Origin of the sequence: Luteibacter sp. UNCMF331Sha3.1, from assembly GCF_900109915.1 — a bacterium.
Lineage (GTDB): Bacteria > Pseudomonadota > Gammaproteobacteria > Xanthomonadales > Rhodanobacteraceae > Luteibacter.
This window is the reverse complement of the sequence record NZ_FOBU01000004.1, coordinates 57,079-111,109: the sequence shown is the minus strand read 5'-3', so window position 1 is coordinate 111,109 and position 54,031 is coordinate 57,079. Positions and strand designations below refer to the sequence as shown.

The 54,031-nt window shown below is 67.5% G+C and carries 58 protein-coding genes, 1 tRNA gene, 1 pseudogene and 1 riboswitch (2 of these 61 running past the window's edge); of the genes and pseudogenes, 25 read left to right on the top strand and 35 right to left on the bottom strand.

Annotated features, from left to right (window positions below; all coding sequences use genetic code 11):
* The 3 genes from BMX32_RS17215 to purH form a co-directional block, all read left to right on the top strand.
* Positions 1 to 79, top strand: the end of a protein-coding gene (locus BMX32_RS17215; protein WP_089981130.1) for a zinc-ribbon and DUF3426 domain-containing protein. It extends 746 nt beyond the left edge of the window; 79 of the gene's 825 nt are visible here — the last part of the coding sequence; its start codon lies off the left edge, out of view; its stop codon occupies positions 77 to 79.
* A 222-nt stretch (positions 80 to 301) separates the two neighbouring features.
* Positions 302 to 535 (top strand): helix-turn-helix domain-containing protein, encoded by a 234-nt coding sequence (locus BMX32_RS17210; protein ID WP_089981129.1) that lies wholly within the window; start codon positions 302 to 304, stop codon positions 533 to 535.
* A 71-nt stretch (positions 536 to 606) separates the two neighbouring features.
* Positions 607 to 2,196 (top strand): bifunctional phosphoribosylaminoimidazolecarboxamide formyltransferase/IMP cyclohydrolase, encoded by a 1,590-nt coding sequence (purH, locus tag BMX32_RS17205; RefSeq protein WP_089981127.1) that lies wholly within the window; start codon positions 607 to 609, stop codon positions 2,194 to 2,196.
* Positions 2,197 to 2,260: 64 nt separating this feature from the next.
* On the opposite strand, the gene BMX32_RS17200 is transcribed toward purH, so the two are convergent.
* Positions 2,261 to 3,250 carry a bile acid:sodium symporter family protein gene (locus tag BMX32_RS17200; RefSeq protein WP_089981125.1) on the bottom strand — a complete coding sequence of 330 codons (990 nt, stop codon included), beginning with the start codon at positions 3,248 to 3,250 and terminating at the stop codon, positions 2,261 to 2,263.
* Positions 3,251 to 3,354: 104 nt separating this feature from the next.
* On the opposite strand from BMX32_RS17200, the gene BMX32_RS17195 reads away from it, so the two are divergent.
* A complete protein-coding gene (locus BMX32_RS17195) occupies positions 3,355 to 4,233 on the top strand; it encodes a LysR family transcriptional regulator (RefSeq protein ID WP_244511594.1) in 879 nt (292 codons plus the stop codon).
* A 43-nt stretch (positions 4,234 to 4,276) separates the two neighbouring features.
* Positions 4,277 to 4,975, top strand: a complete 699-nt coding sequence (locus BMX32_RS17190) for a glutathione S-transferase (RefSeq protein ID WP_089981119.1) — start codon at positions 4,277 to 4,279, stop codon at positions 4,973 to 4,975.
* A gap of 58 nt (positions 4,976 to 5,033) precedes the next feature.
* On the opposite strand, the gene BMX32_RS17185 is transcribed toward BMX32_RS17190, so the two are convergent.
* Positions 5,034 to 5,552, bottom strand: a complete 519-nt coding sequence (locus BMX32_RS17185) for a DUF2782 domain-containing protein (protein WP_244511593.1) — start codon at positions 5,550 to 5,552, stop codon at positions 5,034 to 5,036.
* 94 nt (positions 5,553 to 5,646) lie between these two features.
* On the opposite strand from BMX32_RS17185, the gene polA reads away from it, so the two are divergent.
* Complete coding sequence (gene polA / locus BMX32_RS17180) at positions 5,647 to 8,382, top strand: DNA polymerase I (RefSeq protein ID WP_089981117.1); 2,736 nt, start codon at positions 5,647 to 5,649, stop codon at positions 8,380 to 8,382.
* A 20-nt stretch (positions 8,383 to 8,402) separates the two neighbouring features.
* On the opposite strand, the gene BMX32_RS17175 is transcribed toward polA, so the two are convergent.
* Entirely contained in the window at positions 8,403 to 9,893 is a 1,491-nt protein-coding gene (locus BMX32_RS17175) for a hypothetical protein (RefSeq protein ID WP_139206780.1), read from the bottom strand.
* 754 nt (positions 9,894 to 10,647) lie between these two features.
* Here BMX32_RS17175 and BMX32_RS17170 point away from each other — a divergent pair.
* The 3 genes from BMX32_RS17170 to BMX32_RS17160 are packed head-to-tail and all read left to right on the top strand — an operon-like array spanning position 10,648 to position 15,157.
* Entirely contained in the window at positions 10,648 to 10,866 is a 219-nt protein-coding gene (locus BMX32_RS17170) for a hypothetical protein (protein ID WP_089981111.1), read from the top strand.
* 49 nt (positions 10,867 to 10,915) lie between these two features.
* Complete coding sequence (gene uvrD, locus BMX32_RS17165) at positions 10,916 to 13,120, top strand: DNA helicase II (protein WP_089981109.1); 2,205 nt, start codon at positions 10,916 to 10,918, stop codon at positions 13,118 to 13,120.
* Between the two features lie 42 nt (positions 13,121 to 13,162).
* Complete coding sequence (locus BMX32_RS17160; RefSeq protein WP_089981106.1) at positions 13,163 to 15,157, top strand: Hsp70 family protein; 1,995 nt, start codon at positions 13,163 to 13,165, stop codon at positions 15,155 to 15,157.
* A 19-nt stretch (positions 15,158 to 15,176) separates the two neighbouring features.
* Here the strand turns inward: BMX32_RS17160 and BMX32_RS17155 are convergent, their stop codons facing one another.
* Genes BMX32_RS17155 through BMX32_RS17145 form a run of 3 tightly spaced genes read right to left on the bottom strand, consistent with a single transcriptional unit; the run spans position 15,177 to position 18,410 of the window.
* On the bottom strand, positions 15,177 to 16,433 hold the full coding sequence (locus tag BMX32_RS17155; RefSeq protein ID WP_089981103.1) for a heme biosynthesis protein HemY: 1,257 nt from the start codon (positions 16,431 to 16,433) through the stop codon (positions 15,177 to 15,179).
* Complete coding sequence (locus BMX32_RS17150; RefSeq protein ID WP_244511592.1) at positions 16,430 to 17,593, bottom strand: uroporphyrinogen-III C-methyltransferase; 1,164 nt, start codon at positions 17,591 to 17,593, stop codon at positions 16,430 to 16,432. The genes BMX32_RS17155 and BMX32_RS17150 overlap by 4 nt, the downstream gene beginning before the upstream one ends.
* A 46-nt stretch (positions 17,594 to 17,639) precedes the next feature.
* Positions 17,640 to 18,410, bottom strand: coding sequence for a uroporphyrinogen-III synthase (locus tag BMX32_RS17145; protein ID WP_244511591.1), 771 nt, complete (start codon positions 18,408 to 18,410; stop codon positions 17,640 to 17,642).
* A 120-nt stretch (positions 18,411 to 18,530) separates the two neighbouring features.
* On the opposite strand from BMX32_RS17145, the gene BMX32_RS17140 reads away from it, so the two are divergent.
* From BMX32_RS17140 to BMX32_RS17120, 5 genes are all read left to right on the top strand, one after another.
* The gene (locus BMX32_RS17140; RefSeq protein ID WP_089981098.1) at positions 18,531 to 18,995 is read left to right on the top strand and encodes a YiiD C-terminal domain-containing protein; all 465 of its coding nucleotides are present in this window, start codon (positions 18,531 to 18,533) and stop codon (positions 18,993 to 18,995) included.
* A 29-nt stretch (positions 18,996 to 19,024) separates the two neighbouring features.
* The gene (locus tag BMX32_RS17135; protein WP_089981252.1) at positions 19,025 to 19,438 is read left to right on the top strand and encodes a hypothetical protein; all 414 of its coding nucleotides are present in this window, start codon (positions 19,025 to 19,027) and stop codon (positions 19,436 to 19,438) included.
* A 49-nt stretch (positions 19,439 to 19,487) separates the two neighbouring features.
* Positions 19,488 to 19,934 carry a rhodanese-like domain-containing protein gene (locus BMX32_RS17130; protein ID WP_089981095.1) on the top strand — a complete coding sequence of 149 codons (447 nt, stop codon included), beginning with the start codon at positions 19,488 to 19,490 and terminating at the stop codon, positions 19,932 to 19,934.
* Positions 19,935 to 20,223: 289 nt separating this feature from the next.
* Positions 20,224 to 21,468, top strand: a complete 1,245-nt coding sequence (locus BMX32_RS17125) for a hypothetical protein (RefSeq protein ID WP_089981093.1) — start codon at positions 20,224 to 20,226, stop codon at positions 21,466 to 21,468.
* Positions 21,456 to 22,190, top strand: coding sequence for a hypothetical protein (locus tag BMX32_RS17120; RefSeq protein ID WP_089981090.1), 735 nt, complete (start codon positions 21,456 to 21,458; stop codon positions 22,188 to 22,190). Before BMX32_RS17125 ends, BMX32_RS17120 begins: the two co-directional genes overlap by 13 nt.
* 33 nt (positions 22,191 to 22,223) lie before the next feature.
* Here BMX32_RS17120 and BMX32_RS17115 read toward each other — a convergent pair whose 3' ends face one another.
* Positions 22,224 to 23,330, bottom strand: coding sequence for a 2Fe-2S iron-sulfur cluster-binding protein (locus BMX32_RS17115; RefSeq protein ID WP_089981087.1), 1,107 nt, complete (start codon positions 23,328 to 23,330; stop codon positions 22,224 to 22,226).
* On the opposite strand from BMX32_RS17115, the gene BMX32_RS17110 reads away from it, so the two are divergent.
* The 6 genes from BMX32_RS17110 (at position 23,329) to BMX32_RS17085 (ending at position 28,550) form a co-directional block, all read left to right on the top strand.
* Positions 23,329 to 23,784, top strand: a complete 456-nt coding sequence (locus BMX32_RS17110) for a hotdog fold thioesterase (RefSeq protein ID WP_089981084.1) — start codon at positions 23,329 to 23,331, stop codon at positions 23,782 to 23,784. The genes BMX32_RS17115 and BMX32_RS17110 overlap by 2 nt on opposite strands.
* Positions 23,781 to 24,725: a serine/threonine protein kinase gene (locus BMX32_RS17105; RefSeq protein ID WP_089981082.1), complete on the top strand. Its 945-nt coding sequence runs from the start codon at positions 23,781 to 23,783 to the stop codon at positions 24,723 to 24,725. The genes BMX32_RS17110 and BMX32_RS17105 overlap by 4 nt, the downstream gene beginning before the upstream one ends.
* A 72-nt stretch (positions 24,726 to 24,797) precedes the next feature.
* Positions 24,798 to 25,241, top strand: coding sequence for a hypothetical protein (locus tag BMX32_RS17100; protein WP_089981080.1), 444 nt, complete (start codon positions 24,798 to 24,800; stop codon positions 25,239 to 25,241).
* 19 nt (positions 25,242 to 25,260) lie between these two features.
* On the top strand, positions 25,261 to 26,430 hold the full coding sequence (locus BMX32_RS17095; protein WP_089981077.1) for a class I SAM-dependent rRNA methyltransferase: 1,170 nt from the start codon (positions 25,261 to 25,263) through the stop codon (positions 26,428 to 26,430).
* Positions 26,431 to 26,478: 48 nt separating this feature from the next.
* Positions 26,479 to 27,561, top strand: a complete 1,083-nt coding sequence (locus tag BMX32_RS17090) for a DNA topoisomerase IB (RefSeq protein WP_089981074.1) — start codon at positions 26,479 to 26,481, stop codon at positions 27,559 to 27,561.
* Positions 27,562 to 27,626: 65 nt separating this feature from the next.
* Complete coding sequence (locus tag BMX32_RS17085; protein ID WP_139206779.1) at positions 27,627 to 28,550, top strand: hypothetical protein; 924 nt, start codon at positions 27,627 to 27,629, stop codon at positions 28,548 to 28,550.
* Positions 28,551 to 28,750: 200 nt separating this feature from the next.
* On the opposite strand, the gene pnuC is transcribed toward BMX32_RS17085, so the two are convergent.
* The 4 genes from pnuC to BMX32_RS17065 form a co-directional block, all read right to left on the bottom strand.
* Positions 28,751 to 29,323: a nicotinamide riboside transporter PnuC gene (gene pnuC / locus BMX32_RS17080; protein ID WP_089981250.1), complete on the bottom strand. Its 573-nt coding sequence runs from the start codon at positions 29,321 to 29,323 to the stop codon at positions 28,751 to 28,753.
* Position 29,324: 1 nt separating this feature from the next.
* Positions 29,325 to 31,505: a TonB-dependent siderophore receptor gene (locus tag BMX32_RS17075; RefSeq protein ID WP_089981068.1), complete on the bottom strand. Its 2,181-nt coding sequence runs from the start codon at positions 31,503 to 31,505 to the stop codon at positions 29,325 to 29,327.
* A gap of 61 nt (positions 31,506 to 31,566) precedes the next feature.
* A riboswitch (TPP riboswitch) is annotated at positions 31,567 to 31,663 on the bottom strand.
* A gap of 3 nt (positions 31,664 to 31,666) precedes the next feature.
* Complete coding sequence (locus BMX32_RS17070) at positions 31,667 to 32,797, bottom strand: phosphotransferase enzyme family protein (protein WP_089981060.1); 1,131 nt, start codon at positions 32,795 to 32,797, stop codon at positions 31,667 to 31,669.
* A gap of 40 nt (positions 32,798 to 32,837) precedes the next feature.
* The gene (locus BMX32_RS17065; protein WP_139206778.1) at positions 32,838 to 33,581 is read right to left on the bottom strand and encodes a hypothetical protein; all 744 of its coding nucleotides are present in this window, start codon (positions 33,579 to 33,581) and stop codon (positions 32,838 to 32,840) included.
* Positions 33,582 to 34,039: 458 nt separating this feature from the next.
* Here BMX32_RS17065 and BMX32_RS17060 point away from each other — a divergent pair, with 458 nt between their 5' ends.
* A complete protein-coding gene (locus BMX32_RS17060; protein WP_170843723.1) occupies positions 34,040 to 34,963 on the top strand; it encodes an MASE1 domain-containing protein in 924 nt (307 codons plus the stop codon).
* 44 nt (positions 34,964 to 35,007) lie between these two features.
* On the opposite strand, the gene BMX32_RS17055 is transcribed toward BMX32_RS17060, so the two are convergent.
* The 9 genes from BMX32_RS17055 to BMX32_RS17020 all read right to left on the bottom strand — a co-directional run bounded on the left by BMX32_RS17055 (position 35,008) and on the right by BMX32_RS17020 (position 39,444).
* A complete protein-coding gene (locus BMX32_RS17055) occupies positions 35,008 to 35,451 on the bottom strand; it encodes a hypothetical protein (RefSeq protein ID WP_089981053.1) in 444 nt (147 codons plus the stop codon).
* A gap of 219 nt (positions 35,452 to 35,670) precedes the next feature.
* Positions 35,671 to 36,057, bottom strand: coding sequence for a hypothetical protein (locus BMX32_RS17050; RefSeq protein WP_139206777.1), 387 nt, complete (start codon positions 36,055 to 36,057; stop codon positions 35,671 to 35,673).
* Positions 36,058 to 36,076: 19 nt separating this feature from the next.
* Positions 36,077 to 36,244 (bottom strand): hypothetical protein, encoded by a 168-nt coding sequence (locus BMX32_RS18765; RefSeq protein ID WP_170843722.1) that lies wholly within the window; start codon positions 36,242 to 36,244, stop codon positions 36,077 to 36,079.
* Positions 36,241 to 36,537, bottom strand: a complete 297-nt coding sequence (locus BMX32_RS17045) for a hypothetical protein (RefSeq protein WP_089981048.1) — start codon at positions 36,535 to 36,537, stop codon at positions 36,241 to 36,243. Before BMX32_RS17045 ends, BMX32_RS18765 begins: the two co-directional genes overlap by 4 nt.
* A gap of 8 nt (positions 36,538 to 36,545) precedes the next feature.
* Entirely contained in the window at positions 36,546 to 36,806 is a 261-nt protein-coding gene (locus BMX32_RS17040; RefSeq protein ID WP_089981044.1) for a hypothetical protein, read from the bottom strand.
* Positions 36,807 to 36,858: 52 nt separating this feature from the next.
* Positions 36,859 to 37,545, bottom strand: a complete 687-nt coding sequence (locus tag BMX32_RS17035; RefSeq protein WP_089981041.1) for a DUF2589 domain-containing protein — start codon at positions 37,543 to 37,545, stop codon at positions 36,859 to 36,861.
* A gap of 54 nt (positions 37,546 to 37,599) precedes the next feature.
* The gene (locus BMX32_RS17030; protein ID WP_089981039.1) at positions 37,600 to 38,145 is read right to left on the bottom strand and encodes a DUF2589 domain-containing protein; all 546 of its coding nucleotides are present in this window, start codon (positions 38,143 to 38,145) and stop codon (positions 37,600 to 37,602) included.
* A gap of 3 nt (positions 38,146 to 38,148) precedes the next feature.
* Entirely contained in the window at positions 38,149 to 38,709 is a 561-nt protein-coding gene (locus BMX32_RS17025; protein WP_089981036.1) for a glycoside hydrolase family 108 protein, read from the bottom strand.
* A gap of 105 nt (positions 38,710 to 38,814) precedes the next feature.
* The gene (locus tag BMX32_RS17020; RefSeq protein WP_089981033.1) at positions 38,815 to 39,444 is read right to left on the bottom strand and encodes a LuxR C-terminal-related transcriptional regulator; all 630 of its coding nucleotides are present in this window, start codon (positions 39,442 to 39,444) and stop codon (positions 38,815 to 38,817) included.
* A 320-nt stretch (positions 39,445 to 39,764) separates the two neighbouring features.
* Between BMX32_RS17020 and BMX32_RS18980 the strand changes: the two are divergent.
* A pseudogene (locus BMX32_RS18980) lies at positions 39,765 to 40,025 on the top strand (winged helix-turn-helix domain-containing protein); the annotation flags it as partial.
* Positions 40,026 to 40,205: 180 nt separating this feature from the next.
* On the opposite strand, the gene BMX32_RS17010 reads toward BMX32_RS18980, so the two are convergent.
* From BMX32_RS17010 to rplM, 7 genes are all read right to left on the bottom strand, one after another.
* On the bottom strand, positions 40,206 to 40,733 hold the full coding sequence (locus BMX32_RS17010) for a hypothetical protein (protein WP_089981028.1): 528 nt from the start codon (positions 40,731 to 40,733) through the stop codon (positions 40,206 to 40,208).
* Positions 40,734 to 40,808: 75 nt separating this feature from the next.
* On the bottom strand, positions 40,809 to 41,021 hold the full coding sequence (locus tag BMX32_RS18560) for a hypothetical protein (RefSeq protein WP_139206776.1): 213 nt from the start codon (positions 41,019 to 41,021) through the stop codon (positions 40,809 to 40,811).
* A 190-nt stretch (positions 41,022 to 41,211) separates the two neighbouring features.
* Positions 41,212 to 41,679: a GNAT family N-acetyltransferase gene (locus BMX32_RS17005; RefSeq protein WP_089981026.1), complete on the bottom strand. Its 468-nt coding sequence runs from the start codon at positions 41,677 to 41,679 to the stop codon at positions 41,212 to 41,214.
* The gene (locus BMX32_RS17000; RefSeq protein ID WP_244511600.1) at positions 41,676 to 42,941 is read right to left on the bottom strand and encodes a chloride channel protein; all 1,266 of its coding nucleotides are present in this window, start codon (positions 42,939 to 42,941) and stop codon (positions 41,676 to 41,678) included. Before BMX32_RS17000 ends, BMX32_RS17005 begins: the two co-directional genes overlap by 4 nt.
* A 187-nt stretch (positions 42,942 to 43,128) precedes the next feature.
* Positions 43,129 to 43,202, bottom strand: a tRNA-Gln gene (locus BMX32_RS16995).
* A gap of 65 nt (positions 43,203 to 43,267) precedes the next feature.
* Positions 43,268 to 43,660, bottom strand: coding sequence for a 30S ribosomal protein S9 (gene rpsI / locus BMX32_RS16990; RefSeq protein ID WP_089981021.1), 393 nt, complete (start codon positions 43,658 to 43,660; stop codon positions 43,268 to 43,270).
* A gap of 9 nt (positions 43,661 to 43,669) precedes the next feature.
* Positions 43,670 to 44,098 (bottom strand): 50S ribosomal protein L13, encoded by a 429-nt coding sequence (gene rplM, locus BMX32_RS16985; protein ID WP_089981019.1) that lies wholly within the window; start codon positions 44,096 to 44,098, stop codon positions 43,670 to 43,672.
* Between the two features lie 267 nt (positions 44,099 to 44,365).
* Here rplM and coq7 point away from each other — a divergent pair, with 267 nt between their 5' ends.
* Positions 44,366 to 45,007, top strand: coding sequence for a 2-polyprenyl-3-methyl-6-methoxy-1,4-benzoquinone monooxygenase (gene coq7, locus BMX32_RS16980; RefSeq protein WP_089981017.1), 642 nt, complete (start codon positions 44,366 to 44,368; stop codon positions 45,005 to 45,007).
* Here the strand turns inward: coq7 and BMX32_RS16975 are convergent.
* Positions 45,004 to 45,690 carry an extensin-like domain-containing protein gene (locus tag BMX32_RS16975; RefSeq protein ID WP_089981015.1) on the bottom strand — a complete coding sequence of 229 codons (687 nt, stop codon included), beginning with the start codon at positions 45,688 to 45,690 and terminating at the stop codon, positions 45,004 to 45,006. The genes coq7 and BMX32_RS16975 overlap by 4 nt on opposite strands.
* 191 nt (positions 45,691 to 45,881) lie before the next feature.
* Positions 45,882 to 46,667 (bottom strand): adenosylmethionine decarboxylase, encoded by a 786-nt coding sequence (speD, locus tag BMX32_RS16970; RefSeq protein WP_089981013.1) that lies wholly within the window; start codon positions 46,665 to 46,667, stop codon positions 45,882 to 45,884.
* A gap of 416 nt (positions 46,668 to 47,083) precedes the next feature.
* Between speD and crp the strand changes: the two genes are divergently transcribed.
* Positions 47,084 to 47,698, top strand: a complete 615-nt coding sequence (gene crp / locus BMX32_RS16965; RefSeq protein WP_244511590.1) for a cAMP-activated global transcriptional regulator CRP — start codon at positions 47,084 to 47,086, stop codon at positions 47,696 to 47,698.
* A gap of 86 nt (positions 47,699 to 47,784) precedes the next feature.
* Here crp and BMX32_RS16960 read toward each other — a convergent pair whose 3' ends face one another.
* Positions 47,785 to 48,735, bottom strand: a complete 951-nt coding sequence (locus BMX32_RS16960) for a bifunctional helix-turn-helix transcriptional regulator/GNAT family N-acetyltransferase (protein WP_089981007.1) — start codon at positions 48,733 to 48,735, stop codon at positions 47,785 to 47,787.
* Positions 48,736 to 48,867: 132 nt separating this feature from the next.
* On the opposite strand from BMX32_RS16960, the gene BMX32_RS16955 reads away from it, so the two are divergent.
* Positions 48,868 to 49,614 (top strand): sulfite exporter TauE/SafE family protein, encoded by a 747-nt coding sequence (locus BMX32_RS16955; RefSeq protein ID WP_089981005.1) that lies wholly within the window; start codon positions 48,868 to 48,870, stop codon positions 49,612 to 49,614.
* Here the strand turns inward: BMX32_RS16955 and BMX32_RS16950 are convergent.
* The 5 genes in view from BMX32_RS16950 to BMX32_RS16930 are tightly spaced (at most 58 nt apart) and all read right to left on the bottom strand, a layout consistent with a single transcriptional unit that may run on beyond the window.
* A complete protein-coding gene (locus tag BMX32_RS16950) occupies positions 49,611 to 50,318 on the bottom strand; it encodes a haloacid dehalogenase-like hydrolase (RefSeq protein WP_089981003.1) in 708 nt (235 codons plus the stop codon). The two genes, BMX32_RS16955 and BMX32_RS16950, sit on opposite strands and share 4 nt — an antisense overlap.
* 7 nt (positions 50,319 to 50,325) lie before the next feature.
* On the bottom strand, positions 50,326 to 51,180 hold the full coding sequence (gene trpC / locus BMX32_RS16945) for an indole-3-glycerol phosphate synthase TrpC (RefSeq protein ID WP_089981001.1): 855 nt from the start codon (positions 51,178 to 51,180) through the stop codon (positions 50,326 to 50,328).
* A 52-nt stretch (positions 51,181 to 51,232) separates the two neighbouring features.
* Positions 51,233 to 52,264, bottom strand: coding sequence for an anthranilate phosphoribosyltransferase (gene trpD, locus BMX32_RS16940; protein WP_089980998.1), 1,032 nt, complete (start codon positions 52,262 to 52,264; stop codon positions 51,233 to 51,235).
* A gap of 16 nt (positions 52,265 to 52,280) precedes the next feature.
* Positions 52,281 to 52,877: an anthranilate synthase component II gene (locus tag BMX32_RS16935; protein WP_089980996.1), complete on the bottom strand. Its 597-nt coding sequence runs from the start codon at positions 52,875 to 52,877 to the stop codon at positions 52,281 to 52,283.
* 58 nt (positions 52,878 to 52,935) lie between these two features.
* A protein-coding gene (locus BMX32_RS16930; protein ID WP_211664250.1) for a serine hydrolase domain-containing protein crosses the window boundary here: on the bottom strand, positions 52,936 to 54,031 show its 3' portion. It continues 458 nt past the right edge of the window; the window shows 1,096 of its 1,554 coding nt (coding positions 459-1,554); its start codon lies off the right edge, out of view — the gene reads right to left on this strand; the stop codon is at positions 52,936 to 52,938.

Sequence of the window (54,031 nt, the reverse complement as noted above, 5' to 3'; positions counted from 1 at the left end):
GGGTGCGACGTCGGCGATGGTGTTCGAGGTGCAAGACCCGGGCCAGAAGGCCGTCGCCTTCGCCTTCAGCTTCGACTGAGCCGTTCGAAAAAATTTCTTTTTGCAAGCCTGCAATTCGTTCCCGGGGGCGAGTACACTCGGTCCCCTTCGCGACTTTGCGACTCCCCGGCAGGGCGAGCCGAGGGCGCACCCAAGCGACCATACGAAACGAACCGACCGGTGCTCACGTTCCGGCCTGCGAGAGGGAAATGCCTTGAACGCTGTGAGACTGACTGCTGTCGAGGCTGCCAACGAAACCTCCATGCAGAGTGCGCTCAGCGAATGCGTCAGCCGAACGGTACGTCGTTACCTGGCCGACATCGGCGACACCGAGTTCGGCGAGGGGCTGCACGCCCTGGTCATCCGCGAAGTCGAAGGCCCCCTGCTGCGCGAAGTGCTCGCCTTCCACGAAGGCAACCAGAGCCGCGCCGCCGCCGCGCTCGGCATCAATCGTGCCACCCTCCGCAAGAAGCTCGCGGCCCACGGCATCTCCTGATCCGTCGTGCCACCGGATCGCCCGGACGTCCGGGCGGCTATAATGGCGCGCTTTCCTCCCCGGAAGTGCCCATGCCCACGCCCGATCTCGTTCCCGTCCGCCGCGCGCTCGTCAGCGTTTCCGACAAGCAGGGCCTGACGGACCTCGCCCGCCGCCTCGTCGCCGCGAACGTCGACATCCTTTCCACCGGCGGCTCGGCGAAAGCGCTGCGCGACGCGGGTATCCCCGTGCGCGACGTGGGCGACCTCACCGGCTTCCCCGAGATCATGGACGGCCGCGTGAAGACGCTGCACCCGAAGGTCCACGGTGGCCTGCTGGGTCGCCGCGGCACCGACGACGCCGTGATGGCCGAACACGGCATCCTGCCGATCGACCTGCTGGTGCTGAACCTGTATCCGTTCGAACGCACCGTGGCCGATCCGGCGTGCTCGCTCGAAGACGCGATCGAGAACATCGACATCGGCGGTCCGGCGATGCTGCGCGCGGCCGCGAAGAACTGGAACGATGTCGGCGTGCTGACCGATCCCGCGCAGTACGATGACGCGCTCGCCGAGATCGAAGGCAAGGGCGGCCTCACGCGCGCCACGCGTTTCCGTCTCTCCGTCGCCGCGTTCAATCGCGTGTCGAACTACGACGGCGCGATCAGCGACTACCTCTCCGGCGTCACGCTCGACGACACGCATACGCGCGTCGCCGGTCGCAACGAGTTCCCGGAGCAGTCCAACGGCCGATTCGTGAAGGTGATGGACCTTCGCTACGGCGAGAATCCGCACCAGGCCGGCGCGTTCTATCGCGATCTCTACCCCGCGCCCGGCACGCTCGCCACGTTCCGCCAGCTTCAGGGCAAGGAACTCTCGTTCAACAACATCGCCGACGCCGATGCGGCATGGGAATGCGTGCGCCAGTTCGACGCGCCCGCGTGCGTGATCGTGAAGCATGCGAACCCGTGCGGTGTCGCGGTGGCCGCCGATCCGCTCGCGGCCTACGAGCTCGCCTACGCCACCGACCCCACCTCGGCGTTCGGCGGCATCATCGCGTTCAACCGCCCGCTCGACGCGGAAACGGCCCGCACCATCCTGAAGCGTCAGTTCGTGGAAGTGCTGATCGCCCCGCAGGTCGACGCCGGCGCGGTCGACGAAGCCGCGAAGAAGGCGAACGTGCGCGTGCTGGAGATTCCGTCGGGCGACGGACGCAACACCCACGACGTGAAGCGCGTCGGCTCGGGCCTGCTCGTGCAGACGGCCGACCATCGCCAGGTGCAGCGCGACGAACTGAAGGTCGTCAGCAAGCGCCAGCCCACGGCGGCCGAACTCGACGACCTCCTCTTCGCCTGGCGCGTGGCCAAGATGGTCAAGTCGAACGCCATCGTCTACGCGAAGGACAACCGCACGATCGGCATCGGCGCCGGCCAGATGAGCCGCGTGGTCAGCGCGAAGATCGCGGGCCTCAAGGCGGAAGAAGCCGGGCTCGTGGTGCCGGGCAGCGCGATGGCGTCGGATGCGTTCTTCCCGTTCCGCGACGGCATCGACGCGGCGGCCGCGGCGGGCATTCGCGCGGTGATCCAGCCGGGTGGCTCGATGCGCGACAGCGAGGTGATCGCCGCCGCCGACGAACACGACATGGCGATGGTGTTCACGGGCGTGCGTCACTTCAGGCACTGACTCGAGACTCATCGCCAGCCGGCTGCCTCCCGCCTGCGCGGAGGGGAGACAGCCGACTGGCGATTCAGCGCGCGACGGCGTCCACGCGTGCGACAGCCTCGTGGCGCATTGCATAACGCCGCGCCAGCACCGCGCACGTCATCAGCTGGATCTGGTGGAACAGCATGATCGGCAACACGATGAGGCCGAGCGGATGCCCCGCGAAGATCACCTTCGCCATCGGCACGCCCGCGGCCAGGCTTTTTTTCGAGCCGCAGAAGACGATCGTGATCTCGTCGTCCTTCGCGAAACCGAGCGCCCTCGCGCCATAACGCGTGATCAGCAACGCGGCGGCAAGCAGGATGCCGTTCACGACGAGAAGCCCCGCCAGTACCGGTAACGGCAGCTGGTTCCACAGTCCCTGCAGCACGGCCGCACTGAACGCGGTATACACGACCAGCAGGATCGATCCGCGGTCGACGTACGTGAGCATCGCGGCGTGGCGCGTCACCCAGCCCCCGATCCAGCGCTGCGCCACCTGGCCGGCGATGAACGGAACGAACAGCTGAAGCACGATCGTGCCGACTGAGTGCCACGACAGGCCGCCTTGCCCCGCGTCGGCGACGATGACGCCGACGAGCAGCGGCGTGACGAAGATGCCCAGCAGGCTCGAAGCCGAGGCGGACACGATCGCGGCCGGCACGTTGCCGCGCGCGATGGACGTGAACGCGATCGACGACTGCACCGTCGACGGCAGCGTGCACAGGAACAGCACGCCGAGGTAGAGATCGGGCGTCACCAGCGGCGCGAGCACTGGCTTGAGCAGCAGCCCGAGCGCCGGGAACAGAAGGAAGGTGCTGGCGAGCACCGTCAGGTGCAGGCGCCAGTGGCTCATGCCCGCGACCACGGCGGTGCGCGACAGCTTGGCGCCATGGAGGAAGAACAGCAGCGCGATGGCGAGGTCGGTCACGACGCCGAACACGCCGGCGATCGCGCCGCGGCAGGGCAGCAGGCTGGCCAGCACCACCGTGACGATCAGGGACAGCGTGAAACCGTCGGGGAAGAAGCGACGCATGGCGAACGGCCGGTATCGGGGATGCACCTATTGCACCGCCGCACCATCCATAGCGCAAATCGTTTTATCTGATTCGGTGATACATTCTGATTATGAATGTATCGATGCGCCAGCTTCGGGCCTTTCTCGCGGTGGCCGGTCACCGGCACTTCCGCCGCGCGGCGGACGCCCTGCACCTTACCCAACCCGCGGTAAGCCGCCTCATCGCGGATCTCGAGGGCGAACTCGACGTGCGCCTCTTCGATCGCAGCACGCGCGAAGTGGTGCCGACGGAGGCCGGCCGCTACCTCGAGCAGGCCCTGTCCCGCGTGCTCGACGAACTGGACGGCGTCCTCGCCCACGCGGTCGCGCAGGCGGACCCGTTGCGCGGCCGCGTGCGGATCGCGGCCGTGCCCACGCTCTCCGCCGGTCTCGTACCGTCCGCCATCGCACGCTGCGCCGTCGATCACCCCGCGCTCGACATCCTGCTGCGCGACCAGACGCAGGCGCAGGTGCTCGACGCCGTCCGGGGCGGCGAGGTCGACTTCGGCCTGTGCGTGGAGCCAGCCACGGCCGAGGAATTCGACGCGGAGACCATCCTGCGCGATCCCTTCGTGCTCGTCTGCCGCGCCGATCACGCCTTCGCCGCCCGGCAGGGCGTCACATGGAAGGGGCTCGCGAGCGAACCCCTGGTCCTTCTCGACCACGCCTCGGGAAGCCGCCGTCTGATCGACGCCGCCTTCGCCACGCGCGGCATCGATGCGCACGTGGCGCTGGAGGTCGGCCATCCGCACACCGCGTTCCGCATGGTGGAGGCCGGGCTGGGCGTGACGGTCACGCCCGCGCTGTCGCTCGACGCGCTGCGGCCCGGCCTCGTCGCATTGAAACTCACACCGGAAGTCCGACGCGACGTGACGCTCGTGCGCCGGCGTGCGCGTTCGCTATCGCCGCCCGCGCAGACCGTCTGGGAGTCGTTCCGGGCCCTCGCGCTCACGCTGGCTTGAGAAACGCGCGGGCACGCTTGCCCTTTCACGGCGGGAGGTGGCGATGAGTTACCAGCTCTACTACTGGACGGGGCTGCAGGGGCGCGGCGAGTTCGTGCGCCTGTGCCTGGAGGACGTCGCGGCACCGTACATCGACGTGGCGCGGGTGGAAGGCGACCAGGCGATCGCGCCCTTTCTCGACGGCGAACACACCGGGGCCCTGCCCTTCGCCCCGCCCTTCCTGAAGACGGGCCGGCTGGTCATCGCGCAGGTAGCGAACATCCTGCATTACCTCGGGCCGCGGCACGGCCTCGTGCCCGAGGGCGAAGCCGCGGCGCTCCATGCGCACCAACTCGAGCTGACGATCACCGACTTCGTCGCCGAAGTGCACGACACCCATCATCCGGTGTCGACGGAGCAGTATTACGAAGACCAGCGCGACGAAGCGAAGCGGCGTTCGAAGGATTTCCGGGAGCACCGGATACCGAAATTCCTCGCCTACTTCGAGAAGGCCATCGATCGCGGCGGGAGCCGGTTTCCGCTACGGCAGCATTCGTACGTCGACCTGTCGCTGTTCCAGGTGATGGCGGGGCTGGACTACGCCTTCCCGAAGGCCATGGCGAAGCAGAAGGTGCCGCTGCTGCGCGACCTCGCGAAGCGCGTGGCCGACCGGCCGAACATCGCCGCGTACCTCGCTTCCGAGCGCCGCGTGCCGTTCAGCACGAACGGCATCTTCAGGCACTACCCCGAGCTGGATGGCTAGGACAGCGGTGGGAACCAGCAGGCTGGCTCCCACCAGAGCGTGACGTGCCCCGGAAGGCTCAGTTACCGTCGGCCGGCTTCGGTGCCTTGCCCCATTCGTACACCTTGTAGTTCACCGGACGGATGCCTGACGAACTGGTGCCCGTGCGCTTGCCGTCCTCGTCGACGTTGTAATACTGCGGCACGCCGTTCTTCGGCGTCACGACCACCTGGTAGAGCTTGCCGTTCTGGCGGAACTCCTGGACCTGGTTGTCGCCTTCCATGTGCACCTGGACGTCCGGAATGCCCTGATCGGGAGCGCCCGGGTCGGGCAGGTTGGCCGCCGTCACGCGGGAGCCCTGCGCGTCCGACGTCGCCGGCGTGGACTTGTACATGTCGGGGTCGGTGGCCTGGTCGTACGGCACCGGTCGCGGAATCGGCTTCTGCCCCGAGCGGTCGGGTTCGCCCGCTTTCACGCCCGGGTCGTTCAGCGCGGGTGGCGGCAAGGTCTTCAGCTTCGGATCGCTCGCCGTCTGGGCGGCGGCGGGAAGCGCCAGCGCCAGGGCGAGTGCGGCGACGAGGGCGTGCATGCGATTCATGGGAAGTCTCCGTACGGGGAGACGAGCATAGCAATTCCCACCCCCGCGGCCACGTGAACGGACACCCCGCGCGCGGCCATGAGAGAATCCGGGGATGCCTACGCTCACGCTCATCGACGGGTCGTCGTACCTGTATCGCGCGTTCCACGCGCTGCCTCCCCTGACCAATACCTTCGGCGAGCCCACCGGCGCGCTGTTCGGCATCGTCAACATGCTGCGCACGACGATGAAGGCCGGGTCCGACTACGTGGCGTTCGTGTGCGACGCACCGGGCCGCACCTTCCGCGACGACCTGTACCCCGCGTACAAGGCGAACCGGCCGTCGATGCCCGACGACCTGCGCGCGCAGATCGACCCGATGATGAAGATCGTCGGCGCGCTGGGTTTCCCGATCATCTGCGTGCCAGGCGTGGAAGCCGACGACGTGATCGGCACGCTCGCCGTGCAGGCCGCTGCGCAGGGTATCGACACGATCATCTCCACCGGCGACAAGGATTTCGCGCAGCTGGTCGGCGCGCACATCGTGCTGATCAACACCATGTCGAACTCCACGATGGACATCGACGGCGTCATCGAGAAATTCGGCGTGCATCCCGAGCAGATCGTCGACTACCTCACGCTGATGGGCGACAGCATCGACAACGTGCCGGGCGTGGAGAAATGCGGTCCGAAGACGGCCGCGAAATGGCTCGGCGAGTACGGCACGCTGGACGCCCTGTTCGCGAACGCCGACAGGATCGGCGGCAAGATCGGCGAAAACCTGCGCGCGGCGATTCCGCGCCTGCCGCTCTCGCGCGAACTCGTCACCATCCGCACCGACGTGCCGCTCGAACACGGCCCCACCGACCTCGCCATGCGCGAGCGCGACGTCGACGCGCTGCGCGAACTGTACGCGCGCTACGACTTCAAGGCCGCGCTGAAGGAGCTGGACGCCGGCGGCGAACCGGCCGCGACCCCCGCCCCCACCGTGGCGGCACCGGCACCGGCACCGGCGGCGGCACCGCTCGACGCCGCGCTCTCGGCGGAAGGCGAATACGAACTCGTGGTCACCGAGGAACGTCTCGCCGCCTGGCTCGAGAAGCTCGAGACCGCGCCGCTGATCGCGTTCGATACCGAGACGACCAGCATCGATGCGATGCGCGCGGACATCGTCGGCCTGTCGCTCGCGGTGGAACCCGGCAAGGCCGCTTACGTGCCGCTGACCCACGACTATCCGGGCGCGCCGCGGCAGTTGTCGCCCGAGCACGTGCTTGGCGCGCTGAAGCCGATCCTGGAAGACCCGACGCGACCCAAGGTCGGCCAGCACGGCAAGTACGACATCAACGTGCTCTCGCACTATGGCATCGCGTTGCGCGGGCTGAAGCACGACACGATGCTGGAGTCGTACATCTACAACGCCACCGCGACGCGCCACGACATGGATTCGCTGGCGCAGCGCTACCTCGGCTACACCACGATCAAGTACGAACACGTGGCCGGCAAGGGCGCGAAGCAGATCCCGTTCTCGCAGGTGGACTGCGACACGGCCTGCCGCTATGCCGCCGAGGATGCCGACATCACGCTGCGCCTGCACCAGGCGCTGTGGGCGAAGCTCGAGGACGAACCGTCGCTGCGCGCGGTGTACACCGACATCGAGATGCCGCTCGTGCCGGTGCTCGCGAAGATGGAACGCACCGGCGTGCTGATCGACGCCAACGAACTTCGCAAGCAGAGCCAGCAGCTCGGCAAGCGCATGGTCGAACTGCAGTCGCAGGCGTACGCGTCGGCCGGTCACGAGTTCAACCTCGACTCGCCGAAGCAGCTGCAGGCCGTGCTCTTCGACGAACTGGGCCTCGCCGCGAAGATCAAGACGCCGACCGGACAGCCCTCGACGAACGAAGAGGCGCTGGAGGCGATCGCGGACACCCACGAGTTGCCGCGCCTGATCCTCGAATACCGCGGCCTCGCGAAGCTCCGTTCGACGTACACCGACAAGCTGGCGGGCATCGTCAATCCGCGCACGGGCCGTGTGCACACCAGCTACCACCAGGGCGCGGTGGCGACGGGCCGCATCAGTTCGTCCGATCCCAACCTGCAGAACATCCCGGTGCGCACGGAAGAAGGCCGGCGCATCCGCCAGGCGTTCGTGGCGCCCGAGGGCTGGCGCATCGTCGCGGCCGACTATTCGCAGATCGAGCTGCGCATCATGGCGCACCTGTCGAACGACGAAGGCCTCGTGCGCGCGTTCCGCGAAGGCGGCGACGTGCACCGCGCCACGGCGGCGGAAGTCTTCGGCGTCACGCCCGACGAGGTCACGCCGAACCAGCGACGCGCGGCGAAGGCGATCAACTTCGGCCTGATGTACGGCATGAGCGCGTTCGGCCTCGCCCGGCAGCTCGGCGTGGATCGGGGCGAAGCCTCCGATTACATGGGCCGCTATTTCTCCCGCTATCCCGGCGTGCGCGCCTTCATGGACGCGACGCGCGAGCAGGCGCATCGCGACGGCTACGTGCAGACGTTGTTCGGCCGTCGGCTGTATCTGGAAAACCTGAAGTCGCGAAACCCGTCGCATCGTGCCGGTGCGGAACGCGCGGCGATCAACGCGCCCATGCAGGGCACCGCCGCGGACATCATCAAGCGCGCGATGATCGCCGTCGCCGGCTGGATCGAACCGCGCGACGACGTGCGCCTGCTGATGCAGGTGCACGATGAACTCGTCTTCGAAGTGCGCGCCGACGCGGTCGACGAGATCCGCGCGGGCATAGAGACGCACATGACCGGCGCGGCCGAACTCAGCGTGCCGCTACAGGTCGACATCGGCGTGGGCGCGAACTGGGACGAGGCGCACTGAGCGCCCCGCCCCTCCGCGCGTCAGTGTCCCGACGACGGCTCACGCACGGGCGCCGGTAACGGCGCGCCCGTGTACTGGTTGAAACGCCGTGGCTGACCCGGCAGGCGAAGCAGCATCGGCGGCGCCTGATTCGCCGGCCCGGTGGCCGCCCACCACAGCTTCAGCGCCTTGAACGAAAACACTTCGTCGAAGTCGGTGGCGAACGAGCCAGGGTCCATCGCCACGTTGCCCTTGCGGTTCTGGAACCACTTCATCCATTCCTTCGACCCCGGTGCCGGGGAGCAGATGAGGTTGCCGTTCGGATCCAGCTTGCCGGTGTCCCCGCAGGTCTGGAAGTAAGGCGGCTGGTTCGTCGCGAACGACGGCAGCAGGAAGCTCGGCATGCGATGCAGGTCGTTGTTCCACTGCGCCGTGCTGTGACAGCTCATGCAACTGGAATCGGGCTCGTTGCGCATCACCTTGCCGTTCACAGCGATGTCGTTGCGCCCGCCGTCGTTCGGTCCGGAGAGACGACCGCCCCAGCCCAGCGTCTGCGTCGCATACAGCGGCGCGGCCGGATTGTTCCAGTTCTCCTGCAAGGGCATGCCCGCGCGCGTGGCCTGCGGATCGTTACCCCACTGCACGCCGAGCGGCACCATCCGGTCCCATGCGTCGCCCGGCACGCGGCTGTCGTAGACGAGCGTCATGAACACCCAGCCGGTCTGCGGCGACGCGCGCGAGTCCTTCACGATGATGTCGAACTGCGCGACGTAGCCCGGCCACACCTGCGGCGCACCGGTACCCGATGGATCCACCGTCACGTACGTGGGCCACTCCTGCGCGCCCTTGAGCGCCGTCCACCAGTCCCTCGGCATCTTCGGATCGGTGGAACCGAAGATCGCCGCCTTGACGATGATCGAGCCCTCGGCGAACTGCGACGGTCCCGTGCTGAGGTTCGGCTTCATGGCCGAATCGCCCCAGAACGTGTGCATCGTATACGCCGCCCGTGCGTCGTAATAGGTGAGCACGTGCGTCTGGAACGTCGTCCGCAGGCCCGTGCCCGGAAAGATCGCCGGCCCGAACTGCCCCGCTTCGTACGTGCCATGGATCGACTCGCGCAGCGAGCCCAGCCACGGCTCGTTGTACCAACCGGCCTTCGCGGCATCCCACGTGTCGTAATGCATGATGAGCGACCGCGCATTCGCGCTCACGGCATCCTTCAATGCCTTCGCGTACGCGGGAGCGTTCTGCGTGGTGATGGCGCCGTTGCCGATGGCGACCTGCCACGGCGCCGAGGCAAGCGGCGGCAAGGCGGTCGGCCATGCGTGGTTGAGCCTGAACAGCGGTCCCGCGTACTGGTTCTTCGGCGGAATCATCCCGTTGTTGTCCTGAAAGGGCTGCGCGGCACGCAACACCTCCATCGTCGGCAGCGGCTTCGCCTGGAACGCCGTCTGCGCGGGAATCGCCTGCGCCGCGATCATGGCGCCCATCAACACCAGGCCGGATCCCATCCAGCATGTCGTCCGATTCATGTGACTCCTCCACATCCATTTTCCGGAAGAAAGCCAGTCGAACGCGCAGCCGCGCCCGCTCGCCGCCACGTGGGCGTCGAGCGCAACACCGACTGGTCATCCCCTGTCTTCCGCCAGCGATGTCGCCGGCGCCCGCAGTATCGACGGCGGCGACGGCGGCGAACGGAGCCATTCCGGCAAATCGCGCCGCCACCCTGCGACGTTCGTCACAGATTCGCGGAACGCACGGGCACTTTGGCCGTCCAAACGTCATATTTCCGTATAGTCGTTCATGTTGATCACTCGCAAATCACTGATTTCGTTGCGAATGAACGTCAACTGACTTTTTTTGGACGCCGTTGCAACTTTCGCCCCCGCGGGACGTCTATATCTGTGGACGCACGCAACGGCGTCTCATCGGTGGACTCCGCCTCCCTGGAGTCACCCTGCGGATGAACGATCTTCCCCTGGATCGCATCATCCACCGGCCCCGAGAGCTCCCCTGGCTCTCGGGGTTTTTTTTGTCCTCTTTCTGGCACCGCTAAGAACCCGTCTTTGGGAAGCCCGCTAGCGGGCGAAGGGTGCTTGCGACGAGGCCACCTACCTTCGGGTGGGAGCCAGCCTGCTGGCGATGGGTGCTTGCCGCAAGCACCCATCGCCAGCCAGCGGGCTTCGCACAAAAAGCCTCGGCCTCCGAACGGGCCGAGCCAGCCGCACACAAACCCTCCACATACGTGACAGCATGCTCGGCGCCACATAAACGGGAGGAACTCATATGCGTGCTGGTCTCATCATCGTGGGCGTGGTCCTGATTGGCCTGGGTCTCTGGGTCACACTGGGCAACGGCAGCTACAGCAAGACGGATACCGTGGCGTCCATCGGGTCGGCGAAGATCGAGGCCACCCATGACAAGGCCATTCCGCAGTGGGTCGGCATCGCCGGCATCGTGATCGGCGGCATCGTCGCCGTGGCCGGTATCGCCCGGAAGCGCTGAGGCACCTCGCGGAGGGGAGCCTCGCGCGCCCCTCCGCTACAATGGGTGGATGGATGTTTCCCACCTGCTCGATTCCCTGAACGATGCCCAGCGTGAGGCCGTCAGCGCCCCGCCCGGCCATTACCTGATCCTCGCCGGCGCCGGCTCCGGCAAGACCCGCGTGCTCACCAACCGTATCGGCTGGCTGACCCAGGTCGAAGGCGTGCCCCCGTGGGCGATCCTGGCGGTGACCTTCACCAACAAGGCGGCGGGCGAGATGCGCGCGCGGCTGGACGGCATCGTGCCCGGCGGTACGCAGGGCCTCACCGTCGGCACGTTCCACGGTATCGCCCATCGGCTGCTGCGGCGCCACTGGCGCGAGGCCGGGCTCGTCGAAGGCTTCCAGATCCTCGACTCGGACGACCAGCAGCGCCTGATCAAGCGCGTGATCGCGGGCATGGGTCTCGACGAAGCACGGTTCCCGCCGCGGCAGGCGTCGTGGCAGATCAACAACTGGAAGGACGAGGGCAAGCGCCCGGACGCGATCGAACATCGCGACCACCCGGTCACGCGCACCTTCGTCGAGATCTACAAGGCGTACGAACAGCAGTGCCAGCGCGCGGGCCTCGTCGACTTCGCCGAGTTGCTGCTGCGCGCACACGAGCTCTGGCTGAAGGATCCCCAGGTGCTGAAGCACTACCAGGATCGCTGGCGCTACCTGTTGATCGACGAGTTCCAGGACACGAACACGCTGCAGTACGCGTGGATCCGCGTGCTTGCCGGGTCGACCGGGCAGGCGTTCGTGGTGGGCGACGACGACCAGGCGATCTATGGCTGGCGCGGCGCGAAAGTCGAGAACGTGCAGCAGTTCCTCAACGATTTTCCGGGCGCGAAGACCATCCGCCTCGAACAGAACTACCGCTCGACGTCGACGATCCTCAACGCCGCCAACGCGGTGATTTCCCGCAACGGCGGTCGTCTCGGCAAGCAGCTGTGGACCGATGGCGGCGAAGGTGAGCGCATCGCGCTGTACGCGGCGTACAACGAACAGGACGAGGCGCGTTTCGTCATCGAACGCATCCGCGAACACGTGGCAGAGCACGGCAACGCACGCGACTGCGCCATCCTGTACCGGTCCAACGCGCAATCGCGCAACTTCGAAGAACAGCTCATCCAGCGCGACCTGCCCTACCGCGTCTACGGCGGCCTGCGCTTCTTCGATCGTGCCGAGATCAAGGACGCCCTGTCGTACCTGCGCCTCGCATCCAACCGCCACGACGATGCCGCTTTCGAGCGCGCGGTGAACACCCCGCCGCGCGGCATCGGCGACCGCACGCTCGACGAACTGCGCCGCCGCGCGCGCTCCGACGGCAGCTCCATGTGGGAAGCCTCGTTGACGGAAGCGTCGATCGGCTCGATGGCCGGCCGCGCGAAGAACGCGGTCAAGGCGTTCATCGGCCTGATCGACAACCTCGCGCGTACCTTCGCGGGACGTGGGGACGCCGACACCGACGAGAACCCGACGGCGCTCGATCTCGCGGAGCAGATCGAGCACGCGATCATCCACACCGGGCTGCGCGACTTCTACGAGAACGACAAACGCGGCAACGGCGAGGCGCGGGTGGAGAACCTCGACGAGCTGGTGAACGTTGCCAGCCGTTTCGAGATGACACCCGAGGACACCGACGCCGGTCTCAACGAATTGTCCGCGTTCCTCTCGCACGCGGCGCTGGAAGCCGGCGAAGGCCAGGGCGAAGCGTGGGACGACTGCGTCCAGCTGATGACGCTGCACTCGGCGAAAGGCCTCGAGTTCCCGGTGGTTTTCCTCGTCGGCATGGAGGAAGGTCTGTTCCCGAGCCAACGCTCCACCGAGGAAGAAAACCGGCTCGAAGAAGAGCGTCGTCTCGCCTATGTCGGCATCACGCGTGCACGCGAGCGGCTCTACCTGTCGCATGCGGAATCGCGCCGCATGCACGGCACCGAAATGCTCGCCCGGCCGTCGCGCTTCCTCGGCGAGATTCCGCCGCAGCTGATCGACGAACTGCGCCCGCGCGTGCAGGTTTCCCGCCCCGCGTACGCCGATCGCTACGCCAGCGCGTCGCTCGAAGAAGCGTCGCCCATCAGCCTCGGCCAGCGCGTGAGCCATCCGAAGTTCGGCGAAGGCACGATCGTGAGTGCCGAAGGCGCCGGTGCCCACATGCGCGTGCAGGTGAATTTCGAGGATGCCGGAAGCAAGTGGTTGGTTTACGCTTACGCGAACCTCACCGCGCTCTGACGGGCGTCGCGCGGCACGGAGGCACATCGGGGGACGGACCGCGTGATCATCGCCATCGACTTGGGGACCACCCATAGCCGCGCCGCCGCATGGGTCGATGGCGCACCGCGGCTTATCCCCAACGCCCTCGGCGACACCGCGACGCCGTCGTGCGTCGGCGTGGCGGAAGACGGCCGCCTGCTCGTCGGCAGGGCGGCGTACGAGCGACGGCGTACGGACCCGTCCTCGGTGGCGACGGTGTTCAAACGAGCGATGGGCAGCGAGCATCGCGTGCGCATCGGCGAGCGCGATTTCCGGCCCGAAGAGCTGTCGGCGCTCGTGCTCCGTTCGCTTCGCGCCGACGCGGAAGCGCACTTCGGGCATGCGATCACCGATGCCGTGCTCACCGTTCCCGCGTGCTTTACCCCGACTCAGCGCGATGCGACCCGGCTGGCCGCCGAACTCGCCGGCCTGAAGGTCGTGCGCCTCATCGACGAATCCACGGCGGTCGCACTGATGCATGCCTTGCACGCGTTCGGCGACGAGACGCGGTCGCTGATCTTCCGCCTCGGCGCGGGTACGTTCGACGTCGCGGTGGTCGGTGTGTCCGACGACGTGATACAGGTTCGCGGCGGCGCGGGAGACGACAGGCTGGGCGCCCTCGACTTCATCGACGCCATCGTTGCGCATGCTCTCGCGAGCGGCGTGGCCGCGGATCGCCGCGGAGACCCTGCTTTCCTCGCCCGGCTCACGCAGGATGCCGAAGACGCGCTGCACGACATCTCGACGCGCGGCTCCGCGACGCTGATGATCCGCGACGGCGAGACGACGGTGCGGGTGACCCTCGACGGCGACACGTTCGCGACGCTCGCCCAGCCACTGATCAATCGCCTCTGGTATCCCATCGAGCGTGCCATGCGCCTGGCACGCGTGCGCGCCGCCGACCTGGAGGCGATCGTGCTCGCGGGCGGCGCTACCCGCATGCCGGCGATTCGTGCGCTCGTCGCGCAGATGTTCGGGCGAAGCCCCACTGTCACCATCGATCCGGAGCAGATCGCCGTGCTGGGCGCCGCGGTGCAGGCCGGCGTGGATCAGGACGATCGCGCGCTGCGGGGCCTGAGCGTCGTGGCAACCGGCACCGCGACGCCGGCGACCCCGGTCTCGCCGTCGCGGCCCGGCGACGCGGATGTCGAGGGCCGAGCGACCGATCCCACCCTGATCCTCGCGCTCGGCTTCGCCGCGGATGTCGGCAGCCAGCCTGCCGAAACGATTCCCGCCCTCCTGACGCAGGCGATCGCCGAACTTCGCACGCGCTACATCGACGCGCCAGGTCAGTTCGAAGAACACCTCATCGACCTGCTGATGGGCCAGCGCATCGCCCGACGCGCCGACGTCGTCGCGGCCGCCGCTGCACCGTTTCGCTGGTACGACGCCGAGCATCTGCCACCACTCGGAAAACGTGGCGAGTGGATACGCGCCGTGCTCGTGCAGCGCGAGGCGTGGCTCGCGTACGACGAGCGTCGACGCGACGAATGGATCGCGCTGTTCGCGCGTGCGGAAACGTCGATCGACGCCAACGTCGCGCGACGTTGGCCGGAGGTACACGGTCTCGACGAGTCTCTGCCGCAATGGCTACGACTCTACGTGTCCGACGCGTTGCTCGACGCGTGGAAGTCGGCGTTCACATCGCCGCCGCCGTCACCGTCGCCCCGTCGGAGCGCGCCTGGGCGCGACGGGGATGGCGTCGTGGCCGACGACTGGCACAAGACGCCTTCGCACTCAGGTGCGCTACGACGGAAAGCGCGCGCGTGGCTTCCGTGGGTGCCGTGGATCGCGGCAGCAGCCGCCGCCTGCTGGGCCGTCGGGCCAGTGCGCCATGCGCTCGCACCTTTCGCGACGAGCGCAGACACGCCTCGGCAATGCGCCGCGTTGTACGCGCAACTCGACGCCCCCGGCGCCTACGCCGGCAAAGCGGCCGCGGAGATCGACTCGCTTCAGGCCCGCGCTCATCGCTGCGCAAGACAAGGGCAATGGGCACCGCCCGGGGCAAAACACTGAGCGGCGACAGGCTGACGCATCACGGCGACAGTCGCGGCACGCCGTGCTGGTCGCGCTCTTCCACCGCTGTCACGCGCGTATCGATGCGGCGGCTGCGCAGTTCTTCCGGCAGGGCTTCGGTGCCTTCGCCCCGCGCCAGCGACAGCGCGTTGCGGTAGCAGCGCTGCGCGAGCTCTGCGTGGTCTTCGCCGACGTAGACGTCGCCGAGTGCTTCCCATGCCGCGGCGCTGGGCTCGATGGCGAGGGCGCGTTCGAGGTAGGGCTTCGCCTTGCCCCATAGCCTGACGCGCGCGCACATGCGGCCCACGGCCGTGAGCAGCGCGGCGTCGTTGGGATGCGCGTCGACCCAGCCCTCCGCACGGCGCAGCCTCTGCTCGATGTCCTCGGCACCCATGCCGCCGTAGGTCGCGACGAGGGACGGCGACCATTCGCGGCGGAGCGCGGTTTCGATTTCGTCCATCGCGGCCATCGTCTGGCCGTAACGTGCCGCCTGCTGTGCGTAGGCATCGACGGCGGCGGGGAGCCGACGCTGATGCTTCGGCAACTGCGACCACAGGCTGGCGAGCGACGCGCCATCGGGCGCGCTGGCGACGTAGGCCGCGATGACGCGGGATTCGAGTTCCGCATAGTTGCGGGCACCGAGTTCGCCGCTCTTCTGTAGCGGCTCCAGCGCGCGCAACGCGTGGCGCGGTTCGTTCGTCGCCAGCGACGCTTCGGCGTATTCGACCCAGCCGGCCGGGGAGAGGCCGCCCTCGGTGGCTTCGGTGGCGAGCAGGGCGACGGCTTCGCTGGCGCGGCCGGTGCGGCGCAGCAGCCGAGCGCGCAGTACGCGCGCGGCGCGCGGCGTCTCCTGCGCGGCGGCGTCGAGCGACTCCAGGGCGCGCGCCGATTCGCCACGACGCTCGGCGGCTTCCGCCGCGGCGAGCAGGGCCGGCCCGCGCACGGACGGATAACGCGCGGCGCGATTCAGATCGCGCTCGGCTTCGCTGTTGCGGCCTTCCACCAGCGAGACGATGCCATCGGCGAGACGGCGACGGCTGAGGCGACGATGACGGCGGGTCATCGCCCCGAAGGGCCAGCGAATCAGCGCGATCAGCGCCGCGATGGCGGCCCACGCGAGCAGAAGGAGAACGACGGCGGTCACGACCGTCATCTGCACGTTGGTGCCACGCAGGTGCACGAGCACGTAACCCGGATCCTCCGCGACCCAGTGCCACGCGAACGCCGCGACGACCGCGACGAGGATCAGTCCGACGACCCAGCGCCACGGCTTCATGGCGTGGCCTCGTGCGACGTGGCGGCGGTTCCGGCGCTGGCGGGCGCCGATGTGGAACTGGTGCTCGCGGGCTGCTTCGCGGGGGTATCGCGCTGCAACGCGTGCACGGAACGCAGGTTACGGAGCTCCGCCAGCGCGGCGCCGAGCTTTGGTTCGGCACCCTTCGCCTGACTGGCGAGCAATTGAGCGATGCGCGAACGCGCCGATTGCACGGCCGGCGACGCGGTGTCGAAACGGGCGGCGAGCACGGCGTCGACACGCTTCAGCGCGGCCTGCCTGCCCGTATCGTCGTACGCCAGCATCGCCGCCTCGGCGTGCGCGACGTCCAGCGCCGCGAGTTCGCGCGCGATGCGGTCGTCCGCAAGGCCTATGGGCGTGCCGTCGTCGTGACTGACGCGGACGATGCTGCCGAGCGCGGATCCGGCACGCTGCCAGAAACCCTGATCGGCGCCGTCGGCCGTCTTCGTGTCGTCGCTCTTCAGCGGCAGCGTGGGCAACTGCGCGCGCAGATCGGCGAGCGTGGCGAGATCGTTCGCACGGGCACGCGGCGCGATGGCGGCGAGTGCCTCGCGCTCTGCGGTGACGTTCTGGCGGACGGCGGCGAACGCGCTGTCGTTGACGCCGGCGAGCGTGCTATCGGCGAGCTCGTACGCAGAGAGGGCACCGCTGGCGTCGCCGAACAGCGCGAATCGCTCCTTCGCCATGCGCAGCAGCGATTCGGCTTCGTCGAGGAGCATGGCGTCGTGACCGCTGAGGCTGCGCTCGGAGAGGTTGGCGACGGCGTCCTCGAGGTTGCGCGTGCGCTCCGACATGCCGAGCATCTCTTCGCGCGCGGAGCGGTTCACCGCGTCGGCGTCGGCGAGGCGGCGGCGCAGGTTCGCGTTCTCGTCGCGCATCCCGTCGACGGCGGTCTGCAGCGTGTCGACCTGGCCGCGCAGGCCATTGGCCGCGCCCAGGTCGCCGCGCATCTGCCAGACCGTCCATCCGGCGTAGCCCGCCGCGCCGAGGGCGGCGAGCGAAAACAGGATCGCGACGGCGAGCGTGCCGCCGCCGCGACGGGGCGCGGGATCGCTGCGCCGGGGCGGCATGGCGGAACGGGCGGCGGCGGCCGGGGCCGGCGTCGCCGGAGCGGTATCGGTCGAAGGAGTCTCGGTCGTCATGGCGGGCATGCTAGCAGGCCATACGCCAACGCACGGAACACATCCTTCAACGGCGGGTGAACGACACCCCGGCCGCGGCCGTCAGGAGGTCGGTGGGCAGCGCCGACCGGGCGACCGCCACACGCTCGAATCCGGCGTCCAGGGCGGCGGAGCGCATGCGTTCGCTGCTGACCACGGCCACCGCCTGCACCAGCCGCCGCCACGCCGGCGCGACGAGCGCGCGGCGCAGGTGATCCAGCGCCTCCGCGCTGGAAAGCAGCACGGCGGAGCGCCGGCCCAGCTTCAGCAGGGGGTCGATGTGGCGCCGGTCGATCCGCGGCGCGACGCGGTGATAGACGTGGATCTCGTCGAGGGTCGCGCCCCGCGCGGCCAGCGCCTCCCGGAGCAGGCCACGACCGCCCGGCGCCCCCACGAGGGCGACCCGCTTACCCACCACGTCGGCGAGCTCGGCCAGGCCGAGCACGCCCTCGCTGTCTTGAGACGTTTCGGGGAAACGCACGTCGGTGACGTCGGCCGTCTTCAGGGCCCGGGCGGTGCCGCGTCCCACGGCGATCACCGTGGCGCGCGTGGCCAGCGGCAGCACGTCGGCGGCGAAGCGAACGGCGGCCGGGCTGGTGAACACGACCACGTCGCCCTCGAGCGCGCGCCGCAACGACACGCCGACCGCCGTGGCGTCTTCCGTCGCCCGCAACGAAAGACCCGGCACGCTCACGGGAATGCCGCCGAGCTTGCGCACGCGGCGGGCGAGTGGCCCGGCAGTGCCTGCGGGGCGCGTGATGACCACGGTGACGTTGCGGAGGGGAAGGGAGCGACTCACGGAAGCATCCTGCGTACGAACGGCCAGCATAAGAATCTGGGGACGCCGTCACCAATGCCGAAGGTTGGGTCACCCATACGGATGCGAACGGATCGTGGCGGAACGTATGCTTGACCGCTTATGACCACGATCCAGCCCTCTCTCGCCGATCTGGCGGGCTTCATCCGCGACACGATCCCCCTTGCCCGCGCCATGGACATCGCGATCCCGGCCTTCGACGGCGAGCGGCTTTCCATGACGGCCCCGCTGCCGCCGAACATCAACGACAAGGGCTGCGCGTTCGGCGGCAGCCTGGTGACGCTGATGACGCTGGCCTGCTGGGCGCTGGTGGAGGCCCGCCTGCGCGGCCGAGGCGACGACTGCGACGTGTTCGTGGCCGACTCGACCGTGCGCTACCTCGAGCCGGTCTGGGACGACCTGCGCGCCGAGGCCACCCTCGCGCCGGGCGCCGACTGGGCGACTTTCTTCGCCACGCTCGACGCCCGGGGCCGTGCCCGCGCGGACTTCACCTGCGTGGTGCCGGGCGCCGACGGCAAGGCCCTCGCCAGCATGGACGCGCGCTTCGTGGCCAAACGCCGGGCATAATGCCGCCCGACGCCACGATGGAAGCCGCCATGCGCCCCTACGCCCTGCCTGCCCTCGCTCTCGCCCTGCTGGCCCTCGCGGGCTGCGCCACCGACAAGCGCAATCAGGCGTTGAACAAGACGCTGATGAACTACGGCGCGGCGATCCGCTGGGGCGACTTCACCGGCGCGCAGGCGTTCATCGACAAGACCTACGCCGAAGAACACCCGATCAGCTCGGTGGAACAGAGCCGCCTGCAGCAGCTGCGCGTGACGGGCTACGACGAAGGGTCCGGTCCGCGTCCGGATGGCGACGACGAGGTCGTGCAGGTCGTCCAGATCAACGTCGTCAACATCAACACGCAGGCCGAGCGCGGCATCGTCGACCGTCAGCGCTGGCACTACGACAGGGAAAAGGGCAAGTGGACCCTGATGACGGGCCTGCCCGACTTCAGCCCCCACTAAAGCCGATATAATCGATCGTTTATCCCCCACTGGGACGCGGAAAGACACGATGAACGACGTTTTGCAGAAGTTGCCCGGTTTCGTGAGCAAGCACCCCGAGCTGGTCGCACTCTTCGTGTTGATCCTGGTGGTGCTCGTGGCGACCGAGATCGCCCGCCTGTTCCGCAAGTGGAAGAGCCTGACCCCCGCCGGCCTGACCCAGCTGATCAACCGGGACACCCCGCTGATCATCGATCTCTCGGCGAGCGCGGATTTCGAAAAGGCGCACATCCCGGGCGCGAAGAACGTGGCGATGAGCCAGTTCGACCCTGAGACCCAGAAGGATCTGTCGAAGGCGAAGGAACTGCCCGTGGTGCTCGTCGACAAGGACGGCCGCGGCGTCGGCAAGGCGGCGAACCGTTTGCTCAAGGCCGGCTTCACGAAGGTCTTCGTGCTCGAAGGCGGCACGTACGGCTGGCAGACGGCGCAGCTTCCGGTCGTGAAGGGCAAGAAGTAAGCGTTTTTCGTTGAGTTCGCTGCGCCGCCTGACGTGCAGAGCGGCGGTGAGGCGGGGAGCTGGCGCGCGGCATCTCCGTCGCTAAGTCCTCGTCCGGCCTTCGCCTCCCTGCGGAATCGCTCCGGAGACGCCGCACGCCAGCTCCCTCTCGGATCGGTCGTTCTCTCGCGCGTCGTTGTCGTGCTTACGAGGATCGCGGGCGTAGACGTCCCGTTTTCGGGGGACTGCCGGACGGCGGCCGCTCGGGCGCCTCGATAGGTTTATCGCTCCTTTCGACATGGAGCGATGCATGAACCGGACCTTGTTCTACAGCGCGTTCGTCGCCGCGCTGCTCCCACTGACGGCGTATGCGCGGGAGGCCGCGCCACCGGAGACCACGCCGGCAACCGCGCCAGCGCTTCCCGGCTGTGCACCGATGGAGATCGGGCCCGTCTACGACGCCTCGCTGTCCGTCGGCTCCACGCTGGGCTGCTTCCAGTTCGTGACGCCCGAGACGCCAGCCGCGACCAAGGTCGACGTCAACCTCGCCGGCTTCCGCGCAGGTGAGCTACACGATGTGAGCCTCGTGCGCGTGGACAGCGATGGCAGCACACACGCCGCCGCGACCGATGCCTCCATGGACGCCTACCGCGTCCTGCAGTCGATCAGCAATTCCTCCACGCGCTGGCTGCTTCTCGTCGGGCGCCCCAAAGGCGGCGATGCCTCGCCGTTCCAGATGCAGGTAACGCTCTCCACCGGCGTCGACCGCCACGAACCGAACGACGCCTTCACGACGACGACGAAGCTGGAAGGCAACCAGCGCATCGAGGGCAACCTCGACAACGCCGGTGACGTCGACAACTTCCTCATCTCGTTCCGGCCCGACCAGAAAACGGCGAACCTCGAACTCGAAGCGCCAGCGGGCGTCGTCGGTATCGTCGTCGACGGGGCGAAAAAGACCGGCGAGCTTCGTGGTGGATCAGCGTACCGGGTGGATTCGTCCCGACCCGTCTTCGTGCAGGTCAAAGGCGACGCCAGCACTGTGGGGGCTCGCTACACGATCGCGCTGCGCGATCCCGGCGCGGCAGCGGTCGTCACGATGGTGCGGAGCAAGGAGAACATCAGCCATCTCGCACCCGGCCTTGACTCAACGGTACCTGGCGGGGCCAACGTCGCGCGTGTCGCCGATGTCGAAGCAAAGGTCTTCGAAGGTGACCGCGCCACGCCGGTCGGTGCGGGTTACGTGGTCAGGTTCAAGGGATATGACGTCGGAACGAACGGTCACTGGCTGCTCACGGAGGTGACCGCGGTCACCGACGAACAAGGCGTCGCGCGCACCGCTCTCAAGATCGGTCCTTGCAGGGGTGGCGCCATCGGCCCTATCACCGTCCCCACGCGCGGGAATCCGCCCGATTTCTGGGACATCGAATACAACCCGTCGGGCGTCGTGATCGCCACTGTCGACGGCGGCGCGCCATCGGCAAAGCATGGGGAGTTGCCTTTTGAGCACATCTGCAAAGAAACCTTCAGGATGCATCGCCCATGGAAGCCTTGACCATCCGCAATTCGAGCGAATCGCTGGCGTCGCGTGCGATCGAGGCGTCGATCGACGCACAACCCGCCATACCCGACGAGCGACGTCTGCAGCCGCCGCCGGAAGGGCCCACGTCCGATGAGATCGCGGAACGCCTGTTCGCTTCGCTATTCAGTTCGCGGGACCAGCAAAAAGACCTCGGTCGTCGCCTTGCGTCATTCACCGACGCGCTGGTTCCCTTCCTCGCATCGCTGACGCTGGAACGACCGGGCGTGGTGGCCATGAATTTCGACCTGCATCTCGACAAGGGCCGTCTGAAAGCAACGGGCAAGGATGTGCATCCCGACGATCTTGCCTGGCTTGAATCTCGCATCAATCAGTTTCCGCGACTGACGAAGCTGGCGGGCGAATTCAATCAGGCGGTCAGCCGGACGTTCGGCGATGCGGAAAGGGACGAGTACTGGCGTCTGGAGCCACCGCGCGGGTGGCAGGCTTACCCGGCGCTTCCATGTCTGGACAAAACGGTAGACAGAGACGTCGGCTTCATGTCGTTACTGCGCCAGGTCCGCGATGACGGGATGCCACAGGCTTTCGAAGGAATGCCGCCTCCGGAACGTTTCGACGCCACGTCGTCGAGAGTGCTGGCCATGGTCATGACCCCGGAGACGTATCAGGTGAGCCCGGCTGGCTTCGTATCGCTGAACAATGCGAAGCCTTTGTCGAACGGAAGCTGGGTCGCCTGATCGCGATCGTCGTTCCCGACGGGCGACTGCCGATCAGAGCCCGTGAATACCCGCCCTGCCCTGCAGGATCGCGTCGAGCACGTCCGGCGCGAGTTCGAACGAGTCGAAGAACAGGCGATCTTCCGGCAGGTTCGCGTCGATGAAGAACTGACGGCCTGCCGCGATCATCGCCGGTGGGCCACTCATGTACATGTCGAACGCCGAGAGGTCCGGGTGGTCCTGCAACAGCGCCTCGTGGATCAGGCCTTCCCGCAGGCCGCTGGCCTTCGCGGCGTCCGGATCCGAGAGGACGGGGATGAACGACACGTTCGGCGCCTGACGCGTCCATTCGGTGGCGAGGTCGGCGAGATACAGATCGGCCGCGATCCGCGCACCCCAGTAGATCGACATGTGGCGGCGCGTGCCGAGCGCGATGAAGTGCTCGACGAGGGCCTTTACCGGCGCGAAGCCCGTGCCGCCGGCCATGAACAGCATCGGCCGCTCGGAATCCTCGCGCGGCACGAACGTGCCCAGCGGCGCTTCGATCGACAGCCGGTCGCCCACGCGCAGGGACTCGTAGACCCAGGAGGTGAAGCCACCGCCCGGCACGTGGCGCACGTGGAGCTCGATCCGGCCGTCGGGGCCCGGGCCGTTGGCGATGGAGAACGGGCGATGCCGGCCGTCCGGCAGCACGACGTCGAGATACTGCCCCGGCAGCCAGTTCAGCCGGTCGCCACCCACCGGCCGCAGCCAGACGCCGACGACGTCGGGCGCCAGCGCCTCGCGTTCGACGACCTCGACCTCCAGCCGGCGATGCGGGATGTCCTCGACCGAAGCGATCTCACGAGCCCGGATGGCGATGTCGCTCCGGGCGACGGCCTGACACAGCAGGATCGCACCGCGGTTGTGTCCGGGCACGGCAAGCGCCACCGGCGGATTGTGGGGATAGCTGCACTCCCCTTCCACGAGCACGGCCTTGCAACTGCCGCACGCGCCGCTCCGGCACGAATACGGGAGGGCGATTCCCGCGCGCTGGGCGGCTTCGAGCACGGTCTCGCCGTCGGCGGCATCGAATCGCTTGCCGGACGATGTCAGGGTTACGGTGGGCACCTGCACATTGTAGGACAATGGGGCGTTGCCCCACAGGAAAAGACCGATCATGGCCTCGATCTGGAAACAGCCCACCGACCTCGCCCGCATCAATGCCTGGAGCCGCGGGACCATGATGGAGACCCTCGACATCCGCTTCACGGCGATCGGGGACGACTGGCTGCGCGGGACCATGCCGGTGGACCACCGGACCCAGCAGCCGTTCGGGCTACTTCATGGCGGCGCTTCCGTGGTGCTGGCCGAGACGCTGGGCAGCTCCGCGTCCCTGCTGACGCTCGACGTGGAGAAGGAAGTCGCGGTCGGCCTCGACATCAACGCCAACCATATCCGCGGCGTGCGCGACGGCCTCGTTACCGGTACCGCGAAAGCCATCCACATCGGTCGCACCACGCAGGTGTGGGAAATCCGCATCGAGGACGACCACGGCCGGCTCGTGTGCCTGTCGCGATTGACGATGGCGGTGATCCCGTCGCCCGGCGGCGCACCGGGGAACCTGCGCGCGTGAGCGCGGCCGCACCGTACGAAGGCCTCACGCCGGATCTCGTGCTGGCCGCCGTGGACGCGGGTGGCGCATGGAGCGACGGCCGCCTGCTGGCACTGAACAGCTACGAGAACCGCGTTTTCCAGGTCGGCCTCGACGACGGCGGTTTCGTCGTCGCGAAGTTCTACCGCCCGGGCCGCTGGACCGACGCCGCGATCGAGGAAGAACATGCGTTCGCGCGCGAACTGGCCGAGGCGGAGCTCCCCATGGTCGCTCCCCTCTCGGTCGACGGCCGCACGCTGCTCCAGCAGGGCGGCTATCGCTACGCGCTGTACCCGCGCCGCGGCGGACGGGCGCCCTCGCTGGAATCCACCGATCAGCTCGAGTGGCTGGGTCGCCTGCTCGGACGCATGCACGCGATCGGCGCGCGCGAGCGCTTCGTCGCCCGCGGCACTCTCGACCGCGCCACGCTCATCGACGCGCCGGTACGCGCCGCGCTGGGTTCCGATCTGCTGCCCGCCCATCTCTTCGATGCCTACCGCCAGGCCGCGCACCGTGTGGACGACGCCGTCGCGGCGCGCTTCGAAGCGGTCGGGCCGGTGCGACGGATCCGCCTGCACGGCGATTGCCATCCGGGCAACGTGCTCTGGACAGACGCCGGTCCGCATTTCGTGGACCTCGACGACGCGCGCATGGGTCCCGCGGTGCAGGACCTGTGGATGCTCGCCTCGGACGACGCGATGATGAACGCGCTGCTCGAAGGCTACGGGCAGTTCCGGGAATTCGACTTCACGGAACTGGCGCTGATTCCCGCGCTGCGCGCCATGCGCCAGGTGCATTACGCCGGCTGGATCGCCGAGCGCTGGCACGACCCGGCGTTCCCCGCCGCGTTTCCGTTCGCGGCCGAGGCCAGGTGGTGGGAGCAGCACATCGCCGATCTGCACGAGCTCGCGGAAGACCTGTAAGTCCGGGCTCCGCGCCTTCGCGCGCCCGCGCGCTTCCCACATAATCGCGATTCGCTCTTCCAAGGATTCTTCATGCACTCGTTCCTGACCCGCGTCATCGCCGTCTTTCAGATCGCCGGCGGCCTGTTCGGCCTCGTCCATCAGTTCGAGCGGCTGCTCGGCGCGCACGTGGTGGGCATGGATGCGATCGTGGCGGTGCTCGGCGTCCTGCTGTTCGGCTTCATCCTCGTCGCCGGCGTCCTGCTGGCGAGCAACGACGGCCGTGGCACCTCCTTCTCGATCTGGGCGCAGTTCCTCCAGGCGCCGCTGATCGCCACGCCGTTCTTCAGCTATGCGCTGTCGAGCGGCGCGTTCGCCAACCTGTCCATGACGCTCCAGCGCGCGCCGCGCCTCGGTTTCGACTGGTCGATCGCCGAGCACGGCTGGTTGCTCGCCCTCGCGGGCCCGTCGGCCGCCCACATCGGCATCAACCTGCTGGCCCTGGCGTCGTGGCTCGTGCTGCGCTTCGGGCGCTGAGCCCCGGTATCATTCACCGATGAATACCCCCGCGCTCCCCGTCATTCGCCTCAAGACCGACCGCGTTCCCGGTCACCCCTGGGTCTGGTCCGCCCAGATCGTGAAGCCCGACGACCGTCTGCCGCCCGGCAGCGTGGTCGACGTGCACGACGCCAAGGGACGTTTCGTGGGGCGCGGCTTCTGGAACGGCCACGCCCGCGTGGCGCTTCGCCTCCTCACGACGAAGGCCGACGAGGCCATCGACGACGCCTGGATCGCGTCGCGCCTCGCGCGCGCCGTCGAACTGCGACGCGAGCTGCTCCGTCTCGACGACGTGAGCGACGCCTGGCGCGTGGTGCACAGCGAGGGCGATGGCCTCTCGGGTCTCGTCGTGGACCGCTACGCCGGCCATCTCGTCGTGGAGTATTTCGCGGCCGGCATGTGGCGCTTCCGCGACACCATCCACGCGGAACTGCAGCGCCACTTCCCCGGCGCGTCGCTCTACTGGTTCGCCGAGCAGCACGTGCAGCGGCAGGAATCCTTCGACGTGCGCTCCAACGACGCGCCGTCCGCCGTCGACGTGCACGAACACGGGCTGGCGTTCCATGCCGCTCCGGGTCTCGGTCACAAGACCGGCTTCTTCGCCGACCAGCGCGACAACCGCCGCCGCTTCGCGCAGCTGGCACGCGGCCGTCGCGTGCTCGACCTGTGCTGCAACGCCGGCGGTTTCGCCGTGCACGCCATGAAGGCCGGCGCGCGCGAAGCCACGGGTGTCGACGCCGACGCCGCGATCCTCGAGGTGGCGCGCGAGAATGCGCGCCTCAATGGGGTCGAGGCCACCTTCGAGCAGGGCGACGTCTTCGAGTGGCTGCGCGCGGCCATCGCGCGCGGAGAGACCTGGGACGCCGTGGTGCTCGATCCGCCGAAACTCACGCGCGACCGCAACCAGGTCGTCAACGCGCTGAAGAAATACTTCGCGATGAACCGCACCGCGCTCGACGTCGTGGCGCCCGGCGGCATCCTGCTTACCTGTTCGTGCACGGGTCTCGTCGGCGAGGACGATTTTCTCGAGATGATCCGCCGCGTGGCGCTGAATGCCGGTCGCGGCATCCAGGTGCTCGAAGTGTCCGGCGCCGGCCCCGACCACCCGGTCGCGAGCAACGTGCCGGAGAACCGTTACCTCAAGGCGGTGTTCTGCCGCGTCGACTGACGGCGCGTTCACCCGTTCTTGATCGTCTGCCGGGACATAGTCCCGGCCATGTCCAGAAACCCTCCGACCAACGCCGATGTGGTGGCGAGCGTGGAACGGGCCCACGCGAAGGCGGCGGGCCTCGTCTACGTCTGCGATACCGATGCCGGCATCACGCGATGCAAGCGCGGGCGCGCGTTCTCCTACCTCGGCCCGGACGGCCGGAAGATCACCGACGAGGACGTGCTCGCCCGTATCCGGTCGCTCGCCATCCCGCCGGCCTACACCGCGGTCTGGATCTGCACGAATGAACGCGGACACCTGCAGGCGACCGGTCGCGACGCCCGCGCGCGCAAGCAGTACCGGTACCACGCGCGCTGGCGCGCGACGCGCGACAAGGGAAAGTTCGAGCGCATCCTCGAGTTCGGCGAGGCGCTGCCGCGACTGCGCCGCCGCTTGCGCAAGGACCTCGCCCTGCCCGGCCTCCCTCGGGAGAAGGTGCTGGCGCTGGTCGTCAGCCTGCTCGAGGAAACCATGATCCGCGTGGGCAACGACGCGTACGCGAAGCAGAACAACTCCTATGGCCTGACGACGCTGCGCTCGCGCCACGTCGAGGTACGCAAGGGTCGCATCTCGTTCCATTTCCGGGGCAAGAGCGGGCTGTGGCGCGACGTGGACCTGGACGACCGGCGCCTCGTCAAAGCCGTGCGCCGGGTCCAGGAGCTGCCCGGCCAACGCCTGTTCCAGTACATCGACGACGACGGCCAGCCGCAACCGATCGACTCCGGCATGGTCAACGATTACCTGCGCGAGGTGACCGGCGGCGAATTCACGGCGAAGGATTTCCGTACCTGGGGTGGCACCGTACACGCCATGGGCGTGCTCGGCACGCTGCCGCTGCCCGAGGAAGGCGGCGAGCGCGCGATCAAGGCAGCCCTCGCGGGCGCCGTGAAGGAGGTCGCGGCGGTGCTCGGCAACACGCCTGCCGTCTGCCGTGCGTCGTACATCCATCCCGAGATCTTCACCGGCTGGACGGAAGGCTCGCTGCATCGCTGCGTGCCGCCGTCCGGCCTGCGCTACCCGCGAAAATTGGAAGCCTCCACCCTGGCTTTTCTGCGTCGGCGCCTTCGTGCGTCGAAGCGCTCCCGTTGAGACGAATGGATGGCTATAGTGCGCGCACGGGGTTTGCGTTCGATGAGTCAGGGGCTGTGCTGAAGATGTCTCGGTGGAAGGTGATTCCCGTCCTGGCGGGCCTGATGGCCGGCGCGTCCCTGCACGCCCAGGAAGCGGCGACCGGCGAACCGCTCGCCCTGCCCGACATGCAGGAACACCGCGGCGTCGTCGACGACACCTGGATCGTCGCGCCCCGACGCCTGCCGGACGCCACGCTGGCCGCCGTGAAGAACTATGCCGACGAGGGCGACATCGCCGCGGGCGTATCGCTTCGCTACAACATCGACCATGCCGAGTGGGTGATCGCGGACGTCTTCATCTACCCGGCGGGCGAAGGCGACACCGCGACCATGCTCAAGCGCGCCGCGGAGGATTTCCGAGAATCGGTGGCGTTCGCGGAGCGCCAGCAGATCTATCGCAACGTCTGGTGGGGCGAAGAGAGCGCCTATACCGCCGCGCTGCCGGGTGGCCGCAAGGTGGACGGCCGGTTCTTGCCCATCGTGTTCGACGCGCAGCAGGACATGCTCACGTCGCGCGCGTATCTGTTCTATCGCAAGCTCTACTTCGTGAAGATCCGGCTGAGCACGGCGGTGGAAGGCGTGGACGGCCTCGCGGAGAACGCCGATCGCTTCGTCGCCAGCCTGCTCGACGGCGTCGACATCGTCAGCGTGGGTAGTTGCGGGCGCCGCATGGATCTGGTGATGGAAGCCCCCGGGCAGCCAGCGCCCGCGGATCTGCCTGACGGCGTGAGCGCCGATGGCTATCGCGTGCTGCTGAAGTCGAACCGGGCGGGCTCGACATCGGGCCGCGCGCAATTGACCAAGACGATGATGCTGGCGGCGAAACGCCAGCAGGCCACGGGCTGCACGACGCTACAGTACAGTCCGCCGCTGGAAGACGACACGCGCGCGGTGCTGCATCTTTCGTTCAAGCCGGAAGACTGGGGCACGACGCCGCGCACCAGGTAACCACGGGATCGAAGAACGGCCGGGGCGCGTCCCACGCCCCGGCCGTTGCCGTTACGGATCGGTTGCGGCTCAAATCCTTGAGCAACGCGTCCGACCCGCGGCGACCGTTGAATGATGCGGGGTTCAGCGACGTCCGGATATGGAAGTTTTCTGAAAAAACGGTCGGATTTCACGTGCGCTCGACATGCGGCGCCGGTATGTCAGACCGGCGCCGGCGACGATGCCCGATCGTCGCGCCACGTGCGCAGCCCGATCGCCGCGAGCACGACGAAGCCCGCATAGAGCACGGCGGTGATCGGCAGCGACTTGTAGACGTACTCGCCGACGTAGATCACGTCCACCGCGATCCACAGCCACCATGCCGCGGCATGCCGACGGGCCTGCCACCACTGCGCCACGAGGCTGAAGGCGGTCAGCGCGGCGTCGAGCCAGGGAAGCGACGCGTCGGTGTAGCGGTGCATCGCATAGCCCAGTGCGAGCGCCGCCGCCGAACCCACGGCCAGGTGCACCGCCGCCTCTCGCGGTGCGAGCGACGCGACCCGCACATGGCCGCTGCCGTCCAGGTTGCGCATCCAGCGTCGCCATCCGTAGACGATCAGGATCGCGAAGATCGCCTGGAGCAGCGTGTCCGAGTAGAGGCGCGCGTCGACGAAGATCCAGCCATAGGCCACGACCGACACGAGCCCCACGGGCCAGCACCACGGGCTACGCCGCGCGGTGAGCCAGACGGCCGCCGCGCTGACGAGCGCGGCGGCCAGTTCGAACAGCGACAGCTCAAAGCTCATAAGTCACCGACAGGCGGGCGAGACGTGGCATGCCCGGGAACAGATAGCTGTCGCCACCGGACGATCCCGTGTCGCGCCAGTAGAAGCGATTGAACACGTTATCGACATTCAGGCGCCACGTCATCGCGTGACCGCCCACGCGGGTCGCGAAGCGGAGGCCCGCGTCGAACACGTTGTAGGCGGGCACACGCACGCGACCGTCCGGCGTGGCGACGTTGCTGCCCGCGTAGCGCCAGCCGCCGAGGACGGCGAGCCCCGGCGCGAACGGCAGGCTGTAGTCCGCATAGACCGCCGAGCGCCAGCGCGGCACGTTGACGACCTGGTGATCTTCGTACGTCGGCGCGCCCGTGTTCTCGGCACGCGCGCGGATCGCGTTGAGGCTGGCGGTGAGCCGGAGGTTCTCGGTGACGCGCCCGGCGAGGTTGAGCTCGACACCCGTGTGGACCTCCTGGCCCTGCTGCACGAACGTGAAGCCTTCCGCCGTGTCGTCCGGGCGCGCGAACTGGTAGGACTGGCGGATGCGATACACCGCCGCCTGCAGGTCGAGGTCGTCGGCAACGGCGTATTTCACGCCGGCCTCGACCTGCCGGGAGTGCAGCGGGCCCAGCGTCGTGCCGCCGTTGGACGTCCAGTACGGCGCTTCGCGGCCGAGCGACAGGCCCTCGCCGTAGCTGACGTAGGTCGTGAGCGGCGCCGTGGGTTGCCAGAGCACGGCGGCCTGCGGCAGCGCCTTGCTGAGACGCGTGTTGCGCTCGGGCGCACCGGTGTCGTCGTAGGTGCGCTCGTCCAGGCGTACGAAGCGCGTGCCCGCCAGCACCTGCCACTGGTCATCGAGGTGGATGCGATCGATGGCGAAGAGCGTGCGCTGCCAGCTCGTCAGGCGTCGCACCGAGGCGCCGGGCTCGTTCGGCGAGGGATCGAAGACCGGCACGACGCGATCGTCGATGTTCGCCGTGCCGACGTAATCGTAGACATACGCGCGCCGGTCGATGGTGCGACGGAAGCTCGTGGCGCCGACGTTGATCTCGTGATCGACGGCGCCGGTCGCGAACGTGCCGGTGACGACGGCCCGCACCTCGTCGTTCTGACGCGTGTCGTCGGGGCTGCGGAAATCGTAGACGTCGTAGTCGCCGTCCGGTGCGAAGAAGTAGCCCGGCGTCGCGCCGGCCGCGCACGACGGCGCATAGAAACAACCGTAGGCGAAGGCCACGTTGTCGTCGATGACGGTATGGCTGTGTCCCGCGGACAGCTGCAGGTTCCAGCTATCGGTGAAGCGATAGTTGAAGCGCAGCGACGTGTTGCTGGAATGGATACCGACCGGACGCTGCCACGGCTGGTAACCGAGCAGGCGCGTACGGCTCGGGTGCGGCGGGATGCCCGTACCGCCGAGCAACTGGTAACCGGACGCCGAGCGCTGCCCGCTGGTCTGGTAATCCGTGTCGAGCAGCAGCGTCGCCTTGTCGCTGATCTTCCAGTCCGCCGCGACGGAAACGAAACTCCGCCGGCCGTCCGCGTGCTCGATATAGGAATGCGTTTTCTCGTTCGCGGCGTTGACGCGCAGGCCGAATGACGGCGAGAACCACCGGCCCAGGTCGATCGCCTCGTAGTTCGACCCGTGCGAGTCCGTGCCGATGGTGAGATCGTGCACGTCCTTCGGTCGCTTGCTCACGTAGTTGACGAGACCACCCGGTTCGACCACGCCGGCCTCCAGGCCACCGAGGCCCTTCAGCACTTCGACGCGCTCCTTGCCTTCCAGCGCGAGCAGTTGCTCCGCCGACATGATCATGCCGTTGAAACGGAAGCCCGTGGCGAGATCGAGCGGAAAGCCGCGGATCGACACGTCCTGGTAATAGCCGGCGGGCGCGTAGTTATCGTTGATCGCCGCGTCGCCGCGCACGAGCTCGCTCAGGCTGCGGGGCTGGCGGTCGTCGATCTGCGCGCGCGTGATGACGGTGATCGCGGCGGGCGTGTCGTGCAGCGGCGCGCTGCCGAAGCTGCCGAACGTGTCGAGCTGCGAATCCGCGGCGCGGTAGCTGTCCGTCGTGGTGGCGTGGACGTCGATCGACGGCAGCGTGCGCGCTTGCTGTGGCGCGGCCGGCTCGTCGGCGGCATGCGCCATGGCGGCGAACGAAAGGATGGCGAGAGCGAGAGGCGTGCGGGAGAGGGTCATCGTCGTCTTCAGTGGCGTGACGAAGCGACGGCAAGCCACGACGGGCCCGGGATCCGGACTGTCCGTGGCTTTGCAAGCTCCCTACGCCGGTACTAACCGGGTCAGGTTCCAAGGGACTCTCTCAGCCCGGCATTCGCCGGGCACCCCCGCTTCTAGAACCCCTATTGAAACACATTCCCACCGAGAAACGCACGACCGTGCCTGGTGGCGAACCAGCGGGCGTGTCCGATGAGGAACGTGTGGTACGCCACGTCGGCATGGTCGCGCCGCCCCGTGACGCCCTCGAAGTACTCGACTTCGGACAGCGCGAAATCGATGTGCACGAGCGGCAGCAGGTCGGCCAGGAGCGCGAGGTCCGCCGCGTGCAGCGGGCGGATCGCGCGATACCCGTCGATGAGGCCGCGTGCGATGTCGTGCCGCCCGATGTCGCCGCGCTCGATGTCGAGCCAGGCGATCGCGTTGCGTTCGATCGCCGTGGCGAGGTCGAACAAGGCGAACGTCTTCGCGGACAGGCCGACGTCGAGCACATCGGTGATGGTCGCATCGTCGCCCGCGTCGCTCCAGCAGAGATTGGACACGTGCAGGTCGCCGTGCGTCCATAACGCTGGCTGGGCCGCGAGATCCCTCGCGATACGCGCGTGGGACGCTGAAAGGATGCTCGTCATGTCACGCTGCCAGTCGCGTTCGGCAAGATAGCGCGCGAGCGCGGGACGCGCCGCGAGTTGCGCATCCAGCACGTCGACGGGATCGTGCGCCGAGAGGATGTCGGCACGCGCGACGAGGATGTGCGTGCTGCGTTGCGGGGCGTGGTGGTCGACCGTGGCATCGTGCATGCGCGCGAGCATCGCGCCCACCCGATGCGCGTGACGCACGCCGCCGATCGGGGACCACGAGTACGCTTCGCGATAGACATCCACGCCGCGCGCGGCGTCGTGCACTTCGTAGACCCACGCGTCCGTGCCGAAGACGGACGCGCCGTGCGCGTCGGTGAGGATGCGTGGCACCGGAATGCCACGGTCGCGCAGATGGCGCGCGAAACGGTGTTCCTCCCCGAGCGTGATCTCGTCCCGCACCCGGCGGTGGTGGCGTTTGATGAAGACCGGGCCCGCATCGGTCGTCGCGAGCGCCGCCGCGGACAGCGGACGCGGGCTCAGCCAGTCGAGCGAACGGAACGCGCCGAGCAACGGGATGCGCGCGAGGATCGGGGCGACCTCGTCGTGCGTCAGCGCGGGCCAGTCCGGTGCCAGCTCGTCGCCGGCGAGGCCATGGGTGAGGTGGGCGTCGTCGATCATCCGCACAGTGTAGCGGCGCCGGCGCGCCGGGCCCGCACCCCTAGCGGCGCAGCGCGGTGACCATGCCTTCCGCCGTCCACGCGCCGAGGCAGCCGCCCGCGATGCGCGCGGTCTGCTCTTCGTCGTGGGTAAGGTCGAGGAAAGCGCGTATTTCACCGAAGCTCGCGCCCTGCAGGGCGAGATCGAGGCAGGTCGACTCGTCGGCCGTCATGGCGGCCACCTGTGGCCGCGATCCCTGGCGCCAGACCCGCGCCCCGATGTCCCCGGGTACGAGGTGCACCGGAGGCGCCGTGGCGCCTTCGGACAGGGCGCGCCACAACGCGACGGCGTTGGTCCGCATCGGGCGGAAACGCAGCGATGGCACGAACTCGATCTCGACCGCGTCCCAGTGCTCGGCGCGGAGCCCGGAGACCGCGAGGGCGCCGCAGTCGTCGGCAAGCGACGCGAGGTAGAGATTGCCGTCGATCCACGCGATCTCCGCCACCTCGGGATCGGCCGGCCAGCATTGCCCGACCCATGCGACGAAGGCATCGACGTCGCGAGCGACATCGCGCGCGTCCTGCGGATGCGCATCGAGGAAACGGGTAGCCGTGGTGTCGAAAGGCTCCTTGCCCAGCCAGGCAGCGGTGCGGGCGTACGCGTTACGCAGCCCGGCCAGCGCGTCGCCGCGATCGTCGGACGGCACGGGCGGATCCCCCGACTCGCCCGGTGCCTCATCGGCATTGAGGTATTTCGCAAAATCCATGGACTGGGCGACCGGTGCCGTCGGGGAATCGGGGGACATGATGACCTCTCCGCTCGAGGCCCGGGCGTGGCCTGTGTCGCAATCCCGATGGCTGTTGCTTACGCCGTTCCGTCGGGCTTGCCAATACGCCATCGGGCCTGCCGATCCCCGTGTGCGGCTCGCCACGGCGAAGGGTGGGCGAAAGCCCGGGCGGCGACGATGGCATCGCAGCTTCTTGCGAGCCCTCGGCCGAGTGGCGGGAGGAAGCAAATGCAGGCGGGCACTGGGAAAAAAACGGGGCCCTTAATCGGCAAATACTTCAAAAGCGTGTCCAATCCATGGCTAACCGGCCGATATACCTTCAAACTAACCTCACATCGCGCTACGGGTGAGGGAATCCGGGCGCCGCCAACCAACCGCCGCCGATGATGCGCCTGATCATCGACCGGCCCAACGTTCCAGGAAATGCGAGACACCTCAGGGGGAACATCGTGGGCGGAAAGAACAGGGATCCGTTGGTGTGGGGACGTTACGTTGCCGTCGCGGGCGCCTATGCGGCGTGCTACGAGCTGACCCGCTATTTTTCGTTCTCGCACTGGATGCTCACGGCCGGGCTGCGCATGGCGTGCCTGCTGCTCGTACCCCGCAGGTTCTGGCCGGCCCTCGCCATCGGCGAAGCCCTGCCCATCGCCGAAACCGCTTTCCTGCACCTCTCCGATTACGGGCTCCCGTGGGCCGTCGCGAGCGTCGTTCCGCCCATCGTCTTCTGCATGCCGATCGTCGCCTTGCTGCAGTCGCGCTTTCCGATCGTACGCGCCGGCGGCGAGGTGAACATCGGGATGATCGTGCTGGCCACGCTGCTGTGCGCGGCGATGAACGCCACCGAGAACTCGGTCGTCTTTTCCTTCATCGTCATGGGCGACGGTTCGCCGGTGCCGTCCGTCACGGCGCAGATCTTTCTCGCGTGGTTCCTCGGACTGTACCTCGGCGCGCTCACGCTGACGCCCACGATCCTCGCCCTGCGCGAGCGTCTCGCGTCGCAGCCGAAGGGTGTCGTCACCTGGGCCGCCGTTCGCCACAGCCCGCTCGCGCGCGAACTGGCGCTGGTCGTGGTGCCGTCGCTCGCGCTCCTGCTGGGTATCGCGTCACAGGTGGAGGGCACCACCCTTCAGGTCGTGCGCATCGCCATGGCCCTGCCGGTCGTGGCGCTCACGGTGCGTCATGGCTGGCACGGCACCTCGCTCGGCGGTCTGATGGCAAGCATCGCGATGGCGTCCACCTCGTTCACCCTGCAGGATCCCGCGATGGTGCAGGCGCAGACGGTGCTGGCCTTCGCGCTATCCACGTCCCTGCTGTTCGGCGTGCGCGTGGCGCGGCGCCAGGCCGCCGCAAGGCAGGTGCTGCTCGCGCAGAACCTGCCCGCGGGGCTCCATCGCCACTGACCCGTAAGTACGTCGCCTGCCTGCGACCCCTTCGTGCCGATGCCTTACCGGCTGGTGCACTCCACCGGGTTCTTGCACTCCACTGGCGCGGCCATCAGGCGCATGGTGCCGTCCGACTGCGGTGCGACGGCGATCACGGTGGCTCCGTCCTGATAGACCACGGTGTACGCCGTGCTGGCCGGCGCCGGCAGCGTTTCGATATCGGTGGCCGCGTTCGTCGCGTCCGAACCGACCGGCATGCCATAGTGGTCGCCGGTCATGGTGCGCGAAAACGCACCGCGCACGTTGCCGAAGGCATCGTTGACCTGGATGTAGGTCATGCTGCCCTTCCGGAACTTGTACACGTGGTACGCCGGGTTCGTGCTGACGTCGGTAGCGTTCGGCGACGACTGACCCAGGCCCGTGACGGCGGTCTGCGCATGTGCCGCGCCCATGCCGAGCGAGAGAGTGATGGCCGTGGCGAGCAGCAGACGGTGATGGTTACGCATGATGGTTTACTCCTGTGTGATGTGGCAGGTCCGGTGTCTTGCTGCGCCGGATCCTGGTTTCGTCCATGGCGGATCCATGGGCGATACCGCCACTTTCCCGCATAGCCGCGGTCACGTAGGGGTGCCTGCCGAATCCGCGCATAGCTTGGACGGAGCCGAACGAAAGGGCCCTTCCGTGGGCCCCGAGACTTCATCCATGTGAACGGACCCGGGCCGACCTCAGTGATCCACGAGATACACCGGGCCGGACCAGACGCCCGTCGGCGAGACGACACGGAGGAACAGGTTCGGCTCCTCGCCGGTCAGCGACACTTCTTCCCCCCTCAGGCGATCGCAGAAACGACCGCCATTGTTCGACATGCCCAAGCGGTAGCGCCGCTCGCCATCCGTCGTGGCGACGCGGTCGGCTTGCACCCGGCACGCGAACGGCTCGGCGAAATGCATGTCGGCACGCCGTGCATCGAAGGTAGCGTCGACGCCGACGAGTCGCCCCTCCAGTCGCAACGTTCCCCTCAATGCGCCCTGTTCGGGCGTACCCGCGTGCGTCGAGGCCGACGCGAGCACGAACAGCACCATGCCGACAAACTTCCCTGTCTTGTGTTTCATGCGGTAGCTCCATCGGTCGTCAATGAAATATCAGCCATGCCCCGGCGGCGGCCAGCCAGAGGGCGACGAGTGCGAACGCCACGCCGACGCGCATCGCACGGCCAGACACCGGCGGCGCCCCGCCGAATGCCTCGATCACCGTCGCTTCCCACGTGGGTGGAACGTCGAGTTCCGTGAGTCTGGTCATGTCGCTGCCCCTCGATCGGGAAGCTCGATGAGCCGCCCGTCGATTTCGAGCCGAGGCAGCCCGTTTCCGAACGCGTCGCAGGACACCTTGATGCGCCGGCAGGCGGGCCGCAGGAACGTGCGAATCCATGGCCTGCCGATGCGAATCACAAGGCGTGGCTCCGCGCGGCCGAACCGCCGGTAGCTCAGCCAGCCTTCGAACTCGATGGTGACCGAGGCGCGTGCTCCGCGCCGGTCGTTGCAAACCGCCGCGCCGATCGAAAGCAGAAACGCATCGAGCGCGATACCGGCCATGTCGCCTCCTAGGCGTCCTGCAACCATGCCGGCTTGCGCGGAAACCCGACGTGGTAGCAGAGCCACTGCAGCACGACCTGATGCTCGCCGACCTGCAGTAAGGTGAAACTCTTCTCGATGCCGAGGATCGTCCCGCGCGGCGAATCGGTGAGGCAGCGATTCAACAGGTCGTTGGCCTGATTCACCTGCTCGTCGGTTTTCATCTGGTTCGGATGGTCGCTTCCGACCACGATGCGCTTCACGAACTTCACGTCGGTCAGATCGAACATCCCGTCGCTCCCTGGTGTCGCGGCGCCATGGCGCCGCGACGGTGAAGGCCCATCAACCGTTGTCGTCGCCATCGCCAGGCTTGTCGTCGGCTTTGGCTGGCGTATCCCCATCGGCGGCCACCGGCACCAGCGTACCGACGCGGCGTGGCGCGCAGGCAGTCTGCAGGATATCCATGACACGGGCCAGTCCCTCCGGCATCCCGTTGTCTTCCGCATGGACGGACACGTGGTACTTCGCCGAGTTGTCCGATTTGCGGGTGTTCTCCTTGTGCGTGGCGACCGAACCGCTCACCGTGACCTTCGCGGAGAACACACCCCAGCCGACCGACGCGGTGGCCGAAAGATTGGCCTTCTTGTCGTCGGTTTCCGTCGAACTCGTGGACGACGAAACGCTCATGTCGAACGTGACGTCGACCGTGGCGATGCTGAGGTTGGGCACCTTTACGATGGCCAGCAACGGTACCTCGAGTTCGACCTCTTCTTCGGCAATGCCACCGTTGCCGCTCGGGTCGTCCACGGGACGCTTGAACCGGAACGAGGCGGTGCGGGTGTCGCCGACCGCATTGGGGTCGGTGGACGTAGCGGGCGGCAGGAAGCCGACGACCTTGACGAAATCGGCAGTCGCCTGCGCGAGCTTAATCTGTGCGTCGCAGGCGGCACTCAATGGGCCGCCGATCAGATCGCCCATCGGCAATCCCTTGAACTGGTCTGACATGCTTACGAGTCCGGTGTCGGCCATGGTGTTTCTCCTTGTCGTGTCGCGTGGCGCGGATGCGGCATGCATTCGCGGTCCTTAAGGCGGCGTGTCGTCGCCATCCCTGGATGTGTGGAAAACCCCCTGCACCTGGGTCAGATGGTTCATCAGTCGCGCGGCGCCTTCGGTCGGCTCGCACGCTTCGACGCGAAGCACGACGTGCACCGCACCGGCGCGCTTCCCGGTGGCGCCGAAGGTCGTGTCGATCTGCATGCGCGGTTTGGGTGCGGCGGGATGGGCGCGCCAGTCGCGCGTCGGCTGCGGGGCATCCGCCGGCGCGCCCTCGGCGGCCGACCGATCGACGAGGCTGCCCAGGTCGGCGTCGAACTGGATCTCGACGTCCTTGATGCGCAGCAGGTTCGTCGATACCAGTGGCAGGATGGGGGCGCGGTAGAAGTCCTCGTCGCCCGGCTGCGCCGCCGGATGCATCGAAGGCATCCGGATCACGACGCTCTTGGGCCGGTTGTCTTCGTCGAAATACTGGCTGAGCTGCGCGACCTGGTGTTGCTCGATGCGATCCTGCGCATCGACGACGGCGCCGGCCAGCGCTTCGATGAGATCGTTCAGCGATGTCTGCGTCGCCATGCGTCATGCCTCCTGCGATGCCGGCCGCGGAAGGTCCGGGAATGCGTCGACGCGATTGATCCAGCCTTTCAGGTACCGCTGGAGCTTCGGGTTTCGCCTGACGAGATCGTTGTAGTAACCCTTGCGACCCTGCTTGAAAGCCATGTACACCTTCGTCGCGTCACTCGCGCGAAGCGCGGCGAGCGTGGCGTTGCCGATGCGGCCATCCACCGTGATCGCCGGTCGCACGCCCTCGCCGTTCAATACTCTCTGCAACAGCTTCGCGGCATTCGCTCCCGCGTTCACCTGGAAGTCGAAGACGATGTTCGCGAGCTCCTGCAACGCGATGTCGTCGCCGCGGATCGCATCCCAATACAGCGGCTTGTAGATTCGCCCGGCCTGCGCATCGGTCAGCGCCTTCAGGTTCGCCAGCGTGGGTTCGATCCCGAGAATCCGCCGCGCGTACTGCCTGAACGTACCCATCGTGATGCCCTTGTTCGTCGCGCCGCCGGGATCGACGGGGTCGTCGACGAAACCACCTTCGAAGGCGAGAAGCGTCGGCAGGAAACGCTGGAAATCGGCCATCGCGGTACTCTCCCTGTACGACGCGTCGTGCGTCGGCGTGGAGCCACTATCCGCGCACGGTGCGCCGGCAAACATCGGGCGAATGCTGATTCTTCGCCCGCGCAGTCATTCGTCGGACGACACCAGACCTTCGCGCACCGCGTAGCGCGTCATGCCTGCCACGTTGCGGACGCCGAGCTTCCGTACGATGTGCTCGCGGTGCGTGCCGACCGTCTTCATGCTGATGCAAAGACGCTCTGCGATCTGTCGCGTCGAATACCCCTCGGCGAAGAGCTGGGCGACCTCGCGTTCGCGACCGCTGAGCACCTGACAGCGCCCGCCATTCGCGGACGACAGGCCATCGACGAGAGGGTCGACGAAGCGACGGCCGTGCAGCACGGCGAGCATGCCCTTTCGCAACACGTCGAAGCCGCTCTGCTTCAGCACATAGCCAAGCGCGCCTGCCGCGAAGACCTCGTCGTGTTTGCGCGACTCATGCCGTGCCGTGACGACGACGAGATGCGTTTCCGGCAAACGCGAGGCGATCCGGCGTGTCGCCTCGATCCCGTCGAGCCCACGGAGAAACGTATCGAGAAGCACCAGCGCCGGTCGATGACGCAGCGCGAGTTGCACCGTTGCCCGCCCGTCGTCGCTCCCGCCAACCACGTCGTAGGCGCCATCGGCCGAAAGCATGGCCCGCAGGCCATCGCGGAACAGGCCATGGGTGTCGGCGAGTACGACCGTCGTGGCCGTCATGACTGTATCCCGCACGTGATAGGACACACGCGTACCAGCGGCGTGCGCTGCGGGCAGCCGAAAACGTGTGACACAATCCGGCAAGCCCGGCTGACATCGAATGGTTGGCCATGCATGGAAGTCGTCCGTGATGGAAGGTGTCCGAACCCTCGCGCCTCGTGTGCCGCGGCGTCCTTCCGAAAACCTTACGGTCGACGATTTCCGCCCAGGCACGGACCGGCTGCTATCGCCGCGGTTGCGCGGCGCAGGGATGGAACCCTATGGGACGCAACGATGTTCCCGCAGTGTTTACGATCGGCGACTGGACCGTCCGGCCTTCGCTGAGGACGGTCGAACGATCCGGCGAACGCAAGGTGCTCGAACCGAAACTCATCGACGTGCTGACCTACCTGGCAGGTACCGCGGGCGCGGTCGTCGACAAGGAGCAACTGTTGACCGACTGCTGGCGCGGGACCTTCTACGGCGACAACCCGGTGCACAAGACGATCGCGCTGATCCGCAAGGCGCTTGGCGACGATGCGAAGAGGCCGCGGTACATCGCGACGATAAGGAAGCGGGGATATCGGGTGATCGCGAAGGTGAGAAGCGGCGGGCCGCAGCCACGATCGACCAGGCGGACGGCGGTGTCGAGCATCTACCGGATCGCGCTGCGAAGCAGCCGCCGCATCGACGCATTGCCGAGGCGGCGGCTGCTTGCCACGGTGTTGATAGGCTTCTCCGCATTCGTCGCGCTGTGCCGTACGAGCCTCCGGGGTTAGCGTTCAGAGGTTCTGCAGCCCCCTGGTGATGAAGTCGACGTCGTCGCCTGGATCGATGTCCTTCCACAGACCGGGGCGATCGGAGGGATTCGACCGGATCAGCCATTCACCGAGAGCAAGTGCGAACGCGTACCCTTTCCCGACCTCGTCGAACGTCAGGTCTCTGGTCGTCCCCGAGACCCTCAGCTTGAGATCGTGAGCCAGCTTATCGGCCGGGTCCCAGAGCTCGCGGTCCTCGAGCGTCCCCTTGGTCCCCTCCGCCTTGGCGGTTTCACAGCATGCCAGGACGATCCAGCACTTCGACCTGGCTGCCCGGGGATTCAGTACGCTATCGACGATCTTCTGGCTCTTGAGCTCGCTTCGATGGCCGACGACGATCACGCTCGCGTACGCTCTGAAGTGATCCTCCGTCAGGGCGGACGTGTCGCCGACGAGCTTCGCGTTCTTGGGATAGAGCTTCGCCAGATTCCTGGCTTCGCGCTCGCCGTCCGTCGAACCCTTGATCCATGCAATGGCGGTGTGTTGTGTCATGACGACTTCTCCTTGTCGATGATGTGAAATCCGTGGTCGCGTCGCGATGTTGCCGACGAGATAGGCACCTTGCCGTCAGTACCGGTCGTTCCATGGCACCCAGCTCCAGTCGTCCACGCCACCGAACGCCGCAGTCAGCGCGTCCCTGCCGTCGCCGACCTTGCACTCGAGCACCCGCTTGCTGGAATCACCGGCGCCGGCCATCCCCTGGTCCCTGTGCGAGTACATCAGTACCTCGGTACCGTCGGGATATCCGAGCGCCTTGATAGCCGTCGGAACGACGTACACGCAACCGTTGTGCCTGTCACCGCACGGCACGAGCGAGCATCGTCATAAAAGTCCTTCACGAGATCGTAGATCCCGGGCTGCTTGAGCCGCTTATCCATGTGCCGTTCCTTCGGATGGTGGGCGACACCAATCTAGGCCTCGCGGCATGGAGCTCCTATCGGGCGAATGCTGATCCTTCGGGATCGTCCGATCAGGACAGCGCGTGACTGAACGTCAGGTACTTTCGTTCCTGCTCGAAACCGAAGCGGCGATACAGCGCCTGGGCGGCATCGTTGTCCACCGCGGTGGACAGGGTCAGCCATGCGGAGCCGCTGTCGCGCGCGTGCGCCAGGCATCGTGCGAGCAAGGCACCCGCGACGCCCTGGCGACGATGGTGCGGCGAAACGAACAGGTCGTTGAGGATCCACGCGCGCTTTCCGGACACCGACGAGAACGTGGGATAAAGCTGCGCGAAACCAGCGAGACCGTCGGCGACGGGCACGACGAAGACGACGGATTCGTCGCGGGTCATGCGTTCGGCGAGGAAGTCGCGCGCCAGGCGTCGATCGTCCGCCTGGTCGTAGAACATGCGGTACTGGTTGAACAGGTCCGAGAGCGCGTCGAGATCGTCGATGGTCGCCGGACGGACCCACGGCGCGGATGTATCGATGGGCGTCATGTCGTCTCCGCTTCCCGGTTCTTCTCCGCCTCGTGGGCGTCGACGAGGTTCTGCGCCAGCGCCTTGTACACGGGGACCGGACAGAAGAGCGCCGACACCGCGCGTGCGAGCAGGCAGGCCGCCATCAACGGTACCGCCATCTGGTGATTGGCGGTCAGCTCGAGCGAGATGACGACTGCGGTCAGCGGGGCCTGCGTCACGCCGGAAAGGTACGCCGCCATGCCCAGCAGCACGACGGCCGAAAGATCCGAGCCCGGGAAGAGCTGCGCGATGTTTTCGCCGAGGCCCGCACCGACGGCGAGCGCGGGAGAAAAGATGCCGCCGGGAATGCCAGCCAGCGACGATGCGAGATTGCCAAGGAATTTCAGTCCGCCGAACAGTGGCCCCGTCGTCGGGTGGCCATCCAGGATGTCGCGTGCCTGCGCGTAACCGGTGCCATAGAGGCCGTCCGCGCTCAGCAGACTCAGCAGCACCAGGGCGAGACCGCAAACGGCCGCGAAGGTCACGGGCGAGCGGGCGCGCAATCGGCCGAGACCGCCGCGCAGTCCCGTCGCCGATGGGATGATGAGACGCGCGAAGATACCGCCGGCCACACCACCTGCGATGCCGGTGAGCAACACGGCCAGCCATGCCCTGCCGAGCGGGAGCGCCGCGACGATGGTTCCGAAATACGCATAGTTGCCGACGAGCCCCAGCGAGACGACGCCCGCCACGATGACCGCGGTGAGCAGCGTGCCGCTCATGCGGTGCTCGAACGCACCGGCCATTTCTTCGATGGCGAATACCACGCCGGCCAGCGGCGTATTGAACGCGGCGGCGAGACCCGCGGCGGAGCCGGCGAGGATGAAGCGACCGGCGGCGGTCGGGTCATCGAAGCCGAACCGACGGCCGATCGAGTACAGCAGACCCGCGCCGACGTGCACCGTGGGACCTTCGCGTCCGACCGACGCACCACCGACGAGCGCGGCCAGCGTGAGTGCCATCTTCCCCGCCGCCACTTTCAGCGAGAGCAGACGATGGCGGAATCCGGCGTCTTCCACCTTGAGCGCGGCCATCGCCTGCGGAATGCCGGAGCCACGCGTCGCGCGGAGCGCGCCCTGGGTGAGCCAGCTGAGCAGTGCGAACATGGCGGGCGTCACGACGAACGGCACCCACCAGCCGTGACTGGCCATCATCCGGAAGAGATCGAACGCACCATCGGCCGCCTTTGCGAAGAGCACCGCCGAGAGCCCGACGACGATCGCGCCCGACCAGAACAACACGCGACGGCGCCACTGCGTGGGCGAAAGATAATCGTGGCTCGCAAGGCCTCGCCATGCACGTCCGGCACGGCGGTAGAAAGTCGGCACGCTCGGCTCCTGTGGATGCGACGGAACCTGACATCATACGCGCGACGGAAATCACGGAAACGCAAAAAAACAAAGCCCCGCCGAGGCGGGGCTTTGAGTTTGGCTGGGAGACTAGGATTCGAACCTAGATAAACGGAGTCAGAGTCCGTTGTCCTACCGTTAGACGATCTCCCAAGAACCGGGATCGATGCGCTCTGACCTTTGATGCATCGAATGGAAGCGCGAATTCTACTATGAAATTAGCGCTTCGAGAACTGCGTTGCGCGACGTGCCTTGTGGAGACCGACCTTCTTACGCTCGACTTCGCGAGCATCGCGGGTCATGAAACCAGCCTTGCGCAGCGGGGACTTCAGGGCTTCGTCGTATTCGACGAGCGCGCGGGCGATGCCGAGGCGGATTGCGCCGGCCTGACCCGTGATGCCGCCACCGGCGACCGTCACCATGATGTCGAACTTCTCGGTGTTCTCGGTCAGCTCGAGCGGCTGACGCACGATCATGCGAGAGGTCTCACGACCGAAGAACTGGTCGAGCGGCTTGCCGTTGACAACGATGCCACCGGTGCCCTTGCGGATGAAGACGCGGGCGGCGGAGGTCTTGCGACGGCCGGTACCGTAATTCTGCTGGGTAGCCATGTCGATTCCTTAGAGTTCCAGCGCCTGCGGCTGCTGTGCGGTATGCGGGTGCTCGGCGCCGCCGTACACCTTCAGCTTGCGGTACATGGCGCGACCCAGCGGGTTCTTCGGCAGCATGCCCTTGACGGCGATCTCGATCACGCGCTCCGGGTACGTAGCCAGCAGGTCCTTGAGACTCGTGGTCTTCAGGTTGCCGACGTAGCCGGTGAAGCGGTGGTACTTCTTGTCGTCCAGCTTCGCACCGGTGACGGCCACCTTCGCGGCGTTGATCACGACGATGTAATCGCCGGTATCGACGTGCGGGGTGAACTCGGGCTTGTGCTTGCCGCGGAGACGGCGCGCGACCTCGGTCGACAGACGACCCAGGGTCTTGTTCGTGGCGTCAATCACGAACCAATCGCGCTTGACGCTCTCCGGCTTGGCGCTGAACGTTTTCATTTCGAAAATACCTGGTTTGCCGCCAAGGAGGCGGAACACGGAATCGGTGAAAGCAAAGGCGCGAGAGAATAGCGGACTTTTCCCTCATCGCGCAAGCCCACGTTGGTGGTGAGCTATGGGCCGACAATCATAGCACGGGATGACGGTTCGTTCACAACCCTTCCCGACGTATCGGCCGTGCGCCGCGACAAGCGACCGCAGCGCCTTCACCTTGGATCGGAAGGCAGGCATTGTAACGTGTGTCGCCCCCGTACGTCTGGAGTTTTCATGTCCGCCCGCACCCTGAGCCCCCTGGACCGTCTTCTCGCCGGCCTGGAGCGCGCGATGGAAGCCGTCGCCGGCTCGCCGGAGCCCGCCCGTCGCTCGCCGGGCGACGCGGTGGACGACGCTCCGCTGAGCGATGCCGAGCGCCGCCACGCGGCCGGCCTGATGCGCATCAACCACGTCGGCGAAGTCTGCGCGCAGGCTCTCTACGTCGGGCAGGCCGCCCTGGCTCGCACCGACGAGACGCGGCAGCACCTGATGCACGCGGCCCAGGAAGAGACCGACCACCTGGCGTGGTGCGCGGAACGCCTGAAGCAGCTCGACAGCCGTCCCAGCCTGCTCAATCCCTTGTGGTACGCCGGCAGTTACGCCATCGGCGTGGCCGCGGCGGCCGTCGGCGATCCGGTCAGCCTGGGCTTCGTCGTCGAGACGGAGCGGCAGGTGGAGGCCCATCTCGCCGACCACCTGGAGCGGCTCCCCTCTCAGGACGAGCGATCGCGGACGATCCTGCGCCAGATGCAGGCGGACGAGATCCGCCATGCCGACGCCGCGCAGGCGCGGGGCGGCGTCGACCTGCCCTGGCCCCTGCCCCGCCTGATGCATGCCGCGTCGGCCGTGATGAAGACGGTCGCGTACCGCATCTAGCGGCAGAGGCCGAACCCACGCCCCTGCAGGTGGAAGTGCGTGCGGTGCGCGGCGTTGTAGCCGGGGCCGAGGAAGGCACCGAAATAGCGGCAACCGCCTTCCTGCAATCCATGCAGGAAGGCGGCATCGCCCGGTGCGGACCACCCCTTTTCCACCGTGATTCGCCGGCCGTCGGCCAGGCGCCAGCCCGTGACGTCGAGCGCGTCCGCCATCGCGTGCCGGCTCAGCGGCGCCTGCTCGCGGTGATAGACGTTGCGACACGCATAGCTTCCGACGTGGTCGACGGTACGGACCGGTGCGCCATACGTGGCGTCGGCCGACGGCTGCAACAGATGCCGATGGAAGAGCACGAGGGACGCCGCGAGCGGGCACGTTACCGTGACCGGCGATGCGAATCGCGCGGGCCCGATGGCGGAAAGCCGCACCGCGTCGCTCCAGCCGCAGCCATTCCCCGCGTCACGATCGGGCATGGCGGTGAAGACGGCACCGGCTTCGCCGATGGCCGCGCGGCACATCGCCGGGTCGTCGCCGAGGCGTGCGAGTTTGAAGCGCAGGAAGGCGTCCGGTTCGGCACGCAGATCGAGCGGCGCCCAGGGGTTGTAGCGATCGGGCGGGCGCCAGCCGCGAGCCCAGACGAGCGCGGCGAGGGCGATGAGCAGGGTGAGGAGGAGCCAGGGGCGCATGGCCGGACGTTAGCGACTCAGCCGTGTTGCTTCTGTCGGAGCCGCCATGGCGGCGAGCTCTGCTCGTGTGGGAGCGGCCTCGGCCGCGATGGGTGCTTGCGGCACGTCCCCATCGCGACCAAGGTCGCTCCCACGAGGAGCCGGCAACCATCGCCGCGTCAAAAAAAACCCCGCTTTCGCGGGGTTTTTCGTCACATCAGGTTGCGGCCGTGGAAGAGTTCCTCGATCTCGCGACGGAGCAGCGACTCGATGCGCTGGCGCTCCTTGAACGAGAGATCGTCCGCCTGGGCCTCGAACAGGTACGTGTCGAGGTCGAAGTCCTTGATGTGCATCTTCGTGTGGAAGATGTTTTCCTGGTACACGTTCACGTCGAACATCTCGTACTTCTGACGGATGTGCTTCGCCAGGTAGTCCTGCACCGAGTTGATCTTGTGATCCATGAAGTGCTTCTTGCCCTTCACGTCGCGCGTGAAACCACGCACGCGATAGTCGGCGATGACGATGTCCGACTCGAAGCTGTCGATCAGATAGTTCAGCGCCTTCAGCGGCGAGATCACGCCGCACGTGGCGACGTCGATGTCGGCGCGGAACGTCGCGATGCCGTTGTGCGGATGCGTTTCCGGGTACGTGTGGACCGTGATGTGGCTCTTGTCCATGTGCGCCACGACGGCGCCCGAGATCGTGTCGCGGCCGAGCTTCTCGACCACCGGCTCCTCGGAGATGAGGATGGTGACCGACGCGCCCTGCGGATCGTAATCCTGGCGCGCGATGTTCAGGATGTTGGCGCCGATGATCTCCGCCACGTCCGTGAGGATCTGGGTCAGGCGATCGGCGTCGTACTGCTCATCGATGTACTCGATATAGTTCTGCCGCTGCTGCTCGGACACGGCATAGCAGATATCGTAGATGTTGAAACTCAGCGCCTTCGTGAGGTTGTTGAAACCCTGCAGGCGAAGACGGGGGAGCGGTTTGACCACAGCGACTCTCCGAGGCCGGGGGATACGGCCAGCAGCAGACGCGGGTTAGCAGCAAGGGTCCCCGCAAGATGAAAAGCGATCGTTCAGGATATCCTGCCCGTCGCTTGTGTACGGCGTGAGACATGGGGGTCCGGACGCCGAGGGGGTGAAATTATGGGGCAAGATGGCGAGGATTTGAACACGCCCGTCGCAGTCTCGCGAAATGTGTGGATTTTGCGCCCCCGAACTCTGCAATAATCCGACGGGGACATGGCGGGTCGGCGACGCCTGACGGAAATCCGTCGGCAGCCTGCTTGATGGGGGCGCCATGCCATTGAGACTCAACGGAATCAGCTGTGGCTCAACTCAAATATCTGTTGCAACAGGCTTTCGAACGGTCGCAGGCTCCTTCGAGCTTCGCGCCAGACCCGGCCTCCATGGGCCGATTCCTCGACGCCTGCCACCGCCGTCGCTATCCGGGGAAGACGGCGATCATCCGTCCGGGCGATCCCGCGAACACGCTCTATTACGTCGTCGAAGGCTCGCTCGCCGTCTGCACGGAGGACGAGGAAGGGCGTGAGCTGATCCTCGCCTACATCAACCGGGGCCAGTTCATCGGCGAAATGGGGCTGTTCGTGGAGCAGGCGCAGCGCGAGTCGCTCGTCCGTACCCGCACTGCCGTGGAAATGGCCGAAATCAGCTACGAGCGCCTGTTCCAGCTGCTGGAAGGCCCCTTGTCGGCCGAATGCCCGAAGCTGCTGTTCGCGATCGGCTCCCAGCTGACCCACCGCCTGCTGCGCACGTCGCGCCAGGTGAGCCGCATGGCGTTCATGGATGTGACGAACCGGGTGTCCCGCACCCTGCTCGACCTCTGCCAGGAGCCCGATGCCATGACGCATCCGGACGGGACGCAGATCCGCATCTCCCGCCAGGAGGTCAGCCGGATCGTCGGCTGCTCGCGCGAAATGGTCGGCCGTGTGCTCAAGCAGCTCGAGGAAGAGCGGATGATCGACGTGTCGGGCAAGACCATCGTGGTGCGCGGCACCCGCTGATCGGATATCCGTGGGAGCGCGCTTGCGCGCGGTGGGGTGCGTGCCGCAAGCACCCCACCGCGCGCAAGCGCGCTCCCACAGTCGTTTCAGGCGCCGCGATAGATCATGTAGACGTCCGCTCTCGCGTAGTGCGACCCCGGGCGGGCGTTGGGCTGGCGGACGAAGCCGGCTCGTTCGTACATCGCCAGCGCGCGGCCGAGGCGGCTGTTGGATTCGAGGAACAGCTCCCGGCCTTCCCGCTGGCGGAACCAGGCGATCGCCTCGTCGAGCAGCTTCCGGCCGGCCCCGAGGCCGCGGTAGTTCTCGTCCACGCCCATCTTGGACAGCTCGTAGATGCCGTCGCCCTCGTGGATCAGCGCGCACGTGCCCACGACTTCGCCCGCATACAACGCGAAGAAGATCGCCCCGCCCGGCGCGACGATCATCCCCTCGGGATCCGCGAACAGGGCGCGGTCGACCTCCTCCACCCGGAAATAGCGCTCCAGCCACTGCTGGTTGAGGCGGCGGAAGTGCTCGCGTAGCGCCGGCTGAAAGGGCACCACCTCCACGACGGCGCGGGACAGGGCGACACGCTGGTCGAGGATGGCCGCCACCAGGGGCCGCTCGGCGAGGGCCTGCTCGCAGCCGTCGATGGCGTCGAGAAGCGCCATGCCGCGAGGGCCCATCGATTCGGCCATGCCCCGCCGGATCGCGAGCCAGACCGGGCCGAGCTCGCCCAGCGCGCGCTCCCCCGCCGCGGTCAGCACCAGCACGCTGCGCCGGCCGTCGTGCGGATCGCGCTGGCGCGTAACCATGCCGGCCTCCACGAGACGATCCGCGAGCTGGCTCACGGCCGAGTGGGTCTGGCCGATGGCCACCGCCATGTCGGTCACGGTGGTGGGACCCACGTCCCGCAGGTAGCGCAGCACGGGGAACCAGCGCGCCTCGATGCCAGCGCCGCTGGCGCGGTAGACCTCGTCGACGGCCTGATAGAAATGGTCGCTCAGGGCCTTCAGGCGACTGCCGAGCGCCAGTTCGCGCAGGGAAGAAAGGTACATCGTGGATCCAGAGAAACCCGGGTGGCGTGAGCGATCAGGCTAGGGCGGCACGATGCCGCACGCAACCTGCCTTCATGCAGGGTACGCAGGCGCCTCGTATATGGTGGACCCCTGCCCTGGGATGGATGACGTATGGACTGGACCCAGTTCCTCATGTTCGCCGGCGTGGGCCTGCTCGCGCAGCTGGTCGACGGCGCGCTCGGCATGGCCTACGGCGTGGTCTCGAACTCGGTGCTGCTCGCGATGGGGCTGCCGCCCGCGGTGGCCAGCGCCACCGTGCACACGGCGGAAGTGTTCACCACGGGCGTCTCGGGCGGCGCGCACGCGTTTTTCGGCAACGTGGACTGGAAGACGTTCCGCCGCCTCGCGATCCCGGGCGTGATCGGCGGCATCATCGGTGCGTGGTTCCTCGCCAGCGTGCCGGGCGACGCCCTGAAGCCGTTCGTCTACGTCTACCTGCTGATCCTCGGCATCGTGGTGCTGGTGCGCGCGGCCGGCCGCGTCGTGTCGCATCACCGGGTGAAGCACAAAGGCGTGGTCGGCTTCTTCGCGGGGCTGCTCGACGCCATCGGCGGTGGTGGCTGGGGACCCATCGCGACATCCACCCTGCTGGCGCGCGGCGGTGCCGTGCGACACACCATCGGTACCGTGAACGCCGCCGAATTCGTCGTCACCATCGCGATCTCGTCGACGCTGATCGCGCATCTGGGTGTCCAGCACTGGCCCATCGTGCTCGGCCTGCTGACGGGCGGCGTGATCGCCGCGCCGCTGGCCGCGTGGCTCGTGAAGCACCTGCCGCCGCGCTACGTGATGACGGCGGTCGGATGCCTGATCGTCGGCATCAGCCTGTACCAGCTGAGCACCTACCTGTTTCGCTAGTACCAGTGCAGCACTTGGAGGCGATCGCCCAGCAGGCGGCCCGCCTTCTTCGCCGTCTTCGGCGTCGGATTCACCAGTCGGGCCGCCTCGGCCGCCTTCAGCATCGGCACGTCGGAGAGCGAGTCGCCATACGCGATCGCCCAGGGCCGCGCGACGCCGGCTTTCTCCAGCGCGCGCACCTTCATGCCGTCGACGTTGTGCTGCACGAAATGCACGCCGAACGGACCGCCGCGCGTGCGCGACGCCGCGAGTTCGTACCCGGTGAGGTTGACCTCGTCGAGGATCGCCCCGACCAGATGCCCGTCGTTCCCGGTGACGATGATCACGCGATCGCCGTCGTCGACGTGCCGGCGCAATGCCGCCACCGCGTCGCGGCAGAACACGCCCGGACGTCGCGCGTACGTGCGCCCGAAGGCCGTGACAAGACGCCGGTAGGTCGCCTCGCGGCGGCCCACGGTGACCACGCGGAGAAACAGGCGACCGAGGAAACGGTTGCCGCCCGCGCTGCCGATCAGCAGGGGCACCAGCGGCACCACGGGCAGCGCGAGCAACAGGCGCCAGCGGCCCAGCCCGGCGAGCCGCTCGCGGAAGAAGAGTTCCAGTGTCTGGTGGCGGACGATGACGCCGTCGAAGTCGAACAGGACGACGCGTCGCCCGTCCGCGGCGGTGTCGTCGACGCCCGCCGTGCCGATGCCCTGATCCATGTGACGTTTACCGATGCTTGTGGTGCGCGTGCTGCGGTGGTGCGCCGAAGAGCTTCTGCAGCTCCGCTCCGGGATCCGGCGCGCGCATGAACGCTTCGCCGACCAGGAACGTGTGGATGCCGGCCTCGCGGAGACGGCGCACGTCCTCGGTGGTGTGGATGCCGGATTCCGCGACGATGGCGGTTTCCGGGCCGACGCGGTCCTTGAGTTTCAGCGACGTGCCGAGCGACGTCTCGAACGTGCGCAGGTTGCGGTTGTTCACGCCGATCAGGGGCGCCGGCATGCCGAGGGCGATCTCGAGTTCTTCCTCGTTGTGCACTTCGACGAGCACGTCGAGGTCGAGCTCGGCGGCGAGCAGCGAAAGTTCGGTGAGGCGGTTTTCGTCGAAGATGACGTCGCCGTCGGGCTCCTTGTTGCCGAACGCCGCGACGATCAGCAGGATGCAGTCGGCCCCGATCACGCGAGCCTCGTACACCTGGTATTCGTCGATGATGAAATCCTTGCGCAGGATCGGCAGCGAACAGGCGTCGCGCGCCTGCCTGACGAAGTCTTCGTGACCCTGGAAGAAGTCGGCATCGGTGAGCACGGAGAGACAGGTCGCCCCGCCCGCTTCGTAGCTGCGCGCGATCGTCGCGGGATCGAAGTCCGCGCGGATCAGGCCCTTGCTCGGGCTGGCCTTCTTGATCTCGGCGATGACGGCCGGGTTGCCGTCGTGCAGGCGCGCGTCGATGGCAGCCACGAAACCCCGGGTGTCTTCGAGATCGGCGATTCGCGCGGCGAGATCGTCCAGCGTAAGCCTGCGGCTGCGCTCGGCGATCTCTTCGAGCTTGCGGTCGAGGATGCGATGAAGGATGTCGGGCATCGGAGGGATTTCCTAGGGTAAGGCCGGGGGCATGGGGGACGCCCCGACGATATCAGGCACCGAGCCGCTGCGTCGCGGCCACGAACGCTTCCATTTTTGCACGGGCCGCCCCGCTGGCGATGGTGGCGCGGGCCAGATCGATGCCGGCCTGTATCGTGGGCGTGACATCGGCGGCATACAGCGCCGCGCCGGCGTTGAGGCAGACGATGTCGTGCGGCACGCCCGGGACCCCGGAAATCGCGTCCAGCAGCATCGCCTTCGACTCGGCCGAATTCTCCACGCGCAGGTTCCGGCTTGAGGCCATCGCCAGGCCGAAGTCCTCCGGCTCGATCTCGTACTCGCGGACGACGCCGTCGCGGAGTTCGCCGACCAGCGTGGCCGCGCCCAGCGAAATCTCGTCCATGCCGTCGCGGCCCCAGACGACCAGCGCGTGGCGCGCGCCCAGCGCCTGCAGCACACGCACCTGGATGCCCACGAGGTCCGGATGGAAGACGCCCATGAGGATGTTCGGCGCGCCGGCGGGATTGGTCAGCGGGCCCAGGATGTTGAAGATGGTGCGGACACCCATCTCGCGACGGACGGGCGACACCACTTTCATCGCCGGGTGATGGTTCGGCGCGAACATGAAACCGATGTCGGTCTCTTCCATGCAGACGGCCACTTGGGCTGGCAGGAGTTCGATGCGGGCCCCGAGGGCCTCGAGCACGTCGGCGCTGCCCGACTTCGACGAGACGCTGCGACCGCCGTGCTTGGCGACGCGCGCACCGGCGGCGGCGGCGACGAACATCGACGCGGTGGAGATGTTGAAGGACGACGCGCCGTCGCCCCCCGTACCGACGATGTCGAGGAAATGCGGGTGCGGGCCGACGTCGACCTTCGCGGAGAGGTCGCGCATCACGCGCGCGGCGCCGGTGATCTCGCCGACGGTCTCCTTCTTCACGCGCAGGCCGGTGAGGATCGCGGCCGTCATCAGCGGGCTGACGTCGCCGCGCATGATCTGGTGCATCAGCTCGATCATCTCGTCGTGGAAGATCTCGCGGTGCTCGATCGTGCGCTGCAGCGCCTCGGAGGGAGTCATCGGCATGGAACGTGGATCCTTCTTACGCGGCGAGCGGCAACGGCATGCCGAGGAAATTGCGCAGCAGGTCGTGACCGTGCTGGGTCAGGATCGATTCCGGATGGAACTGCACACCCTCGATGTCGAGGGTACGGTGCCGCAGGCCCATGATCTCGTCGATCGAACCGTCGTCGCGCTCGGTCCAGGCGGTGACTTCGAGGCAATCCGGCACCGAGTCCTTCTCGACCACCAGCGAGTGGTAGCGCGTGGCCTCGAACGGATCCGGCAGACCGGCGAACACGCCCTTGCCCAGGTGCCGGACGGGCGAGGTCTTGCCGTGCATGATTTCGCGCGCGCGGATCACCTTGCCGCCGAACACCTGGCCGATGGCCTGGTGCCCCAGGCAGACCCCGAAGATCGGCAACTCGCCGGCCATCTCGCGCAGGATGTCGATCGACACGCCGGAATCGTCGGGCGTACCCGGCCCCGGCGAGATCATGATGCGCGACGGCTTCAGCGCCCGGATATCGGCGACGGTCAGCGCGTCGTTGCGAACCACCTTCACCTCCTGCCCCAGCTCGCCCAGGTACTGGACGAGATTGAAGGTGAACGAGTCGTAGTTGTCGATCATCAAGAGCATGGGGGGGGACCTGACGGGTACAGCGGGGTCGGGCCCGGGATTGTAGCCGGTCTCCCGGTCAGGGCGCTTTCGCATACCAGGCCACGGATTCCGTCTCCGGCATCGACACTGCCACCCCGCGCACCTTACCGGACGCGTCGCGGCGGAACTCGAAGCGGAATACGTAGATCCCGGACTGCACGAACTGCGCGGGCCCGAGCGCCTGCAACGTCGTCGGGGCATCCTGCCCGGGGAGTACGAGCGACACCATGTCGCCCTGAATCGAGACCGTGAGTGTGTCGTGCTCGAAGCTGTCGGCCAGCGCGCGACGGATGTCCATCGGTAAGGCCGGGTCGAGGCGGTATTCGCCCGCGAAGTCCGGCGCCGGCGGCACGCGCGGCTTCACCGTGCGAATGGCCGGGCGTGTGCCGAGGCCGATCGCGTCGTCGAGCGCGTTGCGGATCTCCGCGATCAGCGCGAGCCCGTTGGCGCCATTGGTCAGGATGACGAAGCCGTCGCCCGTTTCCGGGTAGCCCTGCAGCAGCGCGAGGTAGCTTTCGTTCGCGCCCAGGTGGAAGAAGTAGCGACCCGCACCGGCGCCGCCGAGGCGCGGTCCGAGGCCGAAGGGCCCGGGTGAGACCTCGGTCATCATCGCGACCGCGAGCGGTTGCGGCAGGAACGGCTGCGTGCCCCGATAACTGCCGATCAGCGCGCCGACGTAGCGACCCAGGTCGTTCGCGGTCGTCCACAGACCCGACGCCCCGGCCTCGGCGAAGCTCTCCCAGCCGCGCGGCAGCGCCGTCGGCAAACCCTTTGCATCGTGGGCACGAGCGATGTTCCCGCGCGAGGCCGACAGCGGGCTTTCAAAGGTACTGCGCCGCATGCCCAACGGTGCAAGCACGAGGTCCTGTGCCACGTCGGCCAGCGGGCGGCCCGTCGCGTCCTCGATCACCATCTGCTCGACTGTCACGGCACCGCCCGAGTAGTCGCTGACCCGGCCCGGCGGCTGCCTGAAGCGGACGGCCTCGCCCTTCGCGGGCTTCTGCCCGTCCAGTACCTGCACGAGCGACGGCAGCGCGTCGTCGGGCTGGTAATCGGCGAACCCGTGCACGCCCAGACCCGAGGTATGCGACATCAGCATCCGCAGATTCACATCGGGCGCGGGCACGATGGCC

What these genes read in the sequence shown, in the direction of transcription:
- BMX32_RS17040 (WP_089981044.1), bottom strand. Translation starts at nt 36,806, where the DNA reads ATGTTCGATCTGACCGACGTGAAGTTCGTGAAGCGCATCGTGGTCGGA.
- BMX32_RS16955 (WP_089981005.1), top strand. Translation starts at nt 48,868, where the DNA reads ATGGACTGGACCCAGTTCCTCATGTTCGCCGGCGTGGGCCTGCTCGCG.
- coq7 (WP_089981017.1), top strand. Translation starts at nt 44,366, where the DNA reads ATGTCCGCCCGCACCCTGAGCCCCCTGGACCGTCTTCTCGCCGGCCTG.
- BMX32_RS17020 (WP_089981033.1), bottom strand. Translation starts at nt 39,444, where the DNA reads ATGACGGCCACGACGGTCGTACTCGCCGACACCCATGGCCTGTTCCGC.
- rpsI (WP_089981021.1), bottom strand. Translation starts at nt 43,660, where the DNA reads ATGGCTACCCAGCAGAATTACGGTACCGGCCGTCGCAAGACCTCCGCC.
- BMX32_RS17115 (WP_089981087.1), bottom strand. Translation starts at nt 23,330, where the DNA reads ATGATCGGTCTTTTCCTGTGGGGCAACGCCCCATTGTCCTACAATGTG.
- BMX32_RS17210 (WP_089981129.1), top strand. Translation starts at nt 302, where the DNA reads ATGCAGAGTGCGCTCAGCGAATGCGTCAGCCGAACGGTACGTCGTTAC.
- BMX32_RS16960 (WP_089981007.1), bottom strand. Translation starts at nt 48,735, where the DNA reads ATGTACCTTTCTTCCCTGCGCGAACTGGCGCTCGGCAGTCGCCTGAAG.
- BMX32_RS17195 (WP_244511594.1), top strand. Translation starts at nt 3,355, where the DNA reads ATGCGCCAGCTTCGGGCCTTTCTCGCGGTGGCCGGTCACCGGCACTTC.
- BMX32_RS17130 (WP_089981095.1), top strand. Translation starts at nt 19,488, where the DNA reads ATGAACGACGTTTTGCAGAAGTTGCCCGGTTTCGTGAGCAAGCACCCC.
- purH (WP_089981127.1), top strand. Translation starts at nt 607, where the DNA reads ATGCCCACGCCCGATCTCGTTCCCGTCCGCCGCGCGCTCGTCAGCGTT.
- uvrD (WP_089981109.1), top strand. Translation starts at nt 10,916, where the DNA reads ATGGATGTTTCCCACCTGCTCGATTCCCTGAACGATGCCCAGCGTGAG.
- BMX32_RS17030 (WP_089981039.1), bottom strand. Translation starts at nt 38,145, where the DNA reads ATGGCGACGCAGACATCGCTGAACGATCTCATCGAAGCGCTGGCCGGC.
- BMX32_RS17065 (WP_139206778.1), bottom strand. Translation starts at nt 33,581, where the DNA reads ATGTCCCCCGATTCCCCGACGGCACCGGTCGCCCAGTCCATGGATTTT.
- BMX32_RS17170 (WP_089981111.1), top strand. Translation starts at nt 10,648, where the DNA reads ATGCGTGCTGGTCTCATCATCGTGGGCGTGGTCCTGATTGGCCTGGGT.
- BMX32_RS17005 (WP_089981026.1), bottom strand. Translation starts at nt 41,679, where the DNA reads ATGACGCCCATCGATACATCCGCGCCGTGGGTCCGTCCGGCGACCATC.
- BMX32_RS17045 (WP_089981048.1), bottom strand. Translation starts at nt 36,537, where the DNA reads ATGGCCGGTATCGCGCTCGATGCGTTTCTGCTTTCGATCGGCGCGGCG.
- BMX32_RS18765 (WP_170843722.1), bottom strand. Translation starts at nt 36,244, where the DNA reads ATGACCAGACTCACGGAACTCGACGTTCCACCCACGTGGGAAGCGACG.
- BMX32_RS17025 (WP_089981036.1), bottom strand. Translation starts at nt 38,709, where the DNA reads ATGGCCGATTTCCAGCGTTTCCTGCCGACGCTTCTCGCCTTCGAAGGT.
- BMX32_RS17190 (WP_089981119.1), top strand. Translation starts at nt 4,277, where the DNA reads ATGAGTTACCAGCTCTACTACTGGACGGGGCTGCAGGGGCGCGGCGAG.
- BMX32_RS16950 (WP_089981003.1), bottom strand. Translation starts at nt 50,318, where the DNA reads ATGGATCAGGGCATCGGCACGGCGGGCGTCGACGACACCGCCGCGGAC.
- trpC (WP_089981001.1), bottom strand. Translation starts at nt 51,180, where the DNA reads ATGCCCGACATCCTTCATCGCATCCTCGACCGCAAGCTCGAAGAGATC.
- BMX32_RS17035 (WP_089981041.1), bottom strand. Translation starts at nt 37,545, where the DNA reads ATGGCCGACACCGGACTCGTAAGCATGTCAGACCAGTTCAAGGGATTG.
- BMX32_RS17185 (WP_244511593.1), bottom strand. Translation starts at nt 5,552, where the DNA reads ATGAATCGCATGCACGCCCTCGTCGCCGCACTCGCCCTGGCGCTGGCG.
- BMX32_RS17125 (WP_089981093.1), top strand. Translation starts at nt 20,224, where the DNA reads ATGAACCGGACCTTGTTCTACAGCGCGTTCGTCGCCGCGCTGCTCCCA.
- BMX32_RS17140 (WP_089981098.1), top strand. Translation starts at nt 18,531, where the DNA reads ATGACCACGATCCAGCCCTCTCTCGCCGATCTGGCGGGCTTCATCCGC.
- BMX32_RS17055 (WP_089981053.1), bottom strand. Translation starts at nt 35,451, where the DNA reads ATGCGTAACCATCACCGTCTGCTGCTCGCCACGGCCATCACTCTCTCG.
- BMX32_RS17175 (WP_139206780.1), bottom strand. Translation starts at nt 9,893, where the DNA reads ATGAATCGGACGACATGCTGGATGGGATCCGGCCTGGTGTTGATGGGC.
- BMX32_RS17120 (WP_089981090.1), top strand. Translation starts at nt 21,456, where the DNA reads ATGGAAGCCTTGACCATCCGCAATTCGAGCGAATCGCTGGCGTCGCGT.
- BMX32_RS17135 (WP_089981252.1), top strand. Translation starts at nt 19,025, where the DNA reads ATGCGCCCCTACGCCCTGCCTGCCCTCGCTCTCGCCCTGCTGGCCCTC.
- BMX32_RS17050 (WP_139206777.1), bottom strand. Translation starts at nt 36,057, where the DNA reads ATGAAACACAAGACAGGGAAGTTTGTCGGCATGGTGCTGTTCGTGCTC.
- BMX32_RS17085 (WP_139206779.1), top strand. Translation starts at nt 27,627, where the DNA reads ATGTCTCGGTGGAAGGTGATTCCCGTCCTGGCGGGCCTGATGGCCGGC.
- crp (WP_244511590.1), top strand. Translation starts at nt 47,084, where the DNA reads ATGGGCCGATTCCTCGACGCCTGCCACCGCCGTCGCTATCCGGGGAAG.
- BMX32_RS17150 (WP_244511592.1), bottom strand. Translation starts at nt 17,593, where the DNA reads ATGACGACCGAGACTCCTTCGACCGATACCGCTCCGGCGACGCCGGCC.
- BMX32_RS17090 (WP_089981074.1), top strand. Translation starts at nt 26,479, where the DNA reads ATGTCCAGAAACCCTCCGACCAACGCCGATGTGGTGGCGAGCGTGGAA.
- BMX32_RS16975 (WP_089981015.1), bottom strand. Translation starts at nt 45,690, where the DNA reads ATGCGCCCCTGGCTCCTCCTCACCCTGCTCATCGCCCTCGCCGCGCTC.
- BMX32_RS17075 (WP_089981068.1), bottom strand. Translation starts at nt 31,505, where the DNA reads ATGACCCTCTCCCGCACGCCTCTCGCTCTCGCCATCCTTTCGTTCGCC.
- BMX32_RS16935 (WP_089980996.1), bottom strand. Translation starts at nt 52,877, where the DNA reads ATGCTCTTGATGATCGACAACTACGACTCGTTCACCTTCAATCTCGTC.
- rplM (WP_089981019.1), bottom strand. Translation starts at nt 44,098, where the DNA reads ATGAAAACGTTCAGCGCCAAGCCGGAGAGCGTCAAGCGCGATTGGTTC.
- BMX32_RS17110 (WP_089981084.1), top strand. Translation starts at nt 23,329, where the DNA reads ATGGCCTCGATCTGGAAACAGCCCACCGACCTCGCCCGCATCAATGCC.
- polA (WP_089981117.1), top strand. Translation starts at nt 5,647, where the DNA reads ATGCCTACGCTCACGCTCATCGACGGGTCGTCGTACCTGTATCGCGCG.
- BMX32_RS17070 (WP_089981060.1), bottom strand. Translation starts at nt 32,797, where the DNA reads ATGATCGACGACGCCCACCTCACCCATGGCCTCGCCGGCGACGAGCTG.
- BMX32_RS17155 (WP_089981103.1), bottom strand. Translation starts at nt 16,433, where the DNA reads ATGAAGCCGTGGCGCTGGGTCGTCGGACTGATCCTCGTCGCGGTCGTC.
- BMX32_RS17200 (WP_089981125.1), bottom strand. Translation starts at nt 3,250, where the DNA reads ATGCGTCGCTTCTTCCCCGACGGTTTCACGCTGTCCCTGATCGTCACG.
- BMX32_RS17100 (WP_089981080.1), top strand. Translation starts at nt 24,798, where the DNA reads ATGCACTCGTTCCTGACCCGCGTCATCGCCGTCTTTCAGATCGCCGGC.
- BMX32_RS17010 (WP_089981028.1), bottom strand. Translation starts at nt 40,733, where the DNA reads ATGACACAACACACCGCCATTGCATGGATCAAGGGTTCGACGGACGGC.
- BMX32_RS17095 (WP_089981077.1), top strand. Translation starts at nt 25,261, where the DNA reads ATGAATACCCCCGCGCTCCCCGTCATTCGCCTCAAGACCGACCGCGTT.
- trpD (WP_089980998.1), bottom strand. Translation starts at nt 52,264, where the DNA reads ATGCCGATGACTCCCTCCGAGGCGCTGCAGCGCACGATCGAGCACCGC.